The 48,105-nt window shown below is 53.5% G+C and carries 38 protein-coding genes (1 of these 38 only partly in view); 26 read left to right on the forward strand and 12 right to left on the reverse strand.

Annotation, left to right across the window (positions count from 1 at the left end; all coding sequences use genetic code 11):
• On the reverse strand, positions 1 to 536 hold the 5' portion of the coding sequence (locus ACR0AW_RS18915) for a GntR family transcriptional regulator (RefSeq protein WP_170734019.1). The gene continues 118 nt to the left of window position 1, outside the view; 536 of the gene's 654 nt are visible here — the first part of the coding sequence; it begins with the start codon at positions 534 to 536; its stop codon lies beyond the left edge, outside the window.
• Between ACR0AW_RS18915 and ACR0AW_RS18920 the strand changes: the two genes are divergently transcribed.
• The 14 genes from ACR0AW_RS18920 to ACR0AW_RS18985 all read left to right on the forward strand — a co-directional run bounded on the left by ACR0AW_RS18920 (position 535) and on the right by ACR0AW_RS18985 (position 16,153).
• Positions 535 to 1,836: a Gfo/Idh/MocA family protein gene (locus ACR0AW_RS18920; protein WP_480439442.1), complete on the forward strand. Its 1,302-nt coding sequence runs from the start codon at positions 535 to 537 to the stop codon at positions 1,834 to 1,836. The genes ACR0AW_RS18915 and ACR0AW_RS18920 overlap by 2 nt on opposite strands.
• A 90-nt stretch (positions 1,837 to 1,926) precedes the next feature.
• On the forward strand, positions 1,927 to 2,937 hold the full coding sequence (gene dctP, locus ACR0AW_RS18925) for a TRAP transporter substrate-binding protein DctP (RefSeq protein ID WP_170734020.1): 1,011 nt from the start codon (positions 1,927 to 1,929) through the stop codon (positions 2,935 to 2,937).
• Between the two features lie 30 nt (positions 2,938 to 2,967).
• On the forward strand, positions 2,968 to 3,543 hold the full coding sequence (locus tag ACR0AW_RS18930) for a TRAP transporter small permease subunit (protein ID WP_170734021.1): 576 nt from the start codon (positions 2,968 to 2,970) through the stop codon (positions 3,541 to 3,543).
• The gene (locus ACR0AW_RS18935) at positions 3,540 to 4,835 is read left to right on the forward strand and encodes a TRAP transporter large permease (protein ID WP_170734022.1); all 1,296 of its coding nucleotides are present in this window, start codon (positions 3,540 to 3,542) and stop codon (positions 4,833 to 4,835) included. Before ACR0AW_RS18930 ends, ACR0AW_RS18935 begins: the two co-directional genes overlap by 4 nt.
• Positions 4,835 to 6,721 carry a TIM barrel protein gene (locus ACR0AW_RS18940; protein WP_170734023.1) on the forward strand — a complete coding sequence of 629 codons (1,887 nt, stop codon included), beginning with the start codon at positions 4,835 to 4,837 and terminating at the stop codon, positions 6,719 to 6,721. Before ACR0AW_RS18935 ends, ACR0AW_RS18940 begins: the two co-directional genes overlap by 1 nt.
• Before the next feature lies 1 nt (position 6,722).
• Entirely contained in the window at positions 6,723 to 7,595 is an 873-nt protein-coding gene (locus ACR0AW_RS18945; protein ID WP_170734024.1) for a shikimate dehydrogenase, read from the forward strand.
• On the forward strand, positions 7,592 to 8,407 hold the full coding sequence (locus ACR0AW_RS18950) for a citryl-CoA lyase (protein ID WP_170734025.1): 816 nt from the start codon (positions 7,592 to 7,594) through the stop codon (positions 8,405 to 8,407). Before ACR0AW_RS18945 ends, ACR0AW_RS18950 begins: the two co-directional genes overlap by 4 nt.
• Positions 8,397 to 9,584, forward strand: coding sequence for a Gfo/Idh/MocA family protein (locus tag ACR0AW_RS18955; protein ID WP_480439445.1), 1,188 nt, complete (start codon positions 8,397 to 8,399; stop codon positions 9,582 to 9,584). The genes ACR0AW_RS18950 and ACR0AW_RS18955 overlap by 11 nt, the downstream gene beginning before the upstream one ends.
• The gene (locus ACR0AW_RS18960) at positions 9,574 to 10,248 is read left to right on the forward strand and encodes a hypothetical protein (protein WP_170734027.1); all 675 of its coding nucleotides are present in this window, start codon (positions 9,574 to 9,576) and stop codon (positions 10,246 to 10,248) included. The genes ACR0AW_RS18955 and ACR0AW_RS18960 overlap by 11 nt, the downstream gene beginning before the upstream one ends.
• Positions 10,241 to 11,431 (forward strand): Gfo/Idh/MocA family protein, encoded by a 1,191-nt coding sequence (locus ACR0AW_RS18965; protein ID WP_170734028.1) that lies wholly within the window; start codon positions 10,241 to 10,243, stop codon positions 11,429 to 11,431. The genes ACR0AW_RS18960 and ACR0AW_RS18965 overlap by 8 nt, the downstream gene beginning before the upstream one ends.
• Before the next feature lie 154 nt (positions 11,432 to 11,585).
• Positions 11,586 to 12,500 (forward strand): sugar phosphate isomerase/epimerase family protein, encoded by a 915-nt coding sequence (locus tag ACR0AW_RS18970; RefSeq protein ID WP_170734053.1) that lies wholly within the window; start codon positions 11,586 to 11,588, stop codon positions 12,498 to 12,500.
• On the forward strand, positions 12,481 to 13,890 hold the full coding sequence (locus tag ACR0AW_RS18975) for an aldehyde dehydrogenase family protein (RefSeq protein WP_170734029.1): 1,410 nt from the start codon (positions 12,481 to 12,483) through the stop codon (positions 13,888 to 13,890). Before ACR0AW_RS18970 ends, ACR0AW_RS18975 begins: the two co-directional genes overlap by 20 nt.
• The gene (locus tag ACR0AW_RS18980; RefSeq protein ID WP_170734030.1) at positions 13,890 to 15,671 is read left to right on the forward strand and encodes a thiamine pyrophosphate-binding protein; all 1,782 of its coding nucleotides are present in this window, start codon (positions 13,890 to 13,892) and stop codon (positions 15,669 to 15,671) included. Before ACR0AW_RS18975 ends, ACR0AW_RS18980 begins: the two co-directional genes overlap by 1 nt.
• A gap of 77 nt (positions 15,672 to 15,748) precedes the next feature.
• The gene (locus tag ACR0AW_RS18985; RefSeq protein ID WP_480439449.1) at positions 15,749 to 16,153 is read left to right on the forward strand and encodes a GFA family protein; all 405 of its coding nucleotides are present in this window, start codon (positions 15,749 to 15,751) and stop codon (positions 16,151 to 16,153) included.
• Positions 16,154 to 16,379: 226 nt separating this feature from the next.
• Here the strand turns inward: ACR0AW_RS18985 and ACR0AW_RS18990 are convergent, their stop codons facing one another.
• Positions 16,380 to 16,877: a GNAT family N-acetyltransferase gene (locus tag ACR0AW_RS18990; protein WP_170734032.1), complete on the reverse strand. Its 498-nt coding sequence runs from the start codon at positions 16,875 to 16,877 to the stop codon at positions 16,380 to 16,382.
• Between the two features lie 273 nt (positions 16,878 to 17,150).
• Between ACR0AW_RS18990 and ACR0AW_RS18995 the strand changes: the two genes are divergently transcribed.
• From ACR0AW_RS18995 to ACR0AW_RS19005, 3 genes are all read left to right on the forward strand, one after another.
• Positions 17,151 to 18,140 carry an AraC family transcriptional regulator gene (locus ACR0AW_RS18995; protein WP_170734033.1) on the forward strand — a complete coding sequence of 330 codons (990 nt, stop codon included), beginning with the start codon at positions 17,151 to 17,153 and terminating at the stop codon, positions 18,138 to 18,140.
• A gap of 124 nt (positions 18,141 to 18,264) precedes the next feature.
• Positions 18,265 to 19,092, forward strand: coding sequence for an oxidoreductase (locus ACR0AW_RS19000; protein ID WP_170734034.1), 828 nt, complete (start codon positions 18,265 to 18,267; stop codon positions 19,090 to 19,092).
• A gap of 47 nt (positions 19,093 to 19,139) precedes the next feature.
• The gene (locus ACR0AW_RS19005; protein WP_170734035.1) at positions 19,140 to 20,741 is read left to right on the forward strand and encodes an aldehyde dehydrogenase family protein; all 1,602 of its coding nucleotides are present in this window, start codon (positions 19,140 to 19,142) and stop codon (positions 20,739 to 20,741) included.
• A gap of 273 nt (positions 20,742 to 21,014) precedes the next feature.
• On the opposite strand, the gene ACR0AW_RS19010 is transcribed toward ACR0AW_RS19005, so the two are convergent.
• Positions 21,015 to 22,037 (reverse strand): permease, encoded by a 1,023-nt coding sequence (locus tag ACR0AW_RS19010; RefSeq protein ID WP_170597719.1) that lies wholly within the window; start codon positions 22,035 to 22,037, stop codon positions 21,015 to 21,017.
• Between the two features lie 85 nt (positions 22,038 to 22,122).
• Between ACR0AW_RS19010 and ACR0AW_RS19015 the strand changes: the two genes are divergently transcribed.
• The gene (locus ACR0AW_RS19015) at positions 22,123 to 22,980 is read left to right on the forward strand and encodes a LysR family transcriptional regulator (protein WP_170734036.1); all 858 of its coding nucleotides are present in this window, start codon (positions 22,123 to 22,125) and stop codon (positions 22,978 to 22,980) included.
• A 469-nt stretch (positions 22,981 to 23,449) separates the two neighbouring features.
• Here the strand turns inward: ACR0AW_RS19015 and ACR0AW_RS19020 are convergent, their stop codons facing one another.
• The 5 genes from ACR0AW_RS19020 to ACR0AW_RS19040 all read right to left on the reverse strand — a co-directional run bounded on the left by ACR0AW_RS19020 (position 23,450) and on the right by ACR0AW_RS19040 (position 28,992).
• Positions 23,450 to 24,121: a response regulator transcription factor gene (locus tag ACR0AW_RS19020; protein ID WP_170516058.1), complete on the reverse strand. Its 672-nt coding sequence runs from the start codon at positions 24,119 to 24,121 to the stop codon at positions 23,450 to 23,452.
• Between the two features lie 98 nt (positions 24,122 to 24,219).
• Positions 24,220 to 25,803: a sensor histidine kinase gene (locus ACR0AW_RS19025; protein ID WP_170734037.1), complete on the reverse strand. Its 1,584-nt coding sequence runs from the start codon at positions 25,801 to 25,803 to the stop codon at positions 24,220 to 24,222.
• Between the two features lies 1 nt (position 25,804).
• Complete coding sequence (locus tag ACR0AW_RS19030) at positions 25,805 to 27,334, reverse strand: ABC transporter ATP-binding protein (RefSeq protein ID WP_170734038.1); 1,530 nt, start codon at positions 27,332 to 27,334, stop codon at positions 25,805 to 25,807.
• A complete protein-coding gene (locus ACR0AW_RS19035; protein ID WP_170734039.1) occupies positions 27,331 to 28,395 on the reverse strand; it encodes a DUF1611 domain-containing protein in 1,065 nt (354 codons plus the stop codon). Before ACR0AW_RS19035 ends, ACR0AW_RS19030 begins: the two co-directional genes overlap by 4 nt.
• 225 nt (positions 28,396 to 28,620) lie before the next feature.
• Entirely contained in the window at positions 28,621 to 28,992 is a 372-nt protein-coding gene (locus ACR0AW_RS19040) for an EF-hand domain-containing protein (protein ID WP_170734040.1), read from the reverse strand.
• A gap of 1,142 nt (positions 28,993 to 30,134) precedes the next feature.
• Here ACR0AW_RS19040 and ACR0AW_RS19045 point away from each other — a divergent pair.
• The 4 genes from ACR0AW_RS19045 (at position 30,135) to ACR0AW_RS19060 (ending at position 35,152) form a co-directional block, all read left to right on the forward strand.
• A complete protein-coding gene (locus tag ACR0AW_RS19045) occupies positions 30,135 to 30,662 on the forward strand; it encodes a roadblock/LC7 domain-containing protein (protein ID WP_480439453.1) in 528 nt (175 codons plus the stop codon).
• A gap of 112 nt (positions 30,663 to 30,774) precedes the next feature.
• Positions 30,775 to 31,452, forward strand: a complete 678-nt coding sequence (locus ACR0AW_RS19050) for a response regulator transcription factor (protein ID WP_170734041.1) — start codon at positions 30,775 to 30,777, stop codon at positions 31,450 to 31,452.
• On the forward strand, positions 31,439 to 32,809 hold the full coding sequence (locus ACR0AW_RS19055) for a sensor histidine kinase (RefSeq protein ID WP_170734042.1): 1,371 nt from the start codon (positions 31,439 to 31,441) through the stop codon (positions 32,807 to 32,809). Before ACR0AW_RS19050 ends, ACR0AW_RS19055 begins: the two co-directional genes overlap by 14 nt.
• A gap of 978 nt (positions 32,810 to 33,787) precedes the next feature.
• Positions 33,788 to 35,152, forward strand: a complete 1,365-nt coding sequence (locus tag ACR0AW_RS19060) for a sensor histidine kinase (protein ID WP_170516074.1) — start codon at positions 33,788 to 33,790, stop codon at positions 35,150 to 35,152.
• A 688-nt stretch (positions 35,153 to 35,840) separates the two neighbouring features.
• On the opposite strand, the gene ACR0AW_RS19065 is transcribed toward ACR0AW_RS19060, so the two are convergent.
• Both ACR0AW_RS19065 and ACR0AW_RS19070 read right to left on the reverse strand, forming a co-directional pair.
• A complete protein-coding gene (locus ACR0AW_RS19065) occupies positions 35,841 to 36,572 on the reverse strand; it encodes an SDR family NAD(P)-dependent oxidoreductase (RefSeq protein ID WP_480439458.1) in 732 nt (243 codons plus the stop codon).
• A 391-nt stretch (positions 36,573 to 36,963) separates the two neighbouring features.
• Positions 36,964 to 37,194 (reverse strand): hypothetical protein, encoded by a 231-nt coding sequence (locus tag ACR0AW_RS19070; RefSeq protein ID WP_170734044.1) that lies wholly within the window; start codon positions 37,192 to 37,194, stop codon positions 36,964 to 36,966.
• 1,257 nt (positions 37,195 to 38,451) lie between these two features.
• Here ACR0AW_RS19070 and ACR0AW_RS19075 point away from each other — a divergent pair.
• From ACR0AW_RS19075 to ACR0AW_RS19085, 3 genes are all read left to right on the forward strand, one after another.
• Positions 38,452 to 39,774, forward strand: coding sequence for a mechanosensitive ion channel family protein (locus ACR0AW_RS19075; RefSeq protein ID WP_170395548.1), 1,323 nt, complete (start codon positions 38,452 to 38,454; stop codon positions 39,772 to 39,774).
• Positions 39,771 to 41,384: a mechanosensitive ion channel domain-containing protein gene (locus ACR0AW_RS19080; protein WP_170734045.1), complete on the forward strand. Its 1,614-nt coding sequence runs from the start codon at positions 39,771 to 39,773 to the stop codon at positions 41,382 to 41,384. Before ACR0AW_RS19075 ends, ACR0AW_RS19080 begins: the two co-directional genes overlap by 4 nt.
• Before the next feature lie 169 nt (positions 41,385 to 41,553).
• Positions 41,554 to 42,453, forward strand: coding sequence for a fimbria/pilus outer membrane usher protein (locus ACR0AW_RS19085; protein WP_170734046.1), 900 nt, complete (start codon positions 41,554 to 41,556; stop codon positions 42,451 to 42,453).
• A gap of 278 nt (positions 42,454 to 42,731) precedes the next feature.
• Here the strand turns inward: ACR0AW_RS19085 and ACR0AW_RS19090 are convergent, their stop codons facing one another.
• Entirely contained in the window at positions 42,732 to 45,875 is a 3,144-nt protein-coding gene (locus tag ACR0AW_RS19090; protein WP_170734047.1) for an efflux RND transporter permease subunit, read from the reverse strand.
• A 12-nt stretch (positions 45,876 to 45,887) separates the two neighbouring features.
• A complete protein-coding gene (locus tag ACR0AW_RS19095) occupies positions 45,888 to 46,964 on the reverse strand; it encodes an efflux RND transporter periplasmic adaptor subunit (RefSeq protein WP_170734048.1) in 1,077 nt (358 codons plus the stop codon).
• Between the two features lie 171 nt (positions 46,965 to 47,135).
• On the opposite strand from ACR0AW_RS19095, the gene ACR0AW_RS19100 reads away from it, so the two are divergent.
• Positions 47,136 to 47,777, forward strand: a complete 642-nt coding sequence (locus ACR0AW_RS19100) for a TetR/AcrR family transcriptional regulator (protein WP_170734049.1) — start codon at positions 47,136 to 47,138, stop codon at positions 47,775 to 47,777.
• The last annotated feature ends 328 nt before the right edge of the window (positions 47,778 to 48,105 follow it).

A 48,105-nucleotide genomic window follows, 5' to 3' on the forward strand; every position in this document is an offset into this window, starting at 1 on the left:
GCCTCTTCGCCGCGATACGTTAGTACGAGCATCTGGTACCGCAGGTACTTGTCGTAGATGATCGAGTGCAGAGACAGAAGGTTATTGGAGTTGCAGGCCGCGATCATCGCTTGGTGAAACTCCCAATCATATCGTTTCCAGGTTTCTTTCTCAGACTCGTCGCCCTTGAGAAGCTGCTGTTCCATCAGGTGCAGTTTGTGGTGTGCGGCAACAAGGTTGCCTTCCCAGTCCGTGTCGCCATTCGCAATGGATAACTCCAAAGCGTGGCATTCCAACAGGACCCGCAGCTCTGAAATCTCGGTTAGGTCTTCTCGTGAGACTGGCGTGACCAGGAAACCCCGTTGCTCGGGAGCTTCGACAAATCCATCGCTGGCGAGCCTGTTTAGCGTTTCACGAAGTGTCGAAAGGCTTGCCGAGTAGCGTTCCTTCAAGGCGTCCAGCTTCAGTTTGGAGCCGGGCTGCAGCTCCCCGAAGATGATGTCCCGCTTGATGCGCTGATAGGTGCTTGCACCTATCGTAGACGGCTGTTTCGCCATGCGTTTCACCCGATATTATCAGTTTCCTCGTTCAATTAGCATTTTTCAGAGACATCAGCAATCCAAACTGATGTATGGTAAAAATAAAAATATCATACATTATTGCGGAATCGCGAAAACCCCAATACGGTCGTGGCCAAGTTGGGCAAAGCAGCCCGATCGCAATCATCGGTTTCGGGATTTTCCGGACCCTCCGGAAGGAAGCAAAGTGTCTAAGAACTTTCGCATTGCCATTGTCGGCATTGGCCTTGTTGGACGCCGCCACGCAGACGCTATCCGAGCGTTGCGCCATGTTGATCTCGTCGCGGTGGTCGACCCCAGCGATGAAGGCCGTGCTTACGCCGTTGAGCATGGGGTCGCATGTTACGAAACCCTCGAGGAAATGTTAGCAAATCAGACGCCAGACGGAGCTGTTCTGGCGACTCCGACCACGCTTCATGTCGAGCAAGGCCTCACGTGTGTTCGACATGGTTGTCCCGTTCTTGTCGAAAAGCCGATCGCCGTGGAAGCCACCGCTGCACTCGAGCTTGTTCAAGCAGCGGAGAAGGCCAATGTGCCACTGATGGTCGGACATCATCGTCGACACAATCCTCTGATCCGGTCGGCTAAGGAAGCCATTGTCGATGGGAAGATTGGAAATGTGCGCGCTGTCCATGCGAATTGCTGGTTCTATAAGCCAGACGAGTATTTTGATGCTGCGCCTTGGAGAAAGAAACCCGGTGCAGGGCCCATCTCGGTCAATCTTGTCCACGATGTTGATCTGCTTCGGTACTTGGCCGGAGAAGTCATGACCGTACAGGCGCAGTCGGCTTCATCGCAGCGGGGTTACGACAACGAAGATGTCGCCGGCGCGCTGTTGACGTTTGAAAGTGGGGCGATCGGGACCATAAGTGTGTCCGACAGCATCGTCGCTCCGTGGAGCTGGGAGATGACGTCTCAGGAATATCCAATCTATCCGTCGACCACTGAGAGTAGTTACATGATCGGTGGCTCTCATGGTTCGTTATCCGTTCCCGATCTTCGCCTGTGGAGTTACCAGAGAGAGCAAAGGGATTGGTGGACGCCAATCACATCAACCGCGCTGAAAAAGGGTGCGTCTGACCCTCTGGTCAATCAGCTTAGGCACTTTGTTGAAGTTGCTCGGCGCAAAGCAGATCCGATTGTGTCGGGATGGGAAGGTTTTAGAACGCTTCAAGTTATTGAAGCTATTCAGAAATCCTGCAGGACTGGCGAAACCGTCAGGATAAGAAACCTTCAGGAAACGCAGCAGCAGAGATTGCAGGTAATAAAAAATATCTGATATTTTGTAAAACATCTTGCAAAATGCCTAAAATAGGTCAAAACTCTGAATCGCAAAAAGAAGCATCATGATGTCTCAGGGAGGAGCAAAGTGATTACCAAACTTACCCGCCGGGCTGCTGTATCAGCCCTGGTTGCAACCGGTGTTCTGTTTAGCGCGACAAGCGGTGCGCTGGCAGACGACAAAGTCCAACTTCGCCTCGCAACATCAGGATCGGAGACTGACCAACGCTCGGTCGCCATGGCCGAGGTTTTCGCGCCCATGGTCGCTGATTTCGCAAGTTATGAGCCCAGCTACAACGGCACGATCTTCGCGCAAGGCACTGAGCTGGACGCTATCAGTCGCGGCAATCTGGAGATGTCGATCACCTCGGCGCAGGAGCTGGCACAGTTCTTCCCCGAGTTTTCGATCTTTACCGCAGGCTATGTCCACCAGGACGCCGCGCATCAGGTGGCTGTCTTCAACGATCCCTTGATGGATGCCTTCAAGCAAAAGGCCGAAGAAGAACTGGGCGTCAAACTACTGTCGGTCATGTATCTGGGCCGTCGTCAGGTGAACCTGCGCCAACCTAAGGATGAACTGACCGTCAGCACTCCGGCTGATCTGGAGGGTGTGAACCTGCGGATGCCGGGCACCGATGCGTGGCAGTTCCTTGGCAAAGCGCTGGGTGCCGCCCCGACACCAATGGCGTTCTCAGAGGTTTACACAGCTCTGTCGACCGGTGCCGTTGACGGTCAGGACAACCCATTGCCGACCGTGGTAGATGCCAAATTCTACGAAGTGACCAATCAGATCATCCTGACATCGCACCTGGTTGACTTGAACTACATCGCCATCGGTAAAGAGGTTTGGGACGGGCTGACACCGGAACAGCAGGCTAAGGTTCAGGAAGCTGCGGATGCTGCGGCCGAATCCGGTCGCCAGAAGCAGCTTCAGAAAGAAGAGGACCTTGTCAGCTTCCTCAAGGAGCAGGGCATGGAGGTCTACGAGCCTGACCTGGCGGCGTTCCGCGATCAGGTACAGTCGATGTATCTGGAAAGTGAATTCGCCGGATCATGGCCCGACGGTGTACTTGAGCAGATCAATGCTCTGGGCAACTAAAGTCGTCTGAAGAAGGGAGGGAGAACCACGATGAATGGCTTCATAAAGGGGTTCTCCCGACTGACCGAAGCGATTGCCGGTGGGATGCTGGCGGCAATCTTCCTAATCTTCCTTCTGCAAATTCATCTGCGGTACTTCTTTACCCCCGCCGGTTGGACACTTGAACTGATAGGCATCCTCTGGGTCTGGGTGATCTTTTTTAGCTGCGCGTTCATCGTGCGCGAGAGAGATCACGTGAAGTTCGACATCATCTATCTTTCGGTGCCGATGCGCGTTCGTCAGGTCTTTGCGATGCTGGCGGCTGCGGCGATTGTGGTCGGGATGCTCTACAGTTTCCTGCCGACGTGGGACTACATCGACTGGATAAAAATCCGCAAAACCTCGACTGTGCGCAATCCGTTCTCTGGTGAGAAGATACCGCTGCGCACCGTGTTCTCGATCTATGCTGTCTTCATGCTGGTCGTGGCCGCACGCTATGGCTGGCTGTTCTTCGATATCATGCGCAACGGCCCGCCCAAAACCGAACTTGAAATGGTCGTGGGATTTAACGTGGTCGACGATCACCCCCGGGTCGACGGTGAAGACGACGAGGACGCAGACAAATGAGTTTTGAACTTCTTTCCTGCCTGCTCGCTCTTTTTCTTCTGGCAGGCATCGGGACACCTATCGGCTATTCCATACTTTTGGCCTCATTAGTGTACCTGGGCACGGCCGGATTGGACGTCGCCCTCGCGGGTGAGAAGATCCTGCAAGGCTTCTACAAAAGCACGATTCTGCTTGCCGTGCCTTTGTTCATCGTCGCCGCGAACATAATGAACGCGGGGTCGATCACGGACCGGCTGCTGAACTTCTGTGTTGCTGCGGTCGGGCGGTTCAAGGGCGGCCTCGGGCACGTCAACGTGGTAGCGTCTCTGATCTTTTCGGGTATGTCCGGGTCGGCCGTCGCGGATGCAGCAGGGATCGGTAAAATCATCATTGAGATGATGACCAAGGATGGCCGCTACAGCCGAGGCTACGCAGCGGCGATCACGGCGGCGTCGGCAACGATCGGGCCCATTATTCCGCCCTCCATCCCGATGGTTTTGTACGCGCTCGTTTCCAAGGCCTCCATCGGGTCTCTTTTCCTGGCCGGTATTCTGCCAGGCCTGATCATGGGCGTCGTCCTAATGGCGATGAACTACTATCTGGCTGGAAAGCGGAACTTTGCATTGGAAGAACCTGTTCCGCTGCGCGAGTTGCCAGCTAAAACCGCCAACGCGTTCCCGGCACTGCTGATGCCCGCAATTCTGCTGTACGGCATATATGGCGGCGTCACCACCCCGACCGAGGCTGCCGCCGTAGCTGCATTCTACGCCTTGCTACTGGCAGCATTGTTCTACCGCGCGCTGACCTTCCGTGGCCTCTATCAGGTCTTCGTCGACAGTGCCCGTTCGTCGGCGGCCGTTGGGGTTGTCATTGGTGGCGCGTTCATTCTGAACTTCATCGTCATTCAGGAGCAAATCCCTCAGACGATCTCGGCACTGCTGGAGGGTTCGGATGTCAGCCCGATTGTGTTCCTGATCCTCGTAAATCTGCTGATCCTCGCGCTGGGTTGCGTGTTGGACGCGACAACGATCATTCTTGTGATCGTGCCCCTGTTCATTCCAACCTGCGAAGCGCTTGGGATTGATCTGGTGCATTTCGGGGTGCTGGTCGTCGTGAACTCGATGATTGGTCTGATTACGCCGCCCTATGGAATTCTGCTCTTTGTGATCAACGCCGTGACGGACATTCCGCTGCGTGAAATCATCTCGGAAATCTGGGCCTTCCTGGCGGTGCTCATCTTCGCCCTCATGATCATGATGCTGATGCCGGATCTGGTCCTGTGGTTGCCGCGTATGTTTGGATATCAGGGATAATGTGCCTCTCGGTTTCGACAACGTCGATCCCCGGTGATCTGGCCGAAAAACTGAGTGCTATCGCTGACGCAGGGTTCGGAGGTGTCGAATTACACGAACCGGATTTGACCGCTTTTGATGGGCCGCCATCGCAAATTCGGAACATTGCATCAGATCTCGGCCTTCAGATTTGCCTGCTGCAACCCTTCCATAACCTTGAAGGCCAGTCCGGCGGTGGACGAGAGCGCGCCTTTGATCGGCTGAAACGCAAACTCGACCTGATGAGCGAGTTGGGTACGGAATTGCTGCTTATCGGGTCTGCCTTCGAGGTCGATGTCGACGTGACCGAAGAACAGGTAATCGCAGATCTTGGCGAAGCGACCGAGATCGCGAAAGAGATGGGGTTGCGTCTGGCCTATATGGGCTTGCCATGGTCGAACCTTATTCCTTCGGATAAGCAGGCGCTAGGCATCGTTGAAGCAATCGACAGCCCTCATTTGGGGTTGGCTTTGAATTCCTTCTTCTCGCTCGCTGACGGGTCCAAACCCGCCCGCCTTCGGGACATTCCCGGCGAGCGGCTGTTCCATGTGCAACTGTCCGATGCGCCCCGGCTTGAGATGGATATACGTCGGCTCAAACGGCACTTTGGGCTTCTGCCGGGGCTTGGGTCGCTGAACCTTGCGGGCTTTGTGCGCGTGCTTGCCCGCGCCGGATACAAAGGGCCTTGGTCGGTTGCACGCGTCAACGAAGCAGCTCCTCAACCCGGTGGCCGGACACTGGCTCGAGACAGCTACAGGTCGCTGGTGAACCTCCTGGATGAGGTATCCCGGACCGAGCCGGGAACCGATTTCGGCATCCCGGACCTGCCGGAACGCGTCTATGCGTCAGGCTTCGAATTCGTCGAATTTACAGCCGACGAAACAAGCGGCGCGCAGCTGGCAGATATGCTGTCAGCAATGTGTTTTCGAATGGAGCGAAAACACGTTACCAAATCCGTCGAACTGTGGCGGCAGGGCGCGATAAACATCGTTGTGAATACCGAGAAGGAAGGTTTTGCCCATTCGGCGTTCCTGGGTCACGGCCCCTCCGTTTGTGACATGGGGTTGCGTGTCAGGGATGCGGATCAGACGGTTCAGCGGGCGACCGCGTTGGGCGCGCCGAATTTCTCGCAGCCAGTAGGGACCGGGGAACTGGACATCCCGGCCATCCGAGGTGTTGGTGGCAATGTTGTCCATTTCATAGATGAGAAATCCGATCTGCATCGGGTTTGGGACATCGAGTTCGAGCCAGTCGCCAAGACCAAAGCAAGCCAGCCCGCCGGTCTGCGCCGCATCGACCATCTGGCACAGACGATGCGTAACGATGAGATGCAAAGCTGGCTGCTCTATTACATTTCGACTTTTGAGATGGCGAAATCCCCGATCTTGAACGTTGCCGACCCGTCGGGTGTTGTGCAAAGCCAAGCCATCGAAAGCCCCGAAGGCGAAGTGCGTTTAAACCTGAATGGTGCAGTTGGGCGTCGAACACTGGCGGCTTCATTCCTTGAAGACGGTTTTGGTGCCGGTGTTCAGCACATCGCCTTCCAGTCGGACGACATTTTTGAAACCTCAGCCCAATTGCGGAAGTCCGGTTTTCCCAGCCTTTCCATCCCAGAAAACTACTACGCTGATCTGCAAGCGACATTCGGGTTAAGTGAGGAGCTGATCGCCCAAATGCGCAGGGATAACATACTCTACGATCAGGCGGCGGGTGCCGAGTACTTTCAGATCTACAGTCGACCTATCTTTAACGGCTTTTTCTTTGAAATTGTTGAGCGCCGAACTGGTTACGCCGGCTATGGCGCGCGTAACGCTGCGTTTCGATTAGCGGCGCAAACGCGACACCACGTGGCGGAAGGAACAACCTAATATGAAGGCCGCACTAATCGGACAAGCGATTTCTGGCTCCATGACGCCTGAGATGCACGAGGCGGAGAGCCGGGCGCAGGGTATCGATCTGAGCTACGGTAGGATCGACACGGAAAAAGAGCCATTTCGTGGAATGTCGGTCGCTGATTTACTGCATTATTCCATTGAATTAGGCTGTGCGGCGGTCAACGTGACACACCCCTACAAAGCGTCGGTCATTGATCATCTTGATGAGCTTTCCAAGACTGCTGAGGAACTTCAAGCTGTCAACGCGGTAGTTTTTCGTGACGACCGAATGGTTGGCCACAACACCGATTACATAGGATTCCACAGTGCCTTCGGAGATTTTTTGGGATCATCGAAGACTGAAACGGTTCTCATGTTTGGTGCTGGTGGCGCGGGCAGTGCAGTCTCTTTGGCTTTGCTTGATTCAGGTGTTCGAGATCTGGAGATCATCGATCCTGACTTCCAACGAACGCAGGCGCTGGTCAGTCGACTAAAGGTCTTGCGCCCTCGTTCAAAGCTTCAGGGTTCCCCCTCGATTTCGTTGGAACGGGTCAAATTTGTGGACGGAGTGGTCAACGCGACACCGCTCGGGATGGATAAGTACCCAGGGTCGGTAATTGATCCATCATTGTTGCGGCCGGATGCTTGGGTGGCAGATATAGTATATTTCCCGCTTGAGACACACCTTCTGAGCAGCGCCCGCACAACTGGGTTAAAAGTGATGAATGGTGCTGGAATGGCAGTTCATCAGGCTGCAGCGTCTTTTGAGATCTTCACCGGCTGCACCGCCTCAATCAGCCGTCTTCAAAGCGTTTTCGATTCACTTCGTCAGCAGCGCATGCGCGAGTTTAGAGGTGCAACGGCATGACAAACGACGAGCAAGTCATCCGTCAATGGTGGCGCACATCCATCATCGACATGAAACCCGGAAAGATCGCTTTTCGCGGCCATCCTATTGAGGACCTGATCGGAAACGTATCTTTCCCACAGATGATCTGGCTGATGGCGCGGGGCGATCTGCCCAGCGACGCTCAAGCGCGCCTGTTCGAGGCTGCTTTGGTCGCAGGCGTGGATCACGGTCCGCAGGCTCCCTCGATTGCGGCTGCGCGTATGGCCGCCACCTGCGGGGTAGGTCTCAATAATGCGATGGCGACTGCGGTGAACATGCTGGGCGACGTGCACGGCGGGGCAGGAGAGCAGTGTGCAGAGCTTTACTATGATATCGCAGTCCGCATGGATGCGGGAACTTCGCTGAATGACGCTGTTCGGGATGGCTTGGACGTTTGGCGCGAGACCTACGGCAAGATCGTATCGGGCTTTGGTCACAGGTTTCACAAGCCTGTCGACCCACGCGCGCCACGATTGTTGCAACTTGTTCGTGATGCGGCGGCAGAAGGCACAGTTTCTGGCCGGTTTGCCGATATCGGAGAAGAGGTTCAAGCCGAACTCGGTCGTCAACGAGGCGGTCGGCCAATTGCCATGAATATTGACGGCGCGACAACTGTGATCTTCTGCGAACTTGGCTTTCCTGCGCCCTTGTCACGAGGGCTGTTCTGCCTGTCCCGTTCGGTCGGAATACTCGCCCACGCTTGGGAACAGATGAACCAGGGTGGCCGCAACAAAGGGCCGATGCCCCCGAATTACTTACCCCTCTACGAAGACAGGAATGATGACACGTGAGACATCGAAATCCTTCCGGGTCGGCCTTATTGGCTGTGGTCGTATCAGTGATATTTACCTAAAGACACTATCCAAATTTTCGAGCGTCGAAGTCGTGGCTTGTGCAAGCCTTGATCCTTCGGAAAGCCGCGCCAAAGCGGATCAATACGGTGTCGCCCAGGCCTGCACGCCAGATGAAGTGTTTGACGATCCGACGATTGACTGCGTTCTGAATCTGACAATACCGGCGGCGCATGCCGAAATCAGCCTGCGCGCGCTGGAGTCGGGGAAACACGTCTATTCCGAAAAGCCACTGGTCATGAACCGAACGGATGGCAAGGCGATCCTGCACATGGCCTCTGAAAAGGGGTTGCTGGTCGGTTGCGCACCCGACACATTTCTGGGCGGTCGCTGGCAGACCGTTCGGCGCTTGATCGACGAGGGTACCATTGGCAAACCAACAGGGGTTTTTGCCCATGTCGGTACCCACGGGACGGAGCGCCACCATCCTAACCCGGACTTCTACTATCAGGCGGGTGGTGGGCCTTTGCTGGACCTTGGACCATACTACCTGACCGCGATGATCTGCTGTCTTGGACCAATTGACCGTGTCGCCGGAATGGCGCGGCGGACATTTGACCAGCGGATGATCGAAAACGGTCCGCGCAACGGAGAGTGGATGAATGTCGAGGTCGACACGCACTCCCTGAGCCTGCTGCAGTTCTCGTCCGGTGCCATCGGGTCAATGACTATGAGTTTCGACGTTTGGGACAGCGAAACGCCGCGGTTCGAGATCTATGGTGAATACGGCACCATCAGCATCCCTGATCCTGACCCGGTTCATGGGGCCAATATCTTTCAAGGAGATGTCTGGTTGAAGACACGGGAGACCTCGCGCTGGGCTCATCAACCTCGTCCAACCGGTCGCGAAGACTGGCAGGTGGTCGAAAACAAACATGGGTTTAACGAAGACAGCCGTGGCCTCGGCCTATTGGACCTGGCTCTGGCGGCACAAGAAGGACGCCAACCCCGCGCGAGTGGAGCGGTTGCCTACCATGTGTTCGAGGTCATGGACGCGATTGAACGGGCGCCGAAATTTGGTGCTTACCAGACAATAGAAAGCCGTTGCGAAGCACCGGAACTTCTGCCGGTCGATTTCCTGAACGATGAGAGAAAGGAGTTGGCGCATGCCGATTGAGACACTCGACTTTGCGCAGCCATTCTTTCGCGTTCAGCACATAACCGATGAAGACAGAATATCTGTCGAGGGTCGTGCAATTGTTTTGAACCTTGGGGGACGAGACCTTTCGGTCGTGGATCAGACCGTTGCACCGCTTTCGTCTGTCATCGTGCAAGACAGCACGCTTAACAGCGTAGAACGCGCGGTAATTGTCTACGGTTTCGACGCCCATGGTGATGACAATAAGCTGTTCGCATGGGTGAAAGATACGTGGCCATCTGCTTTTGATGTTCGCCAAGAGGAGCGTCTGCGCGGTGTCAGCCATTACATGTCGCCGAAGGTTTTCGTGGGTAACGTCGGACTGACGATGTACCACTCGGGCTCGGTTCCGCTGAATGTCGGTTTGCACAAGGATCATCCGTTCTGTCCGGTGCCGGGGTTCCGCGAAGTGCATACGCAAATTGTTGGCTTCGGTAAAATGCAGCAATGTCGTGAACGGGACGTTGAGACGCTCTATCTCGAAGAATTTATGGCGCCGGGCACGACGCACAAGCCGATGTATGACGCCGAAGGCAACTATCCCTGGCATCAGTACGAGACGATTACCCCAAGCATATTCATGGCGGTGGAAATGCTGCCCGAGGGCGCACGGGTCCTGGAAATGGAGGTTCAGAATGGCTGAGAGGCTTCTACCTGAAAACCTGAACTTCGACGGTCCCTTTCCGCGCTTGTCTCGCCGTTTGCGGCTGGGCGTTGTTGGAGGTGGACGGATCTCGGTCACGCAAGCAACGGCTGCGCGGATGACCGACCGGTGGGAGGTCGCGGCTGGCGCGCTCAGTTCCAACGCCGAGCGCAGCAAGGCGCGGGGGGCCGAGTGGTATCTGCCAGCGGACAGGTGTTATGCTTCGTTCGAGGAGATGGCACAGGCCGAGGCGGCGCGCCCGGATTGCGTAGATGCCGTAATGATCACTACTCCGAACCACGTTCATTTCGACGCGGCCAAGGTATTTCTGGAAGCAGGCATTGATGTGCTGTGCGACAAGCCGCTGACCAATGAAGTCGCCGAGGCAGAGGGGCTTGAGGAGATCACCGCGCGCGCAGGGCAGGTTTTTGCCGTAGGTTATGCGATGTCGTGTTTTCCGGTCATCCGTCAAGCCAAACAAATCGTGGCGGAAGGCGGCATCGGCAAGATCAACCAAATCCATGTCGAGTTCATGCAAGACTGGATGACGCCCGAAGATGTGGCTGATGCGCCTCATGTCAAATGGCGGCTGGATCCAAAGATTTCTGGCCCGACCAGTTGTGTCGGCGATATCGGCACCCATGCCGCGCATCTTGCTAGTTTTGTCTCGGGCCTGCCGATGACCGACCTGAGAGCCGAGTTTCATGTCTGCGGTGCGCCAAAGCCTTTGGAAGACACAGTTTTCATGTTCACCCGTTACCAAAATGAAGTTCCAGGAACCCTGATGGCGACGCGCCTTGCCCCAGGAAATCGGGGTGGGTTGCGGTTGCGGATATTCGGTAGCGAAGGAGGCCTCGAGTGGGACTTGGAGAATTCGGAACAGCTGAAGTTCAATCGGTTTAGTGAGCCGGATCGTATCATCAGCCGAGGTCACGGGCACGGCGTTGGCCCCAACGCGGAACGCCTGATCCGGACCGCGCGCGGCTTCCCCGAAGGGATTATTGAAGCCTGGGCCAACCTCTATACGGAATTTGCCATGGCCGTAGCCGCGCGTCGGGATGGCGTTACCGTTCCGGCCGATTGGCTTGCTTATCCCAGTGTCGAACAAGGTGCAGACGGTGTCCGATTCATTGAAGCCTCTGTGCGCTCTCACCAGTCCGGAGGGGAATGGGTCACTCTCTAAGGCTCTGCCAACACGAATTTAAATCACGCCCGGGCAATGGCCCGGGCGATTTGCTTTCCTACCTGGTATTGAGAGTTGATATTTTAAAAAATATCAGATATTTTTTACTACGTGTGATGATTTTGAGATTCGCAGACACGTGGAGCTGTCGTTCATGGTGAAACCCGAAGAGGCTGGCGCAAGCCCCTCTCTCTATTCCTTGGCGCATCTGACGCTGATTGGCTGTACGCCGCCCGAGCTGGTCTATATCGCCGCGCGGGCCGGGTACGATGCCGTCAGCCCCCGATTTATTCCGATGCATGTGCCCGGTGAATTCACTCAATCTCCAAACGACAAGGCACAGGTGCAAGCCACCAAAACTGCTCTCTCTACCACTGGCTTGAAAGTCCTCGATGTCGAACTTGCGCGCATCACGGAAGACGTCGATCCGCGCAGTTTTGAACCTTCTCTTGAGATCGGTGGGGAATTGGGCGCTAAACGCATAATCATGAGCGCGTGGACCAATACCCGCGATGATCGTGACTTCCTGATCGACGTCTATTCTGAAACCTGCGAACTGGCCGCGCCCTACGGGCTAACAGTGGACCTGGAGTTCCCAAGTTTTTCTCGCTTGCGCACTCTGGATGAGGCATTGGATATTGTCCGTGCCTCCGATCAGCCGAATGGCGGAATTCTGGTCGATACGCTTTATCTGCACCTCAGTCGCGTTGATCTCGGAGAGCTTCTGCACGTCCCCTCGGAGTTGTTTCACTTCCTGCATATCTCCGATTGCCTACCCGGCATCGCCGATACGCGAGAGGGCATGATCCAACTGGCCCGCGATGCGCGGCTGTATCCCGGCGAAGGTTGGATCGATTTCACCGGCATCATCGAACGGATGCCACCCGTCGACTATTCCATCGAACTGCCCAACCAAAGCCGCGTTGCCGAGTTGGGATATGAAGAACACGCGCGTCGCTGTCTCAGCCACGCCAAGCGAACATTCGGCGAGGCGCAGTCACAGCGTCGTATGCCCGATGCAGCAATTCCAAAACACCAAGAGGATCATTATGGGCAAAGAGCTCACTGAAAACGACCGCAACATGGCGGCCGATATGCTGGCACGCGCCCGCGCTGCCATGGCCGAGATCGAGGATTGGAATCAGGACAGGCTGGACCGCCTGTCTCAGGCAATTGCGTGGTATGCGGGTAATGAGAAAACCTTCACGCGTTTGGCTCAACAAGGCGTGGACGAGAGCGGCATCGGAGATCGCGCAGGGCGCCCTGCGAAGCGATTCAAGATTCACATGGTGCTGCGAGACGTCTTGCGTACGCCCTCGACGGGGATCGTCGAAGTCGACGAAGAAAAGGGGCTCGTGAAATATGCCAAACCTGCCGGTGTGATCGCCTCCCTGATCCCGATGACCAACCCGGCGATGACGCCACCGGTGACCGGCGTGTCCGCCGCAAACGCACGGAATGCGGTCATCTTCAGCCCGCACCCGCGAACCGCCCATACCACCTTCGAAATGGTCGAGGTTATGCGAGCAGCTTGTCGTGCTGCCGGTGCCCCCGAGGACTTGTTCCAATCCATTCGCAAACCGTCGATCCCATTGACGCAACATCTGATGGAGATCTGCGACCTGACTTTGGCGACGGGTGGCAAACCCATGGTCAAAGCGGCGTACAGTTCTGGGCGCCCGGCCTATGGCGTCGGCGCGGGCAATTCGTCCATCGTCATCGATGAAACCGCCGATCTGGACATCGCCGCGCAGAATACGCGTATTTCAAAGACCTCTGATTTTGGGTCCGGTTGCTCAGCCGATGGCAACATCATCATCCAGCGCTCAGTTTACGATGATATGGTCAAGGCACTTCAAGCCGAGGGCGGCTACCTGTGTTCGGATGAAGAGAAGGCCATGCTCGAAGCGGCCATGTGGGACGAAAAGGGCAACCGTACGTTTCCGACCATCGCTTGTCCGCCGCAGCAAACGGCCAAGGTCGCCGGTTTTAGCATCCCCGAAGATCGCAAGTTTCTGATGGTTGAAAATCAGGGGCAAATCGGCCCGCAGCACAAGTTCTCTAAGGAGAAACTGACCACTCTGATGGCGCTTTATCACTTCGACACGTTCGATGACGCGCTGGAAACGGTCAGCCAGATCTACAACACCGGGGGCAAAGGTCACTCCTGCGGCATCTACAGCCACAATGACGATCACATCGACCGGTTGGCGCGTCTGGCTCCGGTCAGCCGTATGATGGTGCGACAGCCTCAATCCAAGGCCAATGCGGGTGCCTGGACAAATGGCATGCCTATGACCAGCAGCCTGGGCTGCGGCATCTGGGGCGGCAACATCACCAACGAAAACGTCACCATGAAACACATGATGAACTACACTTGGGTCAGCCGTCCGATCCCTGAGGATCGCCCCTCGGAGCCGGACCTGTTCGGTGAGTTCTACGGACAGGAGGTCGCGTGATGGACGTAGCGAAACTGGACGGCAAAACCGTTGCCGAACATATCGTTGACTTTCTCGAACGCCGTGAGGTCAAGCACGTTTTCGGCCTGTGCGGGCACACGAACATTGCGGTTCTAGCTGCGCTGGCGGAAAGTCCCATCGATTTCGTCACAGTACGACACGAACAAATCGCCAGCCACGCGGCGGATGCATATGCCCGCGTGACGGGCAAGGCCTCGGTGGTGCTGTCCCATCTCTCCCCGGGGCTGACCAATTGCGCCACCGGGGTCGCCAACGCCGCACTGGACTGTATCCCGATGGTCGTGATCGCGGGTGACATTCCCACGCATTACTACGGTAAACATCCGCATCAGGAAGTGAACCTGCATGCAGACGCAGCCCAATGGGAGATTTACCGACCCTTCGTGAAGCGCGCTTGGCGCGTGGATCGCGCCGACCTGATGGCCGAGATTCTGGAAAAGGCGTTTCATCTCGCTGAAAGCGGCCAGCCCGGGCCGGTACTGGTCAATGTCCCCATGGACATCTTTTCAGAGGTGATCCCCTCGGACAGTTTCGACCGTATCCGCGACAACACGCGCGCGCTCAAGAAACCGTCGATTGACGATGAAACAGCGGGAGAGATTGTCGAAGCGTTGGCTAAAGCCGAAAACCCAGTCGCTTATGTCGGGGGTGGTATTCTTCTGGCACAGGCCAGCGAGGAGTTGCGAGAATTTGTTGAACATATGGGCCTTCCAGTCGCGCATTCCCTGATGGGTAAAGGCGCGTTGCGAGACGACCATCCGCTTGTACTGGGAATGACCGGGTTTTGGGGCACCGAATTGGTCAACCAGTCCTGCTTGAATGCGGACTACATCTTTGCGCTGGGAACCCGGTTCAAAGAGGCCGATTGCTCTAGCTGGTACCCCGGCTATACCTTCAATATTCCCGGTTCCAAGGTCATTCACATCGACATCGAACCGCAGGAGATTGGTCGGAACTATCCCACCGAGATCGGAGTCGTTGCTGACGCCAAGGCCGCATTGCGCGTCCTCAACCGGGTCGCCCGCGAGATGTATCCGGACGGCTTCAAACGCCCCGCGCTGGAACAGAAGATCGCCGACTTCCGAACGGATTTCAAAGCGCGCAACGTGGAAATGGCGACCTCATCGGCCTTTCCGATGATGCCCGAGCGCATTTTGGCAGATACCCGCAAGGCACTGCCTGAGGATGCCATCATCACTACGGACGTTGGCTGGAACAAGAACGGTGTTGGGCAACAGTTCGATATCCTGACGCCCGGTTCGATCCTGACTCCGGGCGGGTTCGCGACTATGGGGTTTGGCCCTCCGGGCGCGATCGGTGCGAAACTGGCAGCACCAGATCGCGTGGTGATCAGTCTGGTTGGCGATGGCGGTTTCGGTCAGAACCCATCAATGCTGGCAACGGCCGTCGAACTTGATCTGGGCATCATCTGGCTGGTTATGAACAACAACGCCTTCGGAACTATCGCAGGTCTGCAAAAGGCGCATTATGGTCTGACATACGGGACTACGTTCCCTGGATCAGCTGAAGCTCCCGCAAACGGACCGGGTTATGCAGACATCGCACGAGCCTACGGTGCTGAAGGGCACAGGCTCAGTGCTGCTGATGAATTGTTGCCGGCATTGGAAGCGGCAATCGCCAGCGGCAAACCAACTGTCCTTGATGTCCCGATGATCAACAATCCGACGCCAACTACCGGGCATTGGAACATCCTCGACATCTATTCGCCAGACAGGGATGTTTCGCACGTCGCAACCTGACGTAGTTTAGAATTTGGGCGTACTTCTACGCGTAAGGCACTTGCCTATGTTTGCAAAACAGAACGGCAAGTGCCGCTGTGCTCAGGTTCAATATCTTGGGCTACCACGGTGACCAAACATGGTCATGCTATTGCCACTGCGATAACTGCCGTCGGAATTGCGCCGCGCCGGTGGTTGCTTGGTTCGGTGTGCCGATAGAAAACTTTGAATGGACCGGTGCTAAACCCCGCACTTATGAAAGCTCCAAAGGCGTTTTCAGGCACTTTTGTGGAACTTGCGGGTCACCAATTGGGTTTGAAGCCGATCACTATCCAGGTGGTATGCACCTCTACGCTGCGTCGCTCGAAAACCCGGAAAATTTCGAACCGACATTTCACGTTAACAAGCAAAGCAAGTTGCCTTGGCTGCAAATGACTGATGATCTCGATGCATTTGAAGGTACGTTATTACACACACCTAACGACCCAGACGGATATCAGTAAATTTGGAAACCACCTGATTTTCCATATAGTGACTTTGTCCGCGAGGCAGTCTTTCGTACTCGTTCCACTGAAGGTCCATCACTCAACCAGAGATCGCTTCACATAAAACCGCTTCAACGACGTTAGTGGTTGGGTATGGCGCGGCAAGTCACCCAATGGTTGCGAAACCAGCCATTTGTGGTGCCAAACCGCCACGACCGCAATTCGGACGAAACCGACGTCGGGACTATAAAGTCTGAGGGTAAGTGGCCATAGGAAGGACTAGGCCCCAAGGAGTTTCCTCAGCAGGTCGCAATTCCTTGAAGCCAGCTTTCCTGTATGCAGCAATCGCGCGAACGTTTCCTGGGTGCGGGTCGGTGGCGATCACCGGTGCGCCCTCCTCAAAAAGTTTTTTGACCCTTTGTGTTATGAAGTTCGGTCCGTACCCCTTTCCAGCCATGTCAAATTCGCCAATGAACTGGTCAATGCCGCGCGATCCGTTAGGCAGATCAAAGAAATGATGATCATCCCAACCATGAACGGTGTAGTCTTGCATATATGCAAAGGGTTGATCGGAAAAACCAACAATCCACCTAGCAACCCGCGTGTCGTCGAAATCCTTGGGTTCACTGGGCTCAGTAGAATCCCACCATTCTCGGACATGAGGACGCGATTGCCAGTCTAGTAGCAGTTCAAGATCGGCAACTGTAGCACTGCGAAAAGTGAATGGCTCCGCATGTTTCATTTCGAAAAACTAGCACATTTGTAACTAGAAGAAATGGGCTCTTCACGGACCTAGCAGCCAGAGCAGCAACATAGTGTAACGTGAAAGGTCAACGTCGAGTTTTTGAGGAACACGATGCTGGGGCTTCGCTGTTGCTCTATCATATTGCGCCAAAGGACCATCAGAACACGCCAAAGGGTTTCAAGCCTCTGGCGCGGTGGAAATCACATGCGAATATAGGATGCGCTAATACACTCGCTTCAGGAGGCGAAATCGCCAAACCGTCTTTACCCAATGGCCAAGTCTATTACACAGTTGGCCAAGTTGTTGAAAATCTCGCCCGAGAAGGTGTTTCTCCGAGCCGGGTTTCCACGTGATTTCCTGTGCAACGAGGGCAAGGGGGTCACGCCCGCACAAGTTTTCGATCTGTGGCAGGCAGTTGAAGAAGAAGCCAAGCGCCCAGATTTGCCGCTCGTCTTGGGCAAACTCTTTGCTCATGCGCCGTTTACGCCCGCGATATTCTCTTTCTCCTGCTCGCCCGATGTAGGTACCGGGCTTCAACGTCTGTCAGTGTTCAAACCGTTGATGGCGCCGATCACTCTGGACCTCTCCGAGGACGATGATTGCCTGCACGTTGCCATCGGCTCTGTCGATACCGCCATTCCAGTCCCACCGCGAATGCTCTGGTTCGAAGCACTTTACCTGCTGGAGTGCGCGCGTTGCCACACTGCCGAGCATATCGTGCCAGCACACGTGAAGCTTCCAGTCATTGAACATCCGGGTGAGGAATTACTTTCGTATCTGGGACGCCACCCAACTCCCGGCGCAAGCATTTCCCTTCGTCGCGAAGACGCGGACCTGCCCCTGATCACTGAAAACGAGGAAGCCTGGCCGGAATTTGAAAAGCAACTTCGTCGCAAGATGGAGTCTTATGAAACGGACACGCCCATCGTGATGCGCGCCAAGCGGGCTCTACATGACATGTTGCCTTCCGGTGAGGCAAATATTGAGGCGATGTGCAAGAGGATGGCCATGTCCAAGCGCACGTTGCAACGCCAACTGAAGGAGCAAGGTGAGACCTTCCAAACTCTGCTGGAATCAACCCGTTTAGAACTGGCGATGCACTATCTGAGTGAGGAGGGGCTGAACGTCGAGGAAATCTCTTATTTGCTGGCATACCGCGAGCCGAACTCATTCTATCGCGCGTTCCAAGGCTGGACCGGCATGACCCCGGCCGAGGCGAGGGATATGTGGGAACTTAGTCCGCGCCCACAAAACAAGTGAACTGCCGCGCTATCGTAAGCTCCAATCTGCGTTTGTATCCGGAGATTCCGAACGCATCGACTTGGGCCAAACGGAGCAAGTGATCCGGAACAAGACAAGTTGTCCAAAACAATTGGAGAAAATAATGGCAAACACACTGCAAGTTGCGCTCGTTACCGGTGCATCGTCGGGCATGGGTAAAGTGATCGCTAAGCAACTGATCAAGGATGGATTGACTGTCGTCGTTGCCGCCCGACGGGTGGAGCAAATGAACGATCTGAAAGCGCTCGGCGCGCATCCTGTTGCCATGGATGTCTCAGATGAGGCCAGTCGCAAATCCGCTGTCGCTGAGATCACCAACAAGTTCGGCGGCGCGGATGTGCTGGTGAACAATGCGGGTTTTGGACTTTATGGTGCGGTCGAGGACGTGCCGATCGACGAAGCACGTTATCAGATGGACGTGAACCTGTTCGGTGCGGCCGCGTTGATACAGGAACTGCTTCCCTACATGCGCGAGAAACGTGCGGGTAAGATCATCAACATAACGTCGATGGGCGGCAAGATTTATACGCCCTTGGGTGCTTGGTATCATGCCTCGAAACACGCTCTCGAAGGTTTGTCTGACTGCCTGCGCCTTGAGCTGAAACAGTTTGGTATTGACGTGGTTGTGGTCCAACCCGGCATCATTCAAACCTCTTTCGGAAATGTTGTTGAAGGCCCGATGCTGAAGTTTTCGGGCAATACGGCCTATGGACCGATGGCCAAAACCGTCGCCAAGGCAACCGCCGAAAACTACAAGGATGGTGGCGGCTCGTCTCCACAAGTGATTGCAGATGTTGTGTCCCGGGCGGTGAAGGCCCGCAGACCCAAGACCCGCTACGCCGCCGGTAAATACGCAAGCTTGATGATGGGCGTCCGCAAATGGTTGGGCGACCGTGCTTTCGACCGGATGGTCATGTCGATCGCTCGCTGATCCTGCTTTTCCCAACTCGCTCCGACCGAACACTTAAGGACAATTAGATGAAAGCCGACGACGCCATTATGCACCTGAACCCGCAGAAATGGGCCGACACCTCACCCGCTGAGAGGTTAGCCCTACTGGAAGCTGTGCGCGAAAACCTAAAGAAATTTGGCGATGAACTCGCCGCCTCGGACACTGCGATGAAAAATGGTCAGATGGGCGAAGAGATTTATACTGACCCGTTATCAAAGATCGCCACGATTGTTCCGATGGCCAATACCGTTTCTGCTGCCATCGACGTTTATGAAGGCATCGTGCATGGAAAGATGCCGGAACCGATCAGCATCACCAAAGTTGGTAATGATCGCTATGACATTGCGGTCTTCCCAATCGACACCAAGGACAAGCTGATGAACGGCGACCGGAAGGATTTCATTCGGGTCAATGGCGAACCGAAGCAAGTGAATCCGATGGACAAATCTGCCGGGATCACCGCCGTATTGGGCGCAGGGAACTATTCGTCGTCTTTGGAGATGCTCAAGGCAATCTTCTTCGACAACAAGGTCGTGGTGCACAAACCACACCACCTGAATGCCGATAGCGATAAGGTTTGGGAAAAGGTCATGGCCCCGCTGATCGATCATCAAGCCCTGGCTTTCGCTGATCACGACCAAGGCCGTGTGCTGACGACTGATACCAGGATCGACAAGATCTACTTCACGGGCGGTGCGGGTGCCGCCAAAGCAATTCAAAGTGCCACCCAGGCCGAATTGATCTCCGAATGCGGAGGCAACAACCCGGTGATCATCGTGCCGGGCGACCGCCCTTGGACCGATAAGGAAATCGCTCATCAAGCACACCAGATCGTCACGATTAACAAGCTCAACGGTGGAGCTGTCTGCGGTCGGGTTCAAACATTGGTAACCTCGAAACACTGGGCCCAGCGGGATAAGTTCCTGGATGCCATTCGCAAGGCGATCGTCGAAGACACGCCCGCCGAGGGCACCTATTATCCGGGGGCTGGCGAGGTGAAAGACGGGTTCCTCAACGCCTATCCGCAAGCTGAGCAGCTGTCACCGGAGGGCGGTCTGTTCAAGGCGGCTGAAAACCTGCTGATCACCGGGATCGAAGTGGACAGTTATGGCACACGCAACCAGGCTTTCTGCCAGATCACAGGTGAGGTGCCGTTGGACGTGCCTGCCAACGCTACCGAATTCCTGCCCGCTGCAGTTGCCTTCTGCAATGAAAAGCTGCTTGGCACGTTGGGCAGCGCAATCCTAATCGACGAGGACACCAAGAAAACGCATCAGGCTGCTCTGGACCGAGCGATAACTGATATGGAATACGGCGCAATTGCCGTAAACGCCATGCCACCATTCATCTTCCTTTCACCCTGGTTGACATGGGGCGGCAACGAAGAAGGCAAGGAGTTCGTCTCGGGAGTCGGCAATTTCGGCAACGCCATGTGCTTCGAGAATGTCGAGAAATCGATCTTGACTGCTGGCTTCATGTCGCCTGGTCACATGATAAAAACCAACAAGGGCGCCTTTGACACGCTGGCTACGGAAATGGCCAATTATGCGGTTGAGCCATCCTGGCGAAACCTAACATGCCTGATGGGTGGTGCTATCATGGGTGGTTTCCGTCGGAAGGATTTCTGAGGCCAGTAACCCGGAGCCACGGTGCGTTGTACGTGATGACCCTAATACCATTTTGGCGGTAGGGTTTGAGGTTGTGGGCGTTTTTTCAAAATGCTGGATTGGGCGGTTTTGCGACTCTCGCGACCATTGGGGGCAGGCAGTTACCTTCTGATAGAGGCGTTTGATTATGTTAAGGACGACCTACCCCGGACGTTCAACTCGAGTTTTGAGATTTCCGTGTTGGCGGGCAGAATAGCCATTCTTTGACCGCGTGCATTTAATTGGCGTTGGCTCTTAGACGATCCACTCAAAGGCATACCCGGCTCCAATCGACCCGAAGACAGCAAGCAACAGATATAACATGAATGGCTTCAGTTTGAGCACCGGTGCGATGGCCATTGCACCCCAGATGCTGACTACGCCACCCGATACAAGGAAAGCCATCGCTGCGCCTTCGGACATGCCGTTGTCGATCAGCCCTCGCGTCAGTGGGAGTGCCGCGTACCCGTCGATATAGGCTGGGGCACCAATGAAGACAGCGGCGGGTATGGCCCACCATTTGTCTTCCCCGACATATACTGCTAGCGATCCGGGCGTCAGTGCCGTGTTCAGGGCGTACTCGGCTGCAAACGCCGGAATCAGGCAAATTAGGATAAGCCGACTGGTTGCCGAGAACTGTTTGCCAAAGGAACGTCGTCTCGCCTCGGACCTCCATACCCAAGGATCAAAGGGCTGACCTTCGCCGCATCGCGCAGCACTTAGTTGGCGAGCGAGATCATTATCGCGAAGCGCATTCATTGCCCAAGGCGCCCTGGAAAATAGCCCGGTAATCGCCCCCCCGAATACACCCAATCCGAAAGCTGCAAGAGTTTTGCCAATCGCAAAGCTCAGACCCAATGTTGCGGCGGTGGTCGCGAGCATCGCCGGGTCCGTTATCGGAGAGGACAGCCAGAATGCCATGATCGGTGCAAGCGGTACACCTGCAGCCAGCAACCCAGCCATTAACGGCAACACTGTAACACCGCAGACGGGCGTAACAGCTCCGATCAGCGACGCGGCCAACACCGATCGAAATGTCCTGCCCTCAAAGGCAGCAGCAATATGAGTGTCCGCGCTGCTGGCAATGATCCAGGCCGCAAGGATGATACCCGGAATGACGATTGGGGCGACGACAATCAAGCCCAAGACGACAAACTTTACAGCGTTTGCCGCGTGTTCCGGCCAAACAAGACAGACACCCGACAACAGCACCAGAGAAACGCCCCACATCAGATTTTTCCGGGTAGATGGTCGATGGGCAGCGGTTTGATCGGACATTACCTACTCCTTTGAACTTGAAAATTAGAGTGGCACGAGCCATCTTTGAAACGAATAGTTTCAATTTCAGATATTGGAAAAACAGATGGAGAATCTGGATAGCGATCTTTTGCGAACCTTCGTCGCCGTGGCTGAGGCTGGCAGTGTCACGGATGGTGCAGCTCGTATCCACCGGTCCCAATCTGCAACGAGCCTTCAGATCAAACGCCTGGAATCCATTCTGGGCCGCCCTGTTTTTGATCGGCATGGTCGCGGGGTTGTGTTGAGCGATGCGGGGCAGACGTTGCTGTTCGTTGCGAAAGACGTGACGGCCCGCCTCGACGCGGTACAGCGGGAGATTTCACACAATTCTGTGAGCGGAAAACTACGCTTGGGCATACCCGACGATCACGGGCGCGCCAAACTCGCGACGATTATTGCGGCGTTTACCAGTCATCATCCTAAAGTCGAACTGGAGGTCACCTGCGCCTTGAGCGCACATTTTCCTGATGCGCTCGACAAAGAGCTGTTGGACCTTGCGGTTTACGAGGTCGAAACTCCATCTGGTTTTGAGGAACTCCTTTATGAAGACCCGACTTGTTGGGTGTCTTCGGCACATCGGGATTTTTCAGCCGATGAAGTCCTACCAGTGGCCCTTTTCGATGAAGCGTGTTGGTGGCGCGACGCTGCAATCAGTTCGTTACAAGCCCGCAGAAAGCCATACCGTATCGTCTATTCGAGCCAAAGCGTTTCTGGCGTGATTGCAGCGGTAGAGGCAGGGATCGCGGTTGGATTGTTGGGCCGGTCGTCGCTTCACATCGGGCTATCCGTGGTCAACGAGACATTGGGATTTGGTAGCACACCTGCCTCCAAACTTGTGATGACTTCAGGCAGACCGAAAGGGCATGGGCCGCAGGACGCAATGAAAGCTGCTATTCGAACGGCATTCTTGTCCAGAGCATGATGGGCCGTTCTAGCCCTTTTCCAACCTTCTTTGCATGAAGGATCAATGGCCGCTTGCAGGTGAATTGAAGCAATGGACGTTGGGCGCGATGATTAGCTGACCACTCAACCAAAGATCGCTTCACAAAATTCTCTATGCCATCACGTATGTCATCCAAATGAACGGTCTGCTGGCGGAAGATGGTGAGATCGGTCAATAAACGCTGCATCAGGTACTGATGCTGAACAGAGCTGTCACGGCAGCCTTTGGGGAGGGCAAGAAAGTATTAAGCAGCGCCAACGAAAGTAGTCTGACTCGCCACATGTCGCGCTTTCTTCTGGCGAGGCGGCGGTGGGTCCAATCGTGGGAGGGCAATGTCTTAACCTGTCTGAATGCCGGGAATGTCGGCTATGAACAAACGTGACCATCTTCTAGAATACTGAACTTGTCGCGGCCAACTAACCTACAGACTAAGTTCTCAGTGTGCTGGTCAACTCATCCTATACCCAACATTTCTAAGCGTAACGATCCGCTGACCCTCGCTTCCAATTTTGCGCCGTAGGCGACCAACGTAAACATCGACGACGTTGGTTAATGGATCTTCGTTCATGCCCCATACGGAGTTTAGGATGCGCTCTCGGGACAGAACCCGACCCACATTTGTTAGAAATAGTAGAAGAAGATCGCGTTCTTTTTTAGATAACTGAACCTCCTTGCCAGCCACGGTCACGTGAAGGGAGCGTCTGTCAAAGCTCAGGGTTCCGCATTTGATGACGGTGTCTCCGAGATCGCTGGCATAATTGTTGGCGCGCCGGTGCAGGGCTTCAATGCGCGCGATGAGTTCGTCGAAGTCAAACGGTTTCGGAAGATAGTCGTCAGCGCCAATTTTCAATCCTTCGACCCGTTCTTCGGGGCTGTCCAATGCGGTTAGCATCAGGATGGGGATTTTGGATTTACGGGCGCGCAACTTGCGGCAGACATCCTGCCCTTGAATTCCCGGCAGCATCAGATCCAAAAGGATGACATCGTATTCGCCTGTGGTCACGTGCTCTAGAGCTTCTTCCCCGCTTGAGGCATGATCGACGGTCCAGCCTTCTGCGGACAAACCACGACGGATGAAATCGGCAACGCGTACCTCGTCTTCCACAAGTAGAATATTCATGTCAGCCTCAATTCGCTCGGTGCTTCAATCCATCACAATGCCAAAAGGAGTATGGCCGCTTCGGTTCTGGAAACAGAAATTCAGATATACAAAAAACATCAGCCCATCTCTCGCCACGTATCTGATTGCACAACTTTCATCCGTGGCCCTTTGGGCAGTGTTAAGACAATTTTCAAACCACCCTTTCGACGGTCCTGAAGGTCAACGGTTCCACCATGGGCCTCGACAATTGATTTGACGACTGGAAGGCCAAGACCGCTGCCCTCGATTCCCTGACCCGAGGCGTTCGAACCCCTATAGAAGCGGTTGAATGCCTGGGACTTTTCTGCAGCGCTTAAACCGGGCCCGTTGTCTTCGATTGTAATTGAGCAAGAGGCGAGGCCCTCTTCCAGCTTGGCCTCGATCGTAGGACCGCCATAGCGCCGGGCGTTTTGCAGCAATGCCAAAAGGGACTGGCGCAGGCGAACTTCGTCGACCGAAGCGACAACTTTGTCCTTGGGCGTTTCAACCTGAACCGGCTCAGGGAACATGGCGATGGCATCGTGCAATACCTTTCGCAAGTCGGTCTTCCTGCGATCAAGCCGAAGCTGACCCGCCTCGAACCTTGCCACCGTCAACATATCGTCGACGATCTGATTGGTGTGCTTGGCAGAATCCCGGATACGGGCCAGGGAATCTGAGACTTCTTCGGACAGCTTGTCAGATGTCCTTAATGTGACATCGGCCTCGCCAAGTATGATCGCCAGTGGCGTGCGCAATTCGTGGCTTATGTCGGCCATCAGCTGTTTGCGGTTTTCTTCCCCGGTCTCAAGTTTGTCGATGAGTTGCTGGAGCTCGGACGTTCTTGCCGCGACGGTTTGTTCAAGTTGTCTTTTTTGTTCCGCGCGGCCGGCTTCACGTGCGGCCAAACCTTCGGCCATGCTATTCAGAACGGTACCGAGTTCCCTGAACTCGCGACTGCCACCAAGCCTCACAGGCTCAGAGTAGTCGGCCCTGCGCAGATGGCCGATACCTTCGGCAAGTCGGATCAAAGGCTTCCTGATCTGACGATTGAATGACACGAGGGCCACCAGAAGCACTCCAATGGCAGCTGCCACAATCATGTAGACCAATCGTTTGTTCCATTCCCTGAAAACCGTGGCCTCTGTCAGAACGTCTTCGACTTCCTCGATCTCTTCATCAAGCGCGGATTTAATTTTTCGGTCAAGTTCGTCATCGATGTCTCCGTCCAGAAGGGCTGCCAGACGTTCGATGCGAACAAAGGTTTCAACCGGGCTGCCTTCTGCTGTGAGGCTGGCAATGGCTGCGTTCACGGATTCAATGTCGTCCTCAATCTGATCGAGCAGTTCCAGTTCTTCGATTTCCTCGTCGCCGACCATTTGGATTTCGCGCGCGATGACATTTCGAATGTCTTCAAGAGTTTTCGCGATTTTAACTTGCAGCTCTGCTTCCCGGGCACCGTCATCCCGATCCCCGATCAGAAGCGCGTCGCCATGTTGTTTGAACAGGCGGTAAAGGTCTGCCTCAAGCCGGAGATGGAGCCCATAAGATTCTTGAGCCAGCAATATCCGGGCGTCCCACCAACGGGTTTTTTCCAGACTGTAGAGGGTCAGTCCCGCAAGCCCGCACAGAAACCCGACGAGAACAGCGGCGTATACTCCAAACAGGGTGGATGAGCGCATATCAAATGACCTTTGAATTCTCATTCAGATTAGAGGTGACGTGATCATCGGCCAATATTATCGTTGCCGACGAAAGCTCTTGAAACGCCGCGAGCAGTTCAGCTTGTTGATGTCGGCAGGCAGCCCACCTGATTGAGGAGATTACAACAACTTCGGCCTCGCACAGTACAGCGCGCGCAAGATCTAGCCGCAAAGTTTGATCAGATGACAGCCCGTGGCCGTTTTCAGCGATACGTTGGTCAAGACCTTCGGGGGCCATGAGCAAGTCGGATAGACCTAATAGCCTCAGCACTTTCGCGATTCTGCGGTCGCTGGGCCGTTTCCGGCACATCAAGGTTGCGGATCGGCGCAAACTGCCCTGAAGCCCGATATGGACGTCTCCGATGAGCGCGAGTTTTGGTGGAATTTGATGCTCACCATAGCGCACTTCAATGCCCTCATAAGTGTCAAAGCCCGCGATACATCGCGCGAGCTTACTGGCGTACGGTCCCGTCAACTCTGAGGTCCTGTTCGGTTTGGCAACAAATGTGAAAGGTGCTTCGTCAAGTTTTCCGGTGACGTTAATGACTACGGCATCGGTTTGTTGTGCGACGTTTCGATTGACCGTTGGCTCCGAAAGAAGCCGTTGAGCTTTCTCGCGCGCAACGCGCCAGGCACAGTGATGATCCCAAGCACTCGCGAGATTTTGTAACGGAAGCGCGATCAATGCCATCACAGCAAGGCAGGCCGCAACGGTCGCAGGGGCGATGCCTGTTTGGCCAGCTTGCCAAAGCATCAAGAGACTCACGAATGCTACACCCAATTGCAGGATCGCCTGAAGGCCAACCACGCGGCCACGGCGTGCCAGCGCATCATGGCGCAGCGTTGCACCTTGCGTGTCTAGCTTCTGTAATTCGCGGTCTGTCCTGCCCATTAGGTCGAGTTCAGGGGCAATCGCAATCCGCTCGATCATGGAGATCGCAATGCTGGCCCGGCGCCGGCGCAGTCTTCGGTGCCTATGCTCAAGATGCCAGGCCATTGCCGCTGCTAGCAGCAGAGTCAGACCAAGTGCTGCCATTCCACTGACCGCAAGTACGGGATTTAGATAAAATAGAATGGCTGCGGCGCCTGGGATTATAACTGCCGCAGAACAGACGCTTGGTAAACCGCGTCCAAACCAAATGCGGGCTGCTGACAAATCACCAACAAACCTTAAGGACAGCGCGCCGACTCGGCGTCTCTCATGGCGCGATTTGGGAAGTTTTGCGATCTGCTGATAGAGCGCACGCCGCAATGAGATCGCATAGCTTTGGCCGAGCGCTTCCGCACGATATCGGCACAGGAACAGACAGGCAGCAGTGCCTACACCGGAACCGGCCAATTGCAATACGGTCTCTATGGCAAGCGCATGTCCCGCGTGTATCGCCCCAAACGCGTCCCGTGTCGCGAAAGCAGCAAAGGCTAGTGCAACCGCTTGAAAGACACTGCTTGATACCACGAGGACCGCATCGATGATGCGATCCCGTGTGGCCAATCTGGGGAGGGGGGTCATGCGGCCACGTTCTCTGGTTCATGCCGCATCAGGGGGGCAACATGTTGGGCGATCATTGCAGGCGACCAAAGGTCTTCACGCGACAGGATCGGGCACCCGGTGGCTTCGAGCGCTTCGGCCGAGGCGAGGGGTGAGCAACTTACCTTCCCGGAAATCGCAAATGGGCTTAGCCCAACCCGTTTAAGCACGGTGACGCCGCCTAATGCGCTCAGCGCATCTGGTGCTGCAAACAGGATGCCATCCAGACGATCCCGAATGCGTGAGGATCGGAGTATTGCGCGGGTTTCCTGTTGGAATACGCCATCTGCGATTTCTACAACCACCACCTCGGCCCCTCGCGATGCGGCTGTCGCGACCAGAGTGTCAAAGCCGGTTTCGATCTTCTCCAGAGGCATCCGATAGGTTGATGCCATCCCGACATCCGTAAAATCAAGCGCGGGCGCGCCTGCATCCTCAAAACTGTTGAAATCGCCAAAGGCCCCGGTGCCTGTGGCTTTGACACCCGACGCAGAATATCCCGCACGCGTCAAGCCATGCCCCAGGCTTGACGCAGCGGTTGTCTTGCCGGAATTCATCGATGCCCCAAAAACGCCGATAACAGTCACTTGGTTATTGGCCGGCAATTGGGGCAGAGCATAGTCCGCGATATTGATCACCCGATCTTTGGCGTCGGTGAGAAGGCCTAGGGGTTTCAACCGTGTGGGGTCCTCCATACGGATATGCGCGGCATCCACCCGGCCCGCTACGCCGCCGCCCGCAACCAGATCGATGAGATCATCGTCGACAACGGCACTGGCAAGAAACTGGTCTGGCGCATAGCGATCACCTAGGCACAAAACAACAAAATCGCCTGGATAGCTGGTCGAAACACGCCGTTCGGCTAGCTGTATTTTCTTGTGGTGCCCGATCTCGACGATCTCGCAGAGGATCAGATCACCTGCTTTTGCGTTGCTCATCTCAGTGCTGAGCCCGTGAACATCCGACCGATCAACGCGGCGGGTTGTGAATGCCCATTTTGCGATTTCACAAGCGCTGAGGGGGATTGGGGGAAACTGTTTCATGTTTTGCTCCGTGGCTGACGTGTCCATGGTTTCATCTTGTCAGCACCGTGTGAGAAAGGTTGCAAAGGTGCATGAAGGGACGTGGTGCGATTGAATGAACAGCAGATGAACGCGATGTTTGAGCGGGGGAATTGGGCGCGAGCTTAGATCCGTAGCGGCCCCAAAATCCCGGGTTGGCAGAGAAAGACGGATTGAGCGTAACACCCAACGTCGGGTGGCCGGCGATCAGTCGTCATCGCCGTCATTATCCCCATTGTCGTCCCCGCTATCATCTCCACCGTCATCATCACGGTCGTCACCGCCACCCTTTCTGCCAGAGCCGTCATTGCCGTCATCTCGCTCTCCTCCGTTCCGATTTCCCCGATCTTCACGCTCGTCTCGATCATCATTCTTCCTGTCCGAGCTTTGCCGTAATTCCCTGATCGTAATGCGGCTGTCACCATTTCGGTCGATATCCTCAATCAATCTGCGCGCACCTGCTTCTCCGAATGCAGCCACAAGTTCATTGAAGCTAAGAACGCCGTCAGAGTTTGTATCGACAGAGCGAAAGCTCGCTGTCTGTGCAGTGGCTTTGCCCGATAGACCAATCCCGATCATCAAGATAAGAGCGAAAATGAACGAATAGAACGTATGGCCGGATGTCCTTATTCTGCACTTTGTCGCCTCGCGTCGATCTAACAACAAAGATATCCCTTTAACCGACGTTTGTTCCTTGAGATTCAAATATTTCTATCTCAGTAGGACAAGATAGCGCGCTCGGATGAAGCGCTGATATTCTGCTGATGAACGTCAGATGAATTTTGGTGACGCTATGGAGTGCTTTGCAGATTGTTTGGCGTGGAATTTTAATTAGGGTTTTCGCTGGCTAAATTTATCAGATGATAAATTAACTATACTTTGCAGCCGCGTGAGTTATCGGGTCCGATATGTTTAATTAATGTCAGCTTGCAACAGACCTTCAGTCAGTTCACTTCCCAACTGAGAGTATTTAATACTTTCGTATTAAGTGCTTCTACCCGAAAAAACCTAGAGGCTTGTCAATTGTTTTTATGGAGCTTGACCAGTTCGTGATAGCTTCTTAGTTGGTTGTACCATCGCATAACTCGTCAGTAAGTCTGGCGACTTTATTAAATATACCAACAACTTGCTTGGTCTCACCGTTAGAAGGCATACCAAGAGATTCAACGTTAAGCCACAGCCGACGTCTGAATGCTCGCACGGTCAGTTGATCAACCATTTGCTCCGAAGCTTCCATTTTTCGTCAACGTAAAAAATAAATTCTTACAAATGTTTAAGCTTTATGAAAGGTCGGTTAAAACTCTGAATACTCTACGGACCACTTAGTCGTTTGGTAACGAGGCGAAGGTCTGATGCTGAGTTCTGTTTTATCCGTTTTGGCGGGCGTTCTTTTTGAGCTCGGTCATTTGTGGCCCGCATTCCTTCTTGGTTCGGAAAGTGTACTGGCTTTTACAACCAACACTGCCCAATATTTGGTCCTTGCCTGCGTTGTCGCACTGAGTTTTTTGCACAGAGGGCACAATAACTCCCGAGACCCTAGCGCAGCAGTTTTGAAAGTGACATCAGAACCCAAGTGTCTTCCCCGTCAAGGGACAGGCGATCTTCCTTGTTTGGATGACAGATTGGTTGATCAGCTGTTTCTTCACGCCCAAGCAGTTCGAAGCAACAGGCACCCAGTTCGACATTCTACTTCCACGATCACAGCGAGAATTGGATAGCAAATGTCGAGACACAAGGGTGATGCCACCTCTGTGCTGGCCAGATTTGGCGAAAGGTTTGGCTTGGTTCAAAAACTCGTCATTACCATCCCACCTGCAAACAATAGGACTCGTCCAATCAATCAAATGCGCGGTGCGGGTCAGATCAACAATTCTAAGGCCAAAAAGGAGCCAAACATGTCGTTGGACATTTCTAAACTAAGTGAAATCAAAGGTCTTCTGGGGGCGTGCCTCGTCGACAGCGATACAGGCCTTACTTTAGGCACAGAAGGCGGTTCCAAGTTTGATCTTGATACCGCCGGGGCAGCGAATGTTGAAGTCGTCCGTGCCAAACTTCAGGCAATTGAAGCTTTGAAACTTAACGATACCATCGAAGACATTCTGATCACGCTTGGCAAACAGTTTCATCTGGTTCGTCCACTCGACAAAAACCCAAACATTTTTGTGTATGTCGCGTTGGATAAGAAGACCGCCAATCTGGGGCTCGCCCGATTGCAAGTAAAAGCTGTTGAAGAAACGCTCAGCCTCTAGCCTGCAACGAAATGCCAAATGGACTTAGCCATCCCGTTATGGCTGAGTTCACTTAACCCCGCATTGGTAACTGCGACAAACGGATCCAACGGTAATGTCGGAGGTCTTAAAAATGAAAATACTCGTCGCAGAAGACGACAAAAAGACCGCCGAATTTGTCAATTCCGGGCTGAGATCGAACGGTTTCAGTGTGGAGTGGTATGATGATGGTCGAGATGCTCTCTCATATTGTTTGTACAACGAATGTGACGCTATAGTCTTAGACCGTATGTTGCCCGGAATGGATGGTCTCTCTGTTCTCAAAGCCTTGAGGGCCGCGAAGAAACAGACCCCAGTTTTGTTCCTCACATCAATAGGCGACGTTCAGGACAGAGTTGAGGGTTTGACCGAAGGTGCGGATGACTACCTGGTTAAGCCTTTTCATTTTTCAGAACTTCTGGCGCGCCTAAACAGCATTATCAGACGACAGCCGACCAGCATTGCCTCAACTGGGCTTCAAGTCCACGATCTTTCGATGGATCTGCTCAGCAGGGTGGTGAAAAGGCAAGACGTTACAATAGACTTATTGCCCCGTGAATTTGCGCTGTTGGAAGTTTTGATGCGGAATGCCGGTCGGATCGTGACACGCAACATGCTTTTGGAGCAAGTCTGGGACTACAACTTTGATCCAAATTCGACCGTGATTGAAACGTATATAAGTCGCCTGAGGTCGAAGATCGACAAACCCTTCGAGACGCCACTTTTGCACACGTCTCGAAACGTTGGATACAGCCTTCATGGGCCGCTCTAGCATTCTCTCAGGTGCTCCGTTCCGATCGGCTTGTTTCGCGGCATTGATAGTCTGGATCATAACTGCTGTGTTTGGCTCTGCTGTCTACTTAGCGCTTGCAGACAGGCTTCGTAGTGATCTCCAGCAACAGATCCTCGATGAAGAGCTCCTGCTTCATGAGATTTTGCTGGACGGCGGCTCAGAAGCAGTTCAGCGAGCAATTGAACATTTGAATAGTCCCATTCGAACTGGGCTTCACGTAGTCGCGCTGTTCGACCAGAACGGTTCTGCACTTGCTGGATCAGTTGCGAAAACGCCCGATACGATAGGTTGGCACGAAGTCGATCCGGATTTTTTGCAAATCGGTGGGACCGCCCCCGTCTATCTTCTCCATGTATCAGAGTATCTTGGGTATCGCACAGTGGTCGCTCGCAGCCTGACACCACCTAATCAGGCTTTGAAAGACCTTTGGGAAGGGTTGTTGCTGCTGACGCTTTCGACAACTGCCGCTGTCCTGGGGCTGGGCTATTACTTCAGCGCTCAAGACCATCGAAAACTTCAAAGGATTGAGCGAACCCTCGACCAGGTCTTTCAAGAAGATATCAGCCTTCGTCTTCCCGTGTCAGATACAAGCGACCTAAGCGATCGAATTTGCCATATGATCAACCGACGTCTCGACTGGATTTCGAGCTCACTCAACTGTGCTCAATCCACTGCGGTCACAATTGCCCGCGATTTGAGGAGTCCTTTGGCGAACGGGTTCATGGCTTTACAAAAGGTATATAGCGAAGTTGAGAATGATGGTGACCCGCGACCAAGCCTCGACGAATTAGAGAAAAACCTTAGGCACATCAGAACCGTCTTCGACACAATACTCAGAGTATCTCAGATCGAGGCAGGCGAGCATGAGATAAGCTTCCAAACCGTCAATTTGAGTGCACTCGTTGAGAATGTGGCAGAGGCGTTTCATCCGGTCGCCGTCGAAGCAGGTAAACACATCACCGCTGACTACAACGCCGACACGATTTTGATACGGGGCGACGAAAACATGCTGAAACGGCTGCTCGTCAATCTTGTAAACAACTCACTCCGGTTTTGCCATTCTGGATGTTGGATCAGGATTTCCCTTACGGCCACGACTGAAGCGATACAGCTGGTTGTCGAAGACAACGGACCGGGGGTTCCGGATCCACAAATCAGCAAGATTTTTGACGCGTTTTTCCGAGTTGGCCACCCAAAAAACGACACCGGAAATGGGCTTGGCCTATCGCTTGTTAAGGCCATCGCAATGCGGCACGGCGCACTTATCACCGCAGAAAACAACAAACCGGGCCTGCGGGTATGTGTGAGTTTTGGGAAGCCCCCGATTGCGGCTTGAACACAAGCTGAAGATTTGTGCTGCTTATAATTCTAACCATCACCTGGACCACTCAAACCTGAAAGCTCAACCTCTTTGATCGGAAACACAATGATGAAAAATGCAATATTCCTAATGGCATTCTTGCCCGCGAGTGCGGCGACGGCAGGCGAGACAATATTCCAATGCACGTCAGAAACTAACGGAGAAGTAGTTCAGGTTTTTCAGGATGCCGACCTCTCAGAAGCGCGACTGATTGTACAGGATAGAGAAGGCACAGCCTCTGTCGCACACGGCCTGGACGGCGTAACATTTATCCACATCAAACCCGACGAAGTCTGGACGATGGTGCTCCATTTTCCAACCATGACCTATGAGTTGTCCACTCATGGTGCCACACCAATCGAAGATCACGGACATTGCACAAAGAGTGGATGATCAACACAAATCACTCGGTGTTCATCGGGTAGATCGCAATAACCTTTCAAAAACGTAAGGATGGTGAAAACCCGCTGGCAAGATCATGTTGCAGAAGATGCTGTCAGGTTCGGAACTGAAGCCGAATACTCGACTGAGGAAGCACTCGTACCCATTCTTGAGGGTATTACCGGTGCCGTGAAGACACGGACCACTCACTCGTAAGCAAGCTTCCCTCAGTCAAAGCAGCGCGCCCTTCCTCCCCCTCGGAAGGGCGCGTTGTAAGTTCAACTAAACCTGCTTTCTGTTGCTTCCTAATACCGGCCGTGAACTCCTTGTGCGTTGGCTGTCAAAAATGGCTCGATATGCTCAATCAAGTGCAGCTTGCATGGACGTCAAAGCGTTGACTCCACTGAGCTTCGCTGGGTCCGCATCGCCAGTGTTGCAACACATTCGGCCAAATTCCCCATTTTTCGAATGAAAATGCAGCTAAAACCCTCAGATCACATACTCGATCCGCCAGAACAGGTTCGTCGTTAGCCGAACAACATGGTGACGACACAAAAACCGGACTAAAGAAGAATGAAACGCTCAAACATTGTATCTGGAGCAGCCTTTACTACCGCGTTGTATGCAGCGGTTGTCATACTTCTTTCGGTTGCAGCATTGGCATTTTTGACATTTGAAAGAATTCGTGGCGACTTGCAGCGTGAAATGGACTCGTTGCTAATCGATGAAATGCGTTTCATACAAGAAATTCTGGACGATAACGACAACGATTCCGACGTGGTGCAAGCGATTGATGACGCGACACTCTGGTTGCCGTTCGACACGAGTTTGATTGGTCTGTTCGATAGTCAAGGGAAGCGTCTGGCTGGAAACATCGACGAGTACCCATCCTTTCGAGGCTGGGGGGAAATCGAAGATGATGGCATTAACCTAGGCGGTGAAAAGCGTATCCATCGTGTAAATGTGCAAACCTACCGTGGCTTCGTAATCGTGGTTGGTCGCGATCTTGCATTTGTAACAAGCACACTTCGATCGTTGGCTTGGTCTTTGGTTGCAATCGGATTAGGAGCAACGCTTTGCACGCTATTGGTTGGCTACATCACCAGCATAAGAACATATCGCAAACTTGATCAAATGGCGAAGACGCTCAACAAAGTCTCAAGAGGGGAAGTCAAAGCGAGGCTTCCGGTCGGCAAGAACAATGATCAGATAGACCGGGTTTCAAGGCTAATGAACAGCCATCTCGACAACCTGACTGCTTTGATGTCAACAACACGATCAGCCGCTGCGGCCATTGCGCATGATCTGAAGAACCCGCTCACCCATGCTTACATCACACTTCAGCAAGCGAGGGATTCACTGCAATCGGAGGGTAAATCTGTCGAAGCTATTGACCAAATTCAATCTGAACTTGATCGGCTCAAATGGACCTTTGAAACAGTTTTGCGGATCAATCGCATCGAAGAAGGCAACAGTTCAAAAGCGTTCAGCTATCTGGATTTGAATAGACTGGGTCGAGAAGCTGTTGAGAACATGATCCCGCTAGCGGAATTGAAGGCACAAAGCCTTAGTTTTGTGGAGAACCAATCAGGGCGCACACTAATCGAAGGCGATGAGGGTATGCTAAAACAGCTCTGTGCAAACCTTTTGCAGAACTCAATTGATCATTGTCCAGAGCATTCCAAGGTTCTGCTGATCGTTGAACAAGAAGAAAGCATCGTTACGCTTTCGGTAGTCGACAATGGCCCTGGCGTTCCAGAAAACACACTAGGTAAGCTTTTTGTTCCTTTCTATAAACTGGAAAGTGAACGTAACAGTGTTGGGAATGGTTTGGGGTTGGCGCTAGTGAAAGCTATTGCAGACCACCATTCGTCGCTCTTAACTGCCATAAACAATTCACCTGGGTTGACTGTTTCAATTCAATTCGAAGTTGCGTAAGGGCACTTAATAGGTGAGCGAACCTATCTTGGTGTTTACGAAACTTGGGACCGAAGAAGGTAGTCGAACAACCAAAGCCGGGAGAGACTGTCTCGAAACAGCGACCGTTCGAGGTGTCGACAGGGCGGGGATGCCCCGCTTTGATGTAATCAGGTAATTCGGCGTATCTAAACAAACCCAATATCGCTGACGGAAGCAATTCGTCGCGATGGGTGTGGATAAACTAGTAGGCCTAGATTGGCTATTGAAGAAGAACGAACTGCGTAAACGAGCCGAGTCGGATTTAACGTTGTACAACTTAATCCTGTTGGTGGCTTCAAACGGCAACTTCTAAGGCCGGCTGATCGTTGTGCGTGCATTGACTGTGTGTGCTTCAGGCTCAGCGTCTTGGAAACGCCCCGGTGGCCGACATCGAATACCAGAACCGTTTTGAAATCGGTCTAATCGGTCTTGGTATGGTTGGCTGACTGCCTAAAGCCCGTGCGGCCTGGAATATTGGGCTGCTTTGATGTGATGGAAAACCTTTGAGTCGCAAAAGGCAAAACCAGTGTGCCTATCAAAAGCCGAATGACTCAAAATCAATGGCTTACTGGTCGCCGAATGGCAAAACTATGTGTCGCCCTACACCCTTGAGAAAATCTATAAAAATCAAGTTCTTAAGTGGAGAATCGGCGAATCTCTGAACGTGTCATTTTTGATGACAATGCCAGAGTCCCTGACATTTCAGCCCATTTCGAGGGAGTTCAGAAGGTAAAAGGGGGGACAACCCGACCCAAGAGGCGATTTGCTCAGGTAGCATCGCGCGACCATGCGGCATTGCACTAACGGCTTTCTCCAAAACTTCTTTAGTCAAGACATTAAACAACGGTGTCTCAGTCATGGCAGGAGCCAGAGAATTCACACAGATCTTTTCCTGTGCGTATCGACGAGCGAGATCTTTGGTGAGAGTATCTAACGCCGCTTTTGACGCTCGGTAGTGTGGAGGGTCGAACACATCGAAATTGTAAGCTCCATTCGATGAGATATTTACAATCTTTTTGATGCCTTCGCGTACCAACATCAACTGAACCGCCTGCTGGCAACAGTGGAATGCAGAGTTAAAGTTTATCGCCATCTGCTTTTCGAGCTCCTCGGGCGGTATGTGCGGGAAGTCAGACATGAAGCAGGTGCCCGCGTTGTTTACCAAAGCATCCAGACCGCAATACTCTGACCTAATTCCATCAAAAGTATGAGCGATAGCAATGGGATCCGTTATGTCAACGCAGATAGGCGCAAAATCCGAACCTAACTCAGTTGCCAATTCACCTAGGCCCTCCTCGTTGAGGTCCAGTCCAAACACATGGAACCCATCTGCCCGCAGTTGGCGACAAATGGCTTGCCCCATCCCTCCCGCTGCACCAGTCACTACCGCTGTTTTCATAACAAATCCTCCCACCTTGGTATGTTTTGGGATACTCCGAGTTAAAGCAGAAAACTCACAACCCTTTTTTCTGAAAACCGGGAAAGTCAATTCCGTTTGAATTCAGCGCGCGTTCGTTTTGTGCTCAAGCTAGACTTTGCAAAGTCCGCTTTCTGCGCAATGTGGACATTCGTTGCGATCTAGCGAACGTCCCCATCGAGTCCGAAGCGGACGTATTTTTGCGCCTCTAAAAAGTTATTTTGGAACAAAGGGACAAACTATCTAAGTTACAAAACAGAGTTGATCGAAATTGAAGCCTGAAATCGATTATAAGCTTCCTCGATACACAGGGTTCGCGCAGTCACAAACGAAGCCGCCCACAAAGTGGACGGCCTTGAAGTATCGACACCGATCAGTTGGTCAGAGAAGCATTGCACTCACGCGCCGCTTCAATTGCCTTCTTGGTGCCAGCAAGGCTTAATTCGAAGGCAAAATTAGACTCTGGCATTACAATCATGATTTCGCGCTCCATCACGTCTGTGACGAAGTCGGGATTGTTGGCAATGAGATAACCGCCTTTGTACCCGTCCGCCAAATTAGGTGGCGCCGCTGTTGTATCGCCATAGTATAATTTGTTGTCCATGAGCAGCTAGACTTTATCATCCTCAAATTCGATGTCTGCCTTTGTAAAAACACCCATGTAGCCAAAATCTTTGTCTGGGGTCAGACCCATTTGAACAACGTTGGTATTCTCATCCACCCGTTCGATCAGGCAAGTATTTCGGCTCTAATCCACAAACATATTCCAGCCGGATTCCTCGCCATAGTTTACGAACTCTGCGTTGTCTTTTGGCAGAATATTTTTTGTCCTTGGCATGTCCTACGGTTGCTCCGCATGCAAGAACGGCAGCGGCAGCAAGGGTCTTAGTTGTCGTTTTCATAGGAACAATCCCATTATAATATTGCAGAATGAAGATATGAGGGAAAACCAAAAACGCGAACCTTCAAACTAAAATGAATGGCTGCGTCCTTTCAAATGGTTTGAAAAGCAGGTGGTAATGAGGCCAACACGTGCGCCATCGACCAAACCAGAAGTAGAAGGTCCAGTCGGTCGCTCTGCAAAATGGAAACTCATTATATCCCCATCCCCCAAAAAAACCCGCATCGTTCGGAGGGAAACCAGGTGAACAACGCGGGCGGTAGTCTTGGGGTTTTGGTGTTACGGTACTGATTGAAAGATGGATCAAAGTTCCCCGCGTCACCTCTATCTGGGATGATGGGCAACGCGGGGATTTAGTCTGACCATGGGACTGGCCAGACTAAGTCGAATGTGCGGTTGGCCGCTGTTCGTCAACCAAGTTGGCATGAGCGCAAATTCTGTTCGCTACAGTCAAAGTTCGTCACCCGCCATCTGCACAGCGCCGCCACGTTTTCTGAAGCGGGCGTGTAAGCTGGAATAAACAAGAATTTCTCATGCACGCGAGAGCAAACTTTTTGGCGCGCGTAAAATTACTTGATTTGTTGTACTTTAGATTCAAGTATTCGAATGCGTGGCGAATTTGTATTACCTCTGTTGCTCGCGCATTCGCCAGACTTGTCTGGTCGCCTCCTGGAGACGCAAGTGAGTGGTGTCGCCAGGAGGCCGTTATTCTCGGTTTAATGGGTCTAATGGAAAAGGCTTCCAATTCTACGTGCACGGCAAGTCTATGACCCTTTTGCGGAAATTTCTGTTTCATTCGCAGATATGTGGTTCCGCGAATTTGAGAGATTCTCTATATCGACGGCGACCCAAAAATCCGTAGGGTTCGTCACAAGGAAATATTCAAACATAAACATAAGTCTGGATTTGTTGCGTCTGTGTGTGCTCTCTTCGACCGTTAAAGAAGTAAGGGACAGACAGATGAGACGAGCACTGAGAACGTTGAAGATTTGGTCATTCATTTGGTTCACGGCATTAGCGAGTGCTTTTCCTGCCGGCGCGCAAGAGACTGAGGCCGACCAAGAGGCTGTGGAAGTCGAGAATGACGATCTAAAAAAAGCAGTCGTTGATGAGATGATTGCGGCTGATGATCTCGAGATCCTACTTGTTCCCCTAACCGCGGAAGAGCTTTCCCAAGTCGCTGGTACTTGGCAGAGTTATGTGCGCTCTCGGCTCGAAGAAGTCGCGCAAGTAAACTTGCAACTTCGGTCGGCGAGCGGAGCTCGGGAAGACAACTTGCGGTCTCAGTTGTCCTCTTTGAACGACTCTGGATCAGAAACTCTCAACAACTATCGTCTGGTGCTCGAAGCATGGGCCCTGAAAGGCGCGAAGGCGGAAGATCTAGAACCGCATTCTGACTATATTCTCGCGTTGAAAACGGGAGCCCTAAAAACTACCGACCTTCAAACGCTTTTTCAGAACGCTTGGGCCTGGTTGTTCTCGTGGGATGGGGGCGTAGGCCTGCTGATGGCCGGTCTGGGTGTTTTGTTGGCAGTTTGGGCCATGATGTTCATTGCTCGGATGGTGCGCCGGGTCACTGAACGGGGTCTGAACAAAATTCCAACTATCTCCAGAATGCTGAAACGCTTCATTGCCACCGCCGTATACTGGGCCGTTTTCGTCCTTGGTATACTCGTCGTTTTAGCTTTGTTCGGAGTTAACGTCACACCGCTTTTTGCTGTGCTCGGTGGTTTGTCGTTCATCCTAGGTTTCGCATTGCAGGAAACGCTGGGAAACCTCGCAAGCGGTCTGATGATCATGGTCCTCAAGCCATTCGACACTGGCGACTATATCCAAGTGGGCGGTTCATCTGGGTTTGTGGATGAGATGTCGGTGGTTTCAACCAAGATCAGAACATTCGACAACCAGATTATTATAGTTCCCAACAGCAAGATTTGGGGGGATGTCATTACCAATGTAAGTGCATCCGAAGAACGTCGGGTCGATCTGGTCTTTGGTATCGCCTATTCGGACAACGCTGCCCAAGCAATTGAAGTGCTCAAAGACTTGGTTGCGCATCACCAGCTTTGTCTGAAGGCACCAGAACCTGAAATTTTCGTGGGTGAGTTGGGAGACAACTCCGTCAACATCTTCTGCCGTCCATGGTCCAAGTCTGATGACTATTGGACCGTTTATTGGGACCTGACCGGTCAAGCAAAAGAGCGGTTTGACAAAGAAGGCATATCTATACCGTTCCCGCAACGCGATGTGCATATTATTCCCGCAGAAGGAGCAAAATCATGAGGGCCCTTACGCTATGGTTACTGCCTCTTCTATTTTCCTGCACTGTTGCGCTTGCTCAGTCTGAAGAAATCCTCGCACCAGCTGAAGAGAGAGAAGATCCCGAGTTTATTGCGCCGGTGATAGTGGATGGCGAAGAATTGTTCGTGGTTCGCGGTTCAAGTGCGCTGCCCGCAACCGAACGAGCGAGAAAAATTGAGGAGCGGATCGCTCAAGTCGCCAATGCATCCACGAAAGCTTCAGTACAGCTTGAGATTTCGGACGCCGAATTTGGGAAAATGATACGCGTTGACGGGCAGATGGTTACGATCACCACCCAAGCTGATGCTGAGCACGAACAAATGGTTATTGAAGTTCTAGCTGGGCTTCAGTCCGAAGCGATTGAGACTGCAATCCTTCAATACCGAGATGCTCGGTCCAATGAGGGCCGAGTAGATAGTGCGATGGCTGCCTTTGCTTGGACAGCAGTCTTTGCCCTCACTTCTTATGCGTTTTTTGCGAAACGGCAAATGTTATTAGACTACTTTAGAAACATCTTGGAAAAGAGAGCTGAAGGTGTTGAAGAAGCCACGAAATCGCTCTTGAGAAGCAGGGCAATCGCGTCGATTATCGTCTATTCAATACACATATTGATGTGGGTCCTGTTTCTGTTCTTTTTCTACTACTACCTTTCATTGGTGCTGCTCTCCTTTGCCGAGACCCAGGGCATTGCCCAGATCCTCTTGAAGTATGTCAGCGAGCCGCTCGTAACCGTCGTTTTGGCAATTGTTGAATATATCCCCAACTTGATCATGCTCGCAATCATCGCAGCTGTGACAAGGTTGGGAATTCGAGGCCTCGATCTTTTTTTCGACAACGTCGAGAGCGGCGCTTTCCAACTGAAAGATTTTGAAGATCATTGGATTGCACCAACAAAAATGCTGTGCAGGGCTTTGCTGATTGTTATCGCGCTGGTGTTTGCCTACCCTTATATTCCCGGATCTGACTCTCGAGCCTTCCAAGGCCTGACTATCCTTGCCGGTATCATGGTATCGTTAGGGTCGAACACGGTCGTCTCGAATATGATGGCCGGTCTGTTTGTCATCTATAGACGCAGTACCAATGTCGGTGATCGAATTCAGGTTGGCGACAAGATTGGGGATGTAACCGAGATCAAACTGATGGAAACACTCATTAAGTCGATAAAGAACGAGATGATTAGCATTCCAAATGCACAGCTGCTCAACTCCGAAGTCGTAAACTATTCGCGCAAAGTGGATGGTCGAGGGCTGTTGGTTCACACGACAGTAGGGATCGGATACGAGGAGCCACCAAAGAAAATCAAAGCGATGCTGATAGAGGCAGCTCATCGTACTCAAGGGTTAAGAAAGAACCCTGAACCTTTTGTGCTTTGGACGCAGCTGGCTGACTACGCAATCAATTATGAGATCAACGCATACACTTCGCGCGGATCGAGCTTGCCTAAGATTTTGTCCGATTTGCGCGAAAACATTGTCGATGTGTTTAATGAAAACGGAACACAGATAATGACACCGTCGTACATTGCGGACCCGCCGGAACCCAAAGTTTCGTCAGAGGAATGGGACGGCAAGCTTGCTCATCACGCTGAATAAACTGCATTCAGCTATAGGTTATCAGTGTCAGTGCTTAAGCTTCGTATTGTATAAATATGTCATTGAGTAGCCATGTCTCCGCAGTCCACAGAGCCGACCATTAGGGACTTGAAACGCTCGTTCAGGAATGGCAACTCAAAAGGAATCAGCGTCACGTGGGAAATGCCAAATGAAAAACCTTCTTCTGACGTGCTGCTTTGGAGCTATTTCTCTAGGATTTGCAGCGTCACCTTCAGCCGCGCAGCCCCGGCTAGGTTGGGCGTATCAGGTTGATGGACTTGGTGCGTTTCAGGGGGACGCGGATTTGAGTGACGGCGGTGAATTCTCTGCAAGCCGAGCATTTCTACGTGCTACCGCACTTTACAATCTGGAAGGAGGAAACTCCATTGGGCTTTCAACCAGCTTCGGCAAGCTGGACTATAGCTTCAGTCAATCGAACAATCAGCCATGGGAGAACATCCGTGACTTTCGCGTTTCTGTTCCCCTGCGATTTCGTGCGAGCGATACAGCAACAGTTTTTGTGTCACCGCAGATCAGGTGGGATTATCAAAGTGGAGCTTCCTCATCTGATGGCAGGACCTACGGTGTTTTTGCGGGTATTGCTTGGCAACTTAACGAGCGTCTGACGATAGGACCGGCCTTTGGCGCGTTCTCTCAATTTGACGATGGTGGTACAGATTTTTTTCCGGCCCTGCTGATCGATTGGGACCTAAATGATCGCTGGAACTTGAACACTGGCTCAGGGATTGGAGCGACACAAGGCCCCGGGTTGACCCTGAGCTATACGTTGACTGAGACCATAGATCTTTCCTTAACCGCACGATCGGAGAGAATTCGATTCAGGTTAAATGGGGAAGGTCTCGCGCAGGACGGGGTGGGCGAAGACAAGAGTATCCCCGTCGTACTTTCCGTTGGATACAACCCAAATCCTGGAGTTTCATTGAGCGTATTTGCAGGCGCAGAATTTGACGGCCGCCTGACGCTAGATGATGCGAATGGAGCGGAAATTAGTCGTCAGACCTATGAAACAGCACCATTGGTTGGGCTGGCGTTTAGGGTCAGGTTCTGATCACAGCATTGAGCCTGTTTGCCAATTGTGCGCGGAGTTATTATTGCGTCTGAGTTCGAACGTCCGCTTTGTCCGCAAAGAGGTCTGTTAGCTGGAACGCAGCGAAGGTCTGCACCGAGCCCACTTTGACCGATGCTGCGCGATGCCCCAATTACAGCAATGCGCAGAAACCAGACTTTGCAAAGTCCGGCGTGCGGCCCATAGCAGAAAGTGAACCCCGCTTCGAACAACGACGGCTTTGAAACATACCAATTTGCAAGGAGAAGTAGTCTCTATCCTCACTCTGCCACAAGCGCAACAATAGCTTCTTGAGGCTGGGAATGCTGGTTGTTTGCCTCAAGCGGTTGGTCAAGCTTTCCACGATGCACCAGGGCGAACATTGGCGGAGTGAAATAAAACGATACGACAGTCGACAACAGTACGCCCCCAGCGATTGCAACGGCGAATGGCGGCCAAAATGCTCCTCCAGCTATGATCAGGGGTAGGAAACCACCAAAGGTTGTGACCGTTGTCGAGATGATATGCCGACTTGAACCAGTCACAACACGCGCCATCGCCACCCGGTCGCCTTGGCTTGCGTCAACGTCTTGTTGCAACCCGGTTAAAATTATTATCGCCGCGTTGATCGAAACCCCGATCGAGCCGATGACACCGATAATCGCCGTTATTCCGAACGGGAATTGCATAACGGCCAGCGACAGTATTGAAAGGCCTGCAGACAACACGCACACGACCAATGTCACGAGCGTCAGCCGGAACGAGTTAAAGGTCAGAACGATAGTCGCGATGGAGAGCGTGACAATCAAACCAACAGAGGCAAGCAGATTACCCACGGTGTTAGATCGGGCATCACTGTCGCCGCCTAAGGACATCGAATAGCCTTGCGGCAACACAAACCCGGACGCATCAAGCGCTTCTAGAACGTCCTGCAAAGCCTCTTCGGGCAAAACACCGGGCACGATAAACGCCTGTATGGTGTTCTCGCGTACGCCATCCGTTCGGGTTATGACGCTCTCTGCAGGTTCGATAACCGGTCTGGCTAGTTCCGACAAAGGTACAGCGGGGAATACGCCGGTCGCGGATATGGCGGCAGCGTTCGGCAGCAGGATGGGCATACTGACAATGGCGCTTAGGTCTGATCGCACCTCGTCACCCAGTCGAACACGCACCGGCAACTGTTCGGTCCCTTCGATCAGTGATCCACCGGTAATGCCAACAAGCGTCGTGTCCAGCTGACCAGCTATATCCGCCACATCCAGTCCCAGCAGACGCGCGTTGACCTCATCAATCTCGAACAGGATTTGAGGGTTGCCGCCGTTCACGCTGGCGCGCGCCTGGGTTACTAGATCGAGATTGGCCATGACTGAACGCACCTCGTCGCCCAGATTACGCAGAACCGTGATGTCCTGCCCCTGAATTTTGACTTCAACCGGTGCGGCGACCGGAGGGCCCTGCACAAGATTGCGAACGATGATCTGCGCGTCAGGAAAGTAGGTATCCAGACGACCCTGCAGCGCTCCGACAAGGCGGGCCGCGTCATCGGCCGTGTCAGTTGTGATCATGGCTTGTGCAAACCCGGGCTCGCGTGAACGGTTGCCAACGATGTTGTAGTAGAATGCCGGGCCGGACTCTCCGACCGTCCAGTAGACACTTTTGACGCCGTCGTCAGCCAGCAGCATTTCATCGATTTGGCGGGCGGTTGCTTCGGTGGTGGCAATTGACGTTCCACCCGGCATGTCGACTTCGATATAGAATTGGTTGCGGTCGACGCCCGGGAAGAATTGCGCGGTCAGCGTTGGAAAGGCCGCAAAGCCAAGCACCGGCAAGATCAATGCCAACGCGATAGATCGCACCGGATTGGTGACTGACCATCGAATTGAGGCCTCGAACATACGGGCAAGTGGCGGGATGCTGATACCGCGGCTCAGCATTCCTGCGTCTGGGCGATCGGACAGTAGCCAGCCCGCAATCGCTGGAGTCACAGTCAAGGCCACAACCAGGGACCAAACAAGCATCAGCACCACGGCGATAGCGATAGCACCGACAAAGTCGCCGGCGGGTCCCGGCAGCAAGATCATCGGCGTGAAGGCAAGCGCTGTAGTGACGGTCGACGCCAGCAAAGGCGCGGCCAACCGGCGAACAGCATCTCGCACGGCTGAAAGTCGCTCCATCCCATCCTGCAGACGACGTCGAATTTCATCGGTCATCACGATGGCTGCGTCAACAAGCAGACCGAGGGCAACGATCAGACCCGTCACGGACATCTGGTGAATGGGCAAACCGATCATGTTCATCGTCGCCAGGGTCGCCAATGAGACAACCGGCAAAACCAAAGCCACGATCGCGGCTGCCCGAACACCTAACGTAACAAACAAAACTGCCACAACCAGAGCCACGCCAATGGCCATGTTGACCCCAACCTCTGACAAACGATCCGTCGTGTACTGGCTTTGATCAAACAGCAGTATTTCCTGCATGCCCAAAGGTACCGCTGCGGCGCCGGCCTCAAGCTCATCCCGTAGAAAGCCTGTCCAGCGGTCGATCTGCACACCGTCCTGCGCCAGAATTCCGACCAAAACGGAGGGCATCCCGTTGGCAAAAGCGATTGAGGACTGCGGTTCGCGTGCGCCCCGGTCTACGCTGGCAATATCGCCGAGCTGCACCACTGCACCGTCCGCGTTTTCACGCAGGACGATGCTCCGAATGCGATCCAGACTCTCAATTTCTCCGCTGACGCCAATGGTTAGGTCGACATCGGATTGCAGCCGCCCAGACTGAACCTTCCCATCTGCTTCGGCGATCCGCTGGGAAATCTCGGCAGCGCCAAGCCCAAGCGCAGCGGCCTTGTCCATATCGACACTTACGAGCACCTCTTCCTCTGGCTGACCGAAATAGTCGACGGCTCGTGTCGCAGGTATCGCGCGCAATCTGTCACCCAATGCTTCGGCATGACGAGACAGCAAAGTTATCGGGAAGTCGGGGTCCTCGGCCGCAACTGCAATGACAGCGGAATAGGCAGCAATACCCTCGGCATCGAATTCCGGTGGCAATACTCCTGCCGGGAAGTTCTGGCGCGCATCTTCCACGGCGTCCCGAGCCTCGGCCCAAACCTGCTCAATGGTGGCTTCGTCTAGTGTTTCCAGCAATTCAACAGAAACGACCGACACGCCCGAGCGGGAGACAGAACTGATCTCATCCACCTCGGCGATCTTTCGCAGTTCTTCTTCGATTTCTGCGGTAACCAGTGCTTCAACCCGTTCGGGGTCTGCGCCAGGAAACTGCGTGGTTATGGTTGCGAAGAGGTTGGTGATCGTGGGGTCTTCCTGTCGCCCAAGCGATAGGAACGAAGACAGCCCTGCAGACACAAGCACCAAAATGATGAGGGCAACCAGCCGGGGATGGCGAAAGGTAAGGGTTTCCATCAAATCGCTCCGTTACTCGCCAGTGTCGAAGGCGACGCGCTGACCAACGCTCACCCGCTGCGGACCCTGATCGATCAGGACGGTGCCTTCCGGAAACGCGCCACGCACAAAGACGCGGTCGTCTTCGGCATGCAGCACTTCGACCGTCGCCAGGCGCACAGTCTTTTGCGCGTCGGCAACCAGCAGTGTCCATTGCCCGCGCGTTCCTTCCTTCAGCGATGTTGTGGGCACCCAGGTTCCCGCACTTTGGACAGGATCGAGTACATGCACACGTGCGGTTTGTCCGAAAGCAACGTCGGGAGCGTTTTTCAGATCGAACAGCGCAGTGCGGGTTCGGGTCACCGGGTCAATATCGGGCCGCAAGGTTGCAAGCTCAGCCCGGTAGCTTTTAGCTGATATTTCGATCTCAACATCAGTCAGAAGCGCCGGATCAACATCGAGAGGAACACCGATCCGAACCTGCGGCGACACGACCTCGACCATTCCCAGAACCAGCTCGCCCGAGCGCAGAGTTTCGCCGCCGTCCACGTGTCGCGCGGTTATTTGACCGGCAAATGGGGCCTCGATGCTGGATTTCTCAATCCGAACGGTAACATCGCGCAAGGCCGCATCCAACTCGCCAATTCTGGATAACAATTCATCTTGCTGAGAAACGGCTTCGTCCAAACGGGCTTGACTGGTAAAGCCTTGTTCAATGAGTTTCGCGTTTCGCTCGACCGTCTTTCTTGCAAATGCAAGCTGGGCTGCAATGGCATCGCGTGATGCTGTCAGACGGTCGCGTTCGACCTCCAGCAGTGCAATGTCCAGTGTCACAAGAAGTTGACCTTTGGCAACCTTGTCACCCTCATCCACCAGAATTTGATCGAGCGTCCCGTTCAGCTCGAAAGAGATATCTGCCGAACGCTGAGGTTCGACCTGCCCGATGAACACACGGTCGACTGTGTAAGCGCTCTCGGACGTTATCGGCGTCACGGATACCGGGGTCACAGCGGCGGCATCAGGTGCGGGCACCGCCTCCGCTCTACGGGTGAGCTCGGATGCGCCAAAGTGAACGGCGGCCGCTGCAACGGCTATAAAACTGACGGTCACTCCCAAACGCACAGTGCCGCGTAACACACGTGCAAATAGGCTCGGTTTGGTCGCTTCAGTAGATGAATTGGCAGGATTCGGCATTTGGGGACCTCATCAAGTTAGCGTCTCTAACATATGTTAGAAGTTCTCACTTTGACAAGAGATACGTGATCTGGCACATGTTGGATCATGAGCAGCACCGAAAAAAATCATTCGACTAGCAGACAAACGGCTGGTCTTTCCGTCAGCAAGAAAGCCTATCATCACGGTGATCTCCGCGCTGCACTGATCGAAGCAACCCGACAGTTGGTAGAAGAAAAAGGTCCGGACAGTTTTTCCGTATCCGAGGCGTGCAGACGCGCGGGCGTATCGACTGCGGCACCTTACAAGCACTTCAAAGACAAGACAGAAATGCTGGTCGCCACTGTCCTTGAGGGAATGGATCGGCACCGAGACAAAATGCTTACTGCGCTGGAAGGCGTTCCTGAAGGATCTCCCGAGCGCATTACCGCCATAGGGATGGAGTATATTGCCTTTGCGTTAAATGAGCCCGGGATCTTCAGACTGAAATTTGGCGGCTTCACAGACCGCATCGCGGATCCCCGGCTGGAGGAAGGCGGCCAGCAAAGTTTCGGGATTCTTTTGACTGAAGTAGCAAAATGTCTCGGTGAACCGGGAATCACAGACGAAGTTCGCCGCCGTGGTTTTTTGTTGTGGAGTTTCGTGCACGGGCTGTCCTTCATTTTGCATGACAAAGGGCTTGCGGAGAAAGGTGAAGAATTCGATCTTCATACCCTTCTTGAGGACGTTTCGGAAAGAATGCTGAGTTGAGCGTTCTCACACTAAAACGAATTCAACCAAGCACTCATAGCAGACGATCTAAGCCGCTGTCACGCCTGCGCCTAAACGATTGCTCTGGTTCACATAGAAGACATTTTTGGAAAGCGCCGCCAATGTCGGCTATCCAGAATCGCAAGGTCTCGTCGTGAATGTCGGCTTCGGGTTGAGCCAGTATTACCAGTTAGGGTGTACGGCAGAAGCTTTGTTCCAAAGCCTCCGTTTCGCAACCCGGAGTTATGCACGCGCGTTCGTTAGCTGGGAACGTCCGCAGGCGCCAGGATCGTCATTCCCACTCGACCTGCCACAGCCATGATCGCCG

This window comes from Ruegeria sp. C5 (genome assembly GCF_056537605.1).

What these genes read in the sequence shown, in the direction of transcription:
- ACR0AW_RS18920 (WP_480439442.1), top strand. Translation starts at nt 535, where the DNA reads ATGCGTTTCACCCGATATTATCAGTTTCCTCGTTCAATTAGCATTTTT.
- ACR0AW_RS18930 (WP_170734021.1), top strand. Translation starts at nt 2,968, where the DNA reads ATGAATGGCTTCATAAAGGGGTTCTCCCGACTGACCGAAGCGATTGCC.
- ACR0AW_RS18935 (WP_170734022.1), top strand. Translation starts at nt 3,540, where the DNA reads ATGAGTTTTGAACTTCTTTCCTGCCTGCTCGCTCTTTTTCTTCTGGCA.
- ACR0AW_RS18940 (WP_170734023.1), top strand. Translation starts at nt 4,835, where the DNA reads ATGTGCCTCTCGGTTTCGACAACGTCGATCCCCGGTGATCTGGCCGAA.
- ACR0AW_RS18945 (WP_170734024.1), top strand. Translation starts at nt 6,723, where the DNA reads ATGAAGGCCGCACTAATCGGACAAGCGATTTCTGGCTCCATGACGCCT.
- ACR0AW_RS18950 (WP_170734025.1), top strand. Translation starts at nt 7,592, where the DNA reads ATGACAAACGACGAGCAAGTCATCCGTCAATGGTGGCGCACATCCATC.
- ACR0AW_RS18955 (WP_480439445.1), top strand. Translation starts at nt 8,397, where the DNA reads ATGACACGTGAGACATCGAAATCCTTCCGGGTCGGCCTTATTGGCTGT.
- ACR0AW_RS18960 (WP_170734027.1), top strand. Translation starts at nt 9,574, where the DNA reads ATGCCGATTGAGACACTCGACTTTGCGCAGCCATTCTTTCGCGTTCAG.
- ACR0AW_RS18965 (WP_170734028.1), top strand. Translation starts at nt 10,241, where the DNA reads ATGGCTGAGAGGCTTCTACCTGAAAACCTGAACTTCGACGGTCCCTTT.
- ACR0AW_RS18970 (WP_170734053.1), top strand. Translation starts at nt 11,586, where the DNA reads ATGGTGAAACCCGAAGAGGCTGGCGCAAGCCCCTCTCTCTATTCCTTG.
- ACR0AW_RS18975 (WP_170734029.1), top strand. Translation starts at nt 12,481, where the DNA reads ATGGGCAAAGAGCTCACTGAAAACGACCGCAACATGGCGGCCGATATG.
- ACR0AW_RS18980 (WP_170734030.1), top strand. Translation starts at nt 13,890, where the DNA reads ATGGACGTAGCGAAACTGGACGGCAAAACCGTTGCCGAACATATCGTT.
- ACR0AW_RS18990 (WP_170734032.1), bottom strand. Translation starts at nt 16,877, where the DNA reads ATGAAACATGCGGAGCCATTCACTTTTCGCAGTGCTACAGTTGCCGAT.
- ACR0AW_RS18995 (WP_170734033.1), top strand. Translation starts at nt 17,151, where the DNA reads ATGGCCAAGTCTATTACACAGTTGGCCAAGTTGTTGAAAATCTCGCCC.
- ACR0AW_RS19000 (WP_170734034.1), top strand. Translation starts at nt 18,265, where the DNA reads ATGGCAAACACACTGCAAGTTGCGCTCGTTACCGGTGCATCGTCGGGC.
- ACR0AW_RS19005 (WP_170734035.1), top strand. Translation starts at nt 19,140, where the DNA reads ATGAAAGCCGACGACGCCATTATGCACCTGAACCCGCAGAAATGGGCC.
- ACR0AW_RS19010 (WP_170597719.1), bottom strand. Translation starts at nt 22,037, where the DNA reads ATGTCCGATCAAACCGCTGCCCATCGACCATCTACCCGGAAAAATCTG.
- ACR0AW_RS19015 (WP_170734036.1), top strand. Translation starts at nt 22,123, where the DNA reads ATGGAGAATCTGGATAGCGATCTTTTGCGAACCTTCGTCGCCGTGGCT.
- ACR0AW_RS19020 (WP_170516058.1), bottom strand. Translation starts at nt 24,121, where the DNA reads ATGAATATTCTACTTGTGGAAGACGAGGTACGCGTTGCCGATTTCATC.
- ACR0AW_RS19025 (WP_170734037.1), bottom strand. Translation starts at nt 25,803, where the DNA reads ATGCGCTCATCCACCCTGTTTGGAGTATACGCCGCTGTTCTCGTCGGG.
- ACR0AW_RS19030 (WP_170734038.1), bottom strand. Translation starts at nt 27,334, where the DNA reads ATGACCCCCCTCCCCAGATTGGCCACACGGGATCGCATCATCGATGCG.
- ACR0AW_RS19035 (WP_170734039.1), bottom strand. Translation starts at nt 28,395, where the DNA reads ATGAAACAGTTTCCCCCAATCCCCCTCAGCGCTTGTGAAATCGCAAAA.
- ACR0AW_RS19040 (WP_170734040.1), bottom strand. Translation starts at nt 28,992, where the DNA reads ATGATCGGGATTGGTCTATCGGGCAAAGCCACTGCACAGACAGCGAGC.
- ACR0AW_RS19045 (WP_480439453.1), top strand. Translation starts at nt 30,135, where the DNA reads ATGTCGAGACACAAGGGTGATGCCACCTCTGTGCTGGCCAGATTTGGC.
- ACR0AW_RS19050 (WP_170734041.1), top strand. Translation starts at nt 30,775, where the DNA reads ATGAAAATACTCGTCGCAGAAGACGACAAAAAGACCGCCGAATTTGTC.
- ACR0AW_RS19055 (WP_170734042.1), top strand. Translation starts at nt 31,439, where the DNA reads ATGGGCCGCTCTAGCATTCTCTCAGGTGCTCCGTTCCGATCGGCTTGT.
- ACR0AW_RS19060 (WP_170516074.1), top strand. Translation starts at nt 33,788, where the DNA reads ATGAAACGCTCAAACATTGTATCTGGAGCAGCCTTTACTACCGCGTTG.
- ACR0AW_RS19065 (WP_480439458.1), bottom strand. Translation starts at nt 36,572, where the DNA reads ATGAAAACAGCGGTAGTGACTGGTGCAGCGGGAGGGATGGGGCAAGCC.
- ACR0AW_RS19070 (WP_170734044.1), bottom strand. Translation starts at nt 37,194, where the DNA reads ATGGACAACAAATTATACTATGGCGATACAACAGCGGCGCCACCTAAT.
- ACR0AW_RS19075 (WP_170395548.1), top strand. Translation starts at nt 38,452, where the DNA reads ATGAGACGAGCACTGAGAACGTTGAAGATTTGGTCATTCATTTGGTTC.
- ACR0AW_RS19080 (WP_170734045.1), top strand. Translation starts at nt 39,771, where the DNA reads ATGAGGGCCCTTACGCTATGGTTACTGCCTCTTCTATTTTCCTGCACT.
- ACR0AW_RS19085 (WP_170734046.1), top strand. Translation starts at nt 41,554, where the DNA reads ATGAAAAACCTTCTTCTGACGTGCTGCTTTGGAGCTATTTCTCTAGGA.
- ACR0AW_RS19090 (WP_170734047.1), bottom strand. Translation starts at nt 45,875, where the DNA reads ATGGAAACCCTTACCTTTCGCCATCCCCGGCTGGTTGCCCTCATCATT.
- ACR0AW_RS19100 (WP_170734049.1), top strand. Translation starts at nt 47,136, where the DNA reads ATGAGCAGCACCGAAAAAAATCATTCGACTAGCAGACAAACGGCTGGT.